Annotated in this window: 41 protein-coding genes and 10 pseudogenes (2 of these 51 cut by a window edge); 30 read left to right on the plus strand and 21 right to left on the minus strand. The window is 58.6% G+C overall.

What is annotated here, in order from left to right:
* From IWY39_RS00685 to IWY39_RS00695, 3 genes and pseudogenes are all read right to left on the minus strand, one after another.
* Positions 1-558 carry the 5' portion of an efflux RND transporter periplasmic adaptor subunit gene (locus IWY39_RS00685; RefSeq protein WP_107123556.1) on the minus strand. The gene continues 414 nt to the left of window position 1, outside the view, so only the first 558 of its 972 coding nucleotides appear in the window; its start codon is at positions 556-558; the stop codon falls past the left edge of the window.
* A gap of 463 nt (positions 559-1,021) precedes the next feature.
* Positions 1,022-1,552: a plasmid pRiA4b ORF-3 family protein gene (locus tag IWY39_RS00690; protein WP_229380568.1), complete on the minus strand. Its 531-nt coding sequence runs from the start codon at positions 1,550-1,552 to the stop codon at positions 1,022-1,024.
* Positions 1,549-2,106, minus strand: a pseudogene (locus tag IWY39_RS00695) (IS66 family transposase); the annotation flags it as partial. The gene IWY39_RS00690 and the pseudogene IWY39_RS00695, both read right to left, overlap by 4 nt.
* A gap of 800 nt (positions 2,107-2,906) precedes the next feature.
* Between IWY39_RS00695 and IWY39_RS00700 the strand changes: the two are divergent.
* From IWY39_RS00700 to IWY39_RS00710, 3 genes are read left to right on the plus strand one after another with little or no spacing between them, the layout of a single operon-like run.
* Entirely contained in the window at positions 2,907-4,145 is a 1,239-nt protein-coding gene (locus IWY39_RS00700) for a site-specific integrase (RefSeq protein WP_196871299.1), read from the plus strand.
* Positions 4,142-5,113 (plus strand): tyrosine-type recombinase/integrase, encoded by a 972-nt coding sequence (locus IWY39_RS00705; protein ID WP_145169986.1) that lies wholly within the window; start codon positions 4,142-4,144, stop codon positions 5,111-5,113. The genes IWY39_RS00700 and IWY39_RS00705 overlap by 4 nt, the downstream gene beginning before the upstream one ends.
* Positions 5,110-6,126, plus strand: a complete 1,017-nt coding sequence (locus IWY39_RS00710) for a tyrosine-type recombinase/integrase (protein WP_145169984.1) — start codon at positions 5,110-5,112, stop codon at positions 6,124-6,126. The genes IWY39_RS00705 and IWY39_RS00710 overlap by 4 nt, the downstream gene beginning before the upstream one ends.
* A 145-nt stretch (positions 6,127-6,271) precedes the next feature.
* Here IWY39_RS00710 and tnpC read toward each other — a convergent pair.
* The 4 genes and pseudogenes from tnpC to tnpA (IWY39_RS00735) all read right to left on the minus strand — a co-directional run.
* Positions 6,272-7,243, minus strand: a pseudogene (tnpC, locus tag IWY39_RS24510) (IS66 family transposase); the annotation flags it as partial.
* 67 nt (positions 7,244-7,310) lie between these two features.
* Complete coding sequence (tnpB, locus tag IWY39_RS00725) at positions 7,311-7,667, minus strand: IS66 family insertion sequence element accessory protein TnpB (protein ID WP_420706032.1); 357 nt, start codon at positions 7,665-7,667, stop codon at positions 7,311-7,313.
* On the minus strand, positions 7,664-8,056 hold the full coding sequence (tnpA, locus tag IWY39_RS00730; protein ID WP_107126478.1) for an IS66-like element accessory protein TnpA: 393 nt from the start codon (positions 8,054-8,056) through the stop codon (positions 7,664-7,666). The genes tnpB and tnpA (IWY39_RS00730) overlap by 4 nt, the downstream gene beginning before the upstream one ends.
* A gap of 791 nt (positions 8,057-8,847) precedes the next feature.
* Positions 8,848-9,240 (minus strand): IS66-like element accessory protein TnpA, encoded by a 393-nt coding sequence (gene tnpA, locus IWY39_RS00735; RefSeq protein ID WP_107126478.1) that lies wholly within the window; start codon positions 9,238-9,240, stop codon positions 8,848-8,850.
* A 798-nt stretch (positions 9,241-10,038) separates the two neighbouring features.
* On the opposite strand from tnpA (IWY39_RS00735), the gene IWY39_RS00740 reads away from it, so the two are divergent.
* Positions 10,039-11,073 (plus strand): IS110 family transposase, encoded by a 1,035-nt coding sequence (locus IWY39_RS00740; RefSeq protein ID WP_107126479.1) that lies wholly within the window; start codon positions 10,039-10,041, stop codon positions 11,071-11,073.
* 261 nt (positions 11,074-11,334) lie between these two features.
* Here IWY39_RS00740 and IWY39_RS00745 read toward each other — a convergent pair.
* A pseudogene (locus IWY39_RS00745) lies at positions 11,335-12,438 on the minus strand (IS256 family transposase); the annotation flags it as partial.
* 96 nt (positions 12,439-12,534) lie between these two features.
* On the opposite strand from IWY39_RS00745, the gene IWY39_RS00750 reads away from it, so the two are divergent.
* Positions 12,535-12,822 carry a type IV toxin-antitoxin system AbiEi family antitoxin domain-containing protein gene (locus tag IWY39_RS00750; protein WP_107126480.1) on the plus strand — a complete coding sequence of 96 codons (288 nt, stop codon included), beginning with the start codon at positions 12,535-12,537 and terminating at the stop codon, positions 12,820-12,822.
* Between the two features lie 70 nt (positions 12,823-12,892).
* On the opposite strand, the gene IWY39_RS00755 is transcribed toward IWY39_RS00750, so the two are convergent.
* Positions 12,893-13,165, minus strand: a complete 273-nt coding sequence (locus IWY39_RS00755; protein ID WP_107126481.1) for a LexA family protein — start codon at positions 13,163-13,165, stop codon at positions 12,893-12,895.
* A 56-nt stretch (positions 13,166-13,221) separates the two neighbouring features.
* Between IWY39_RS00755 and IWY39_RS00760 the strand changes: the two are divergent.
* Positions 13,222-14,341, plus strand: a pseudogene (locus tag IWY39_RS00760) (IS630 family transposase).
* Positions 14,342-14,586: 245 nt separating this feature from the next.
* Positions 14,587-15,353 (plus strand): annotated as a pseudogene (locus IWY39_RS00765) (IS5 family transposase).
* A gap of 164 nt (positions 15,354-15,517) precedes the next feature.
* On the opposite strand, the gene IWY39_RS00770 reads toward IWY39_RS00765, so the two are convergent.
* The 3 genes from IWY39_RS00770 to IWY39_RS00780 form a co-directional block, all read right to left on the minus strand.
* Complete coding sequence (locus tag IWY39_RS00770; RefSeq protein WP_107126483.1) at positions 15,518-16,009, minus strand: Lrp/AsnC family transcriptional regulator; 492 nt, start codon at positions 16,007-16,009, stop codon at positions 15,518-15,520.
* A gap of 66 nt (positions 16,010-16,075) precedes the next feature.
* Positions 16,076-17,389, minus strand: coding sequence for an APC family permease (locus IWY39_RS00775; protein WP_181316887.1), 1,314 nt, complete (start codon positions 17,387-17,389; stop codon positions 16,076-16,078).
* Between the two features lie 380 nt (positions 17,390-17,769).
* Complete coding sequence (locus IWY39_RS00780) at positions 17,770-19,209, minus strand: amidase (protein WP_231377549.1); 1,440 nt, start codon at positions 19,207-19,209, stop codon at positions 17,770-17,772.
* Between the two features lie 248 nt (positions 19,210-19,457).
* Between IWY39_RS00780 and IWY39_RS00785 the strand changes: the two genes are divergently transcribed.
* From IWY39_RS00785 to IWY39_RS00830, 10 genes and pseudogenes are all read left to right on the plus strand, one after another.
* Positions 19,458-21,377 carry a M61 family metallopeptidase gene (locus IWY39_RS00785; RefSeq protein ID WP_107126486.1) on the plus strand — a complete coding sequence of 640 codons (1,920 nt, stop codon included), beginning with the start codon at positions 19,458-19,460 and terminating at the stop codon, positions 21,375-21,377.
* A 225-nt stretch (positions 21,378-21,602) separates the two neighbouring features.
* A pseudogene (locus IWY39_RS00790) lies at positions 21,603-22,745 on the plus strand (IS1380 family transposase); the annotation flags it as partial.
* A 150-nt stretch (positions 22,746-22,895) separates the two neighbouring features.
* Entirely contained in the window at positions 22,896-24,158 is a 1,263-nt protein-coding gene (istA, locus tag IWY39_RS00795; protein ID WP_145169980.1) for an IS21 family transposase, read from the plus strand.
* Positions 24,155-25,015: an IS21-like element helper ATPase IstB gene (gene istB, locus IWY39_RS00800; protein WP_145169982.1), complete on the plus strand. Its 861-nt coding sequence runs from the start codon at positions 24,155-24,157 to the stop codon at positions 25,013-25,015. The genes istA (IWY39_RS00795) and istB (IWY39_RS00800) overlap by 4 nt, the downstream gene beginning before the upstream one ends.
* Before the next feature lie 76 nt (positions 25,016-25,091).
* Positions 25,092-25,337 (plus strand): annotated as a pseudogene (locus tag IWY39_RS00805) (transposase); the annotation flags it as partial.
* A 640-nt stretch (positions 25,338-25,977) separates the two neighbouring features.
* On the plus strand, positions 25,978-28,902 hold the full coding sequence (locus IWY39_RS00810; RefSeq protein WP_181316870.1) for a TonB-dependent receptor domain-containing protein: 2,925 nt from the start codon (positions 25,978-25,980) through the stop codon (positions 28,900-28,902).
* A gap of 77 nt (positions 28,903-28,979) precedes the next feature.
* Positions 28,980-30,779, plus strand: coding sequence for a M61 family metallopeptidase (locus IWY39_RS24415; protein ID WP_196871301.1), 1,800 nt, complete (start codon positions 28,980-28,982; stop codon positions 30,777-30,779).
* A gap of 179 nt (positions 30,780-30,958) precedes the next feature.
* On the plus strand, positions 30,959-32,110 hold the full coding sequence (locus tag IWY39_RS00820; protein ID WP_107126362.1) for an aminotransferase class I/II-fold pyridoxal phosphate-dependent enzyme: 1,152 nt from the start codon (positions 30,959-30,961) through the stop codon (positions 32,108-32,110).
* Positions 32,111-32,197: 87 nt separating this feature from the next.
* Positions 32,198-33,718 carry an amidase gene (locus IWY39_RS00825; RefSeq protein ID WP_107126363.1) on the plus strand — a complete coding sequence of 507 codons (1,521 nt, stop codon included), beginning with the start codon at positions 32,198-32,200 and terminating at the stop codon, positions 33,716-33,718.
* Positions 33,719-33,831: 113 nt separating this feature from the next.
* Complete coding sequence (locus IWY39_RS00830) at positions 33,832-35,739, plus strand: CocE/NonD family hydrolase (RefSeq protein WP_409994388.1); 1,908 nt, start codon at positions 33,832-33,834, stop codon at positions 35,737-35,739.
* Positions 35,740-35,983: 244 nt separating this feature from the next.
* Here the strand turns inward: IWY39_RS00830 and IWY39_RS00835 are convergent.
* The 7 genes and pseudogenes from IWY39_RS00835 to IWY39_RS00865 form a co-directional block, all read right to left on the minus strand.
* Positions 35,984-37,123: pseudogene (locus IWY39_RS00835) on the minus strand (IS3 family transposase).
* 104 nt (positions 37,124-37,227) lie between these two features.
* Positions 37,228-37,722 (minus strand): annotated as a pseudogene (locus tag IWY39_RS00840) (ATP-binding protein); the annotation flags it as partial.
* A 76-nt stretch (positions 37,723-37,798) separates the two neighbouring features.
* Positions 37,799-38,659: an IS21-like element helper ATPase IstB gene (gene istB / locus IWY39_RS00845; RefSeq protein WP_145169982.1), complete on the minus strand. Its 861-nt coding sequence runs from the start codon at positions 38,657-38,659 to the stop codon at positions 37,799-37,801.
* Positions 38,656-39,918, minus strand: coding sequence for an IS21 family transposase (gene istA, locus IWY39_RS00850; protein WP_145169980.1), 1,263 nt, complete (start codon positions 39,916-39,918; stop codon positions 38,656-38,658). The genes istB (IWY39_RS00845) and istA (IWY39_RS00850) overlap by 4 nt, the downstream gene beginning before the upstream one ends.
* Before the next feature lie 99 nt (positions 39,919-40,017).
* Positions 40,018-40,329: an ATP-binding protein gene (locus IWY39_RS00855; protein WP_331274481.1), complete on the minus strand. Its 312-nt coding sequence runs from the start codon at positions 40,327-40,329 to the stop codon at positions 40,018-40,020.
* Between the two features lie 42 nt (positions 40,330-40,371).
* The gene (istA, locus tag IWY39_RS00860) at positions 40,372-41,925 is read right to left on the minus strand and encodes an IS21 family transposase (protein ID WP_107126060.1); all 1,554 of its coding nucleotides are present in this window, start codon (positions 41,923-41,925) and stop codon (positions 40,372-40,374) included.
* A 264-nt stretch (positions 41,926-42,189) separates the two neighbouring features.
* Positions 42,190-42,384 (minus strand): annotated as a pseudogene (locus IWY39_RS00865) (CoA-transferase); the annotation flags it as partial.
* A 225-nt stretch (positions 42,385-42,609) separates the two neighbouring features.
* On the opposite strand from IWY39_RS00865, the gene IWY39_RS00870 reads away from it, so the two are divergent.
* The 7 genes from IWY39_RS00870 to IWY39_RS00900 all read left to right on the plus strand — a co-directional run bounded on the left by IWY39_RS00870 (position 42,610) and on the right by IWY39_RS00900 (position 48,221).
* Positions 42,610-43,494, plus strand: coding sequence for a SphA family protein (locus tag IWY39_RS00870; protein ID WP_186443247.1), 885 nt, complete (start codon positions 42,610-42,612; stop codon positions 43,492-43,494).
* Between the two features lie 43 nt (positions 43,495-43,537).
* A complete protein-coding gene (locus IWY39_RS00875) occupies positions 43,538-44,647 on the plus strand; it encodes an alcohol dehydrogenase catalytic domain-containing protein (protein ID WP_181316859.1) in 1,110 nt (369 codons plus the stop codon).
* On the plus strand, positions 44,644-45,195 hold the full coding sequence (locus IWY39_RS00880) for a cupin domain-containing protein (RefSeq protein ID WP_107126264.1): 552 nt from the start codon (positions 44,644-44,646) through the stop codon (positions 45,193-45,195). Before IWY39_RS00875 ends, IWY39_RS00880 begins: the two co-directional genes overlap by 4 nt.
* A complete protein-coding gene (gene leuC, locus IWY39_RS00885; RefSeq protein WP_107126265.1) occupies positions 45,195-46,595 on the plus strand; it encodes a 3-isopropylmalate dehydratase large subunit in 1,401 nt (466 codons plus the stop codon). Before IWY39_RS00880 ends, leuC begins: the two co-directional genes overlap by 1 nt.
* Positions 46,588-47,181 carry a 3-isopropylmalate dehydratase small subunit gene (leuD, locus tag IWY39_RS00890; RefSeq protein WP_107126266.1) on the plus strand — a complete coding sequence of 198 codons (594 nt, stop codon included), beginning with the start codon at positions 46,588-46,590 and terminating at the stop codon, positions 47,179-47,181. The genes leuC and leuD overlap by 8 nt, the downstream gene beginning before the upstream one ends.
* 119 nt (positions 47,182-47,300) lie before the next feature.
* Positions 47,301-47,627, plus strand: a complete 327-nt coding sequence (locus tag IWY39_RS00895; protein WP_145223566.1) for a hypothetical protein — start codon at positions 47,301-47,303, stop codon at positions 47,625-47,627.
* A gap of 81 nt (positions 47,628-47,708) precedes the next feature.
* Positions 47,709-48,221, plus strand: a complete 513-nt coding sequence (locus IWY39_RS00900) for an IS4/Tn5 family transposase DNA-binding protein (protein WP_196871302.1) — start codon at positions 47,709-47,711, stop codon at positions 48,219-48,221.
* Between the two features lie 23 nt (positions 48,222-48,244).
* On the opposite strand, the gene IWY39_RS00905 is transcribed toward IWY39_RS00900, so the two are convergent.
* A complete protein-coding gene (locus IWY39_RS00905; RefSeq protein WP_107124878.1) occupies positions 48,245-49,801 on the minus strand; it encodes an ISL3 family transposase in 1,557 nt (518 codons plus the stop codon).
* A gap of 68 nt (positions 49,802-49,869) precedes the next feature.
* On the opposite strand from IWY39_RS00905, the gene IWY39_RS00910 reads away from it, so the two are divergent.
* The 3 genes from IWY39_RS00910 (at position 49,870) to IWY39_RS00920 (ending at position 53,993) form a co-directional block, all read left to right on the plus strand.
* Entirely contained in the window at positions 49,870-50,781 is a 912-nt protein-coding gene (locus IWY39_RS00910; protein WP_196871303.1) for an IS4 family transposase, read from the plus strand.
* A 98-nt stretch (positions 50,782-50,879) separates the two neighbouring features.
* Entirely contained in the window at positions 50,880-51,164 is a 285-nt protein-coding gene (locus tag IWY39_RS00915) for a transposase (RefSeq protein WP_107126520.1), read from the plus strand.
* A 285-nt stretch (positions 51,165-51,449) separates the two neighbouring features.
* A complete protein-coding gene (locus IWY39_RS00920; RefSeq protein ID WP_107126521.1) occupies positions 51,450-53,993 on the plus strand; it encodes a TonB-dependent receptor in 2,544 nt (847 codons plus the stop codon).
* Between the two features lie 112 nt (positions 53,994-54,105).
* Here IWY39_RS00920 and IWY39_RS00925 read toward each other — a convergent pair whose 3' ends face one another.
* The gene (locus tag IWY39_RS00925) at positions 54,106-54,639 is read right to left on the minus strand and encodes a MarR family winged helix-turn-helix transcriptional regulator (protein WP_107126522.1); all 534 of its coding nucleotides are present in this window, start codon (positions 54,637-54,639) and stop codon (positions 54,106-54,108) included.
* Between the two features lie 160 nt (positions 54,640-54,799).
* Here IWY39_RS00925 and IWY39_RS00930 point away from each other — a divergent pair, with 160 nt between their 5' ends.
* The 3 genes from IWY39_RS00930 to gtdA form a co-directional block, all read left to right on the plus strand.
* Positions 54,800-55,876: an aromatic ring-hydroxylating dioxygenase subunit alpha gene (locus IWY39_RS00930; protein ID WP_196871304.1), complete on the plus strand. Its 1,077-nt coding sequence runs from the start codon at positions 54,800-54,802 to the stop codon at positions 55,874-55,876.
* 87 nt (positions 55,877-55,963) lie between these two features.
* Positions 55,964-56,857 carry a PDR/VanB family oxidoreductase gene (locus tag IWY39_RS00935; protein ID WP_181316894.1) on the plus strand — a complete coding sequence of 298 codons (894 nt, stop codon included), beginning with the start codon at positions 55,964-55,966 and terminating at the stop codon, positions 56,855-56,857.
* 10 nt (positions 56,858-56,867) lie between these two features.
* Positions 56,868-57,671: the 5' portion of a gentisate 1,2-dioxygenase gene (gtdA, locus tag IWY39_RS00940; RefSeq protein WP_107126524.1), read on the plus strand. It continues 240 nt past the right edge of the window; 804 of the gene's 1,044 nt are visible here — the first part of the coding sequence; it begins with the start codon at positions 56,868-56,870; its stop codon lies off the right edge, out of view.

The raw sequence follows: 57,671 nt of genomic DNA on the forward strand, positions 1-57,671 counted from the left end.
AACCCGCTGCTCTTCCGCCGCCGCCTTGCGCTCTTCCGCGGCCGATTGCGCATTGGCGCGCGCTTCGTCGACGACGTCGCGGGCAAGATATTGGCTGACCTGGTCGGATCGCTGGCTGACCGTGGCGAGATAGGCCGCCCGGCTGGCAGCGGCACGTTCCGTGTGGGGGTTGGAAGCACGCGCCCGTGCGGCGGCGGCGGCGGCGCGCTCGACATCGGTGTATAATTGAGCAACGACCTGCCCGCGCTGAACATCATCGCCCCGGTCGACATAGATATTCTGGATCACCCCTTCGACGCCACTATTCACCCGCACGATCTGGCTGGGTTCGATCAGGCAATCTGTGGGGCGGGCCGCATCCATTCCGGGCGGAGTCGCAGCATTGCCGCTGCTGGGCCGAACTGGCGTGCCGGCGGCCTTGGCGGTTGTAACAGGGCCGGCTGGCGCTGGCGCCTTCTGTTGCGCAGCGGGTGTTTCATCACTGCGGACGACAAGCGTTATCCCGGCAATCAGCGCCAGTGCGCCGCCACCGAAAATAACAGCCTGTTTGCGATCCATCGACCAAGCCTCCCCCAAAGCACGGCATCAGACGGCTCCCGCCATCCATTGCAGCAATTTATGCGACTTGTATCTTTGGCGAAAGGTCGGAAGTCCCCACTTCATTCCGCATCGGCAACCTAGCCAAGCTTGCAAAATGTTGCAACTATTTGTGACGTTGGAAATGTCTTGGAATAGGTCAGGAAATGCCTGGCAATGTCGCCTCTGCTCTGGGTTGGGCGCGTCGTGCAGGCAGGCTGCATTTGACTGGTGATCCTCTTTGCTCACATATCGAACTTTTTTAGAGTTCCGTCAGCGGAATCACGTAAAATTGTCGAGCGATACCGTGCCGCATTTGCAGATGCAGCGTAGTCGTCATCAGCACAGTAAGCGCCGATGGAAGGTGGCGTTGACGCGGCCTGTCAGGCTTTGCGGCGTGTCCGCAGTGCCCATTTTTTCGCGAGCACTTCCAGCCTTGCCTCGATCAGGGGGATATCGGGCTGGGCGTTGGGATCATGGTCGTCGCCGAGGGTCTCCAGCGCCTCTTCGTGATATTCATGCTGGGGGTCGCCGAGCGCTTCGAGCTTTCGGCGTAGCCCCATGGCCCGCCACAGTCCTCTGGCGGCCGCATGCCTACTGCATCGAGGATGAGCGGATATGTCAGGTGCGGGCTTGCCGCGCTGACGCGCTCGATCTTGACGCTATGCTCCCAGGCGTCGCCAAAGTCGTAGAGATATCGGAAGGTCTTGCGCCTCGTATCCGCCAGGACCTGGGCGAGAGTGGCCTTACGGGCGTCGAGCGGCCCGTCGAAGCCATATTCAGGATCAGGGATGCCAAAGCCGGTCTGACCGAAGCTCATTTCCCACAGGTGAGAGTCCGTCCACGAGAAGGCGGTCTGGATGACGGTGTGCAAGCGGTCGAGCCGGATATTGAGCGGCACCTCCAGCGTTCGGCTGACGGCCGGTGTGACATCGTCCAGCGTAATCTTCATCCGCACCACAGTGCCGTTGCTCACGCAGCCTTCTCCAGATCGTTGCTCAGCTTTGATGCCTGCCATTTCCACGGCAGGAAGTCATCGATCCGATTGATCGGATGGTTGCCGATGCGCTCAATGACGTCTGTGAACCACGCTTCAGGCTCGACGCCGTTGAGCCGGCATGTGCCGGCCAGGGAGTAAAATAACGCGGCCGCCTCTCCCCCCTTCATGGAGCCGACGAACATCCAGTTCCGGCGCCCGAGCGCGACACCGCGCAGGGCATTTTCCACCAGATTGTTGCTGATCTCAAGCCGACCGTCATCGCAGTAACGGATCATGGCCTGCCAGCGGTTAAGCGGATAGCGACACGCACGCGCCAGATTGCTGTCAGACGACAAGCCTCGGTTCTGGGTTTCGAGCCAGACGCGCAGCGCCTCCAGCTTCGGCACCGCCTTGATCTGGCGGATGCGTCGTCGCTCATCGGGTGGCGCGCTCTTGATGTCGCGCTCGATGGCGAAGAGCTCGGCGATCCGCACAACCGCCTCCGCCGCGATCGGTGACGGGCTCTTGTCCAAGATGTCGGTAAATTTCCGGCGCGCGTGGCTCTTATGTCGATCTCGACATAAGAGCCATTATCCAGAGCATGGTTTTATCTGGGGTATTTTGGGATATAGTCCGTGCTTGCCGGAGATTTCGGCGCGCTGGGCTCCAGATAAAAGCCGCGACCTTGCTGTTGGCGGCCGCCGCGTGCGGGGGCGAAGTTGCAGATACCATTGCGTACCAGGTCGACGATCGAGGACTATGTCGCCACACAGGAGTGGCGGCGCGCGCGACTGTCGCGCTGCCCGCTCCACCCGAACGGTGGCTGTGCATTTCGGCGTCACGGCAGTTATGCGCGCCTGACCAGCCCGGGTGTACGGATCGCTCGCTGCTATTGCCCACAAGGGCGCATAACATTCAGCTTGCTCCCGGATTTTCTCGCCGCTCGCCTGCCCGGTTCGCTTGCCGCGATTGATCGCAGCGCTGGGATCGCCGCGTCGGCGCGGAGCATGGAAGCCGCCGCAGACGCAGCACGCGGGCCCGATATTTGCCTTCCAGGCGCGGTGCGCTGGCTTCGCCGCCGTGTGGTCGCGGTGCGCAGATCCGTTGCCGCCGTTGAAGTGATGGCGCCCCAGCTGGCAAGGCCGGGCTTGCCGGTGGGTGACGTTCCGGCCCTTGCAATGCTTCGCCGAGCTCTTTCCCCGCAGCTGTTGCACTGCATTCCGGCGCCCCTGGGATTCCGGCCTATCCAGAGGATTGGCAGTGGCGACGCCGCCGGTGGCTCTTGCCAACACGATGCGGGGCGTGATCACGCGTTCATCGCGAGCTACGCTTTGCCGATCGAGGTAAAGCCATGCCCATACATGTCGATCATATCGCCGCAGCCGACCCTGCCGCGCCCACCCCCGACGATATCCGCCGCATCTGGAGCGCGGAGCGGCGGCTTGGGGCAGGAACAACGATTGTCTATCTGAACCGCATCCAGCAGTTTCGTACCTATTGCGCCTTGCACGGCTTGGTCGAGCGAGAAGAGTTGACCCTCGAACGAGTTGGCCGGTTCATAGACTGGTATGCGAAGCGACGGGGTCTCGACCCGCTTTCTCTCCGCCTTTCCAGCACCGCCCTGCTGTCGCTCAGCCGTGTCTATCATCGCTTGGGGCTTGCCCCACCTGACTGGCGACCGCCTCGTCCGGTGAAGGCTCTGCTGACGCCGTTGCTCGCGCAATATGCCGCCTATCTGACCCAGCACCGCGGTAATCCAGAGGTGACGGTTCACAAGAAGCTGGGCCACATCGGCAGACTTCAGGATCATTTGATCCAGGCCGGCAAGGACTGGCACTCGATGCAGCTAACCGATGTCGACGCATTTCTGGTTGGCTGCGCCGCGCGATATTCCCGATCGCATGTGAGCGATCTCGCTTGCACGGTACGCTGCTTTTCCCGTTTCCTGCACTGGAGTGGCCAGAGCCCGGTCGATATCAGCGAGGCCGTGATCGCGCCCGTGCAACGACGGCACGAGCGACCGAGACGGTCCCTTTCCTGGGACGATGTGAAGCGGCTCCTGATGGCCGTGGACAGATCGAGTCCGTCGGGCCTTCGCGACTACGCGATCCTGCTGATGATGAGCACCTATGGCTTTGGCGCCGGCGAGATCATCCGCTTGCAGTTTCAGGATATTGACTGGGATAGCGGCACGCTGTCAGTCCTTCGCCCAAAGACGGGCGTCGCATTCACGCTGCCGCTGTTGCCACCCGTCGCCAAGGCGCTGGCAGAGTATCTACGCCACGGCCGGCCCGCTGATACACCCACCCGCCATCTTTTCGTGCAGATGAAGATGCCGCTGGAGCCATTCGTCGCTTCGAGCGCGATACGCCACATCTTGATGAAGCATGCGAAGATCGCGGGGATCGATGCGCCATTTCTGGGCAGCCATGTCTTGCGACACTCTCACGCGGCGCGCCAGATCGACCTTGGTGCGCGGCCCCAGGTGGTATCGGATCTCCTTGGTCACCGGGATCCAGAGTCGGTCTCGGCCTATGTGCGGATCGCCACCGCATCCCTGCGCGAGATCGCATTGCCGGTGCCAACATGACCACCGTCGTCGTCCTGGAAGAGTTGAGGAACGACGCCGCGAGCTTTCTGGCATTCAAGCGCGCCATGGGCCATCCCTATCGACGCGGCGAGTTTGAGATCGAACGCTTCCTTCGCTTCGTCGAAGACCAGTGGGGCGACGATGTCGATATTCCGCTGGCCGAAGCGATTAGCCGCTGGTGTGGCCGCTTGCCCGACCGCAAGGCCGTCACGCTCGGCAATGAGTTCGGGGTCATTCGTCAACTTTGCCTGCATCGCCGTCGTCGCGATCCCACCAGCTATGTGCCCGAGCACGCCTTTGCGCCGGTGAAGGAGTCGACGTTCTTTCCTTATATTTTCAGCCGCGACGAGATCCGCTGCATTCTCGCCGCCGCGTCAGCGCACCAAGGCCGCTTCATATGGGCATCGATGCTGCGAAGGCTGATTCTCGTGCTTTACTGCACCGGCCTCAGGCTCGGCGAGGCGGTGCGTCTGACCATGGATGATGTCGATCTCGACCGTGGGACCTTGCTCATCCGCAACAGCAAACGGCGTACGCGGATCGTCCCCATGCGCGACGATCTTGTCGCAGAGCTTCGCCTCTATGTCGATGATCGATGCCGGTTACTTCACGATCGTGGTCAAGTGGATTCCGAAGCGCTGTTCGTTCGCCTCAACGGCGCGCCACTCCATACCCACGCTGCGTCCGAAGCTATTCGCAAGCTCCTGCGCCGCCTCGATATCAAGCCTGCGCAAGGGCGCGTCGGAGCGCGTCCATATGAGTTTCGGCATGCATTCGCGGTTCACCGCCTGACGGCATGGGCGGAGGAAGGTGCTGACATTCACGCCAAGCTCCCTTGGCTTTCGGCCTATCTCGGGCACCAGAACGTCATTGGGACCGAGGTCTATCTGAAGGCGACGCCGCAACTCCTGGAACTCGCGAGCACGCGCTTCGAACAACATATGCGACACGCCCGGCAGCCACGATGAGTAAGGCCGGACCTCAGATGCTGTTCGCTCTGGTGGAGTCGTTCTTCTCCAACTATCTGCCGCGTCAGCGCGGCGCGAGCCCACATACGACGCGCGCCTATCGCGACACGCTCAAGCTGCTGTTTCAATTCATTGCCCAGCATCGCAGCCGCGAGGTCGCCGCGCTTGTGCTGGAGGATCTCGATGCCGACACCGTCGCTGGGTTCCTCGATCATCTCGAGGGCGGAAGATCGAACTCCACCGCGACGCGCAACTGCCGCCGTGCCGCGCTTCGCAGCTTCTTCAAGCACCTCTTGCGCAACGATCTCGACAATGCCCTCCGTTACACGCAGGTGCTGGCGCTGCCGTCGAAGCGGGCGAGGCAAAAGCCCGCAACTTACCTCGAAGCAACCGACGTGCGGGCCATCATCGCCCATCCCGATCGGCGGACCCGCAGTGGCTGGCGCGACTACACGCTGCTGCTTTTCCTCTATAATTGCGGCGCCAGAGTGAGCGAAGCAACCGGCCTGCTGTGGCAGGACCTTCAACTGACGCCGCCACACCAGGCCCGACTACATGGGAAGGGCCGCAAGGAGCGGTTCGTTCCGCTATGGCGCGAGACGGCCGACGCGTTGCGGCGCCTGCAAAACCTGTCGGGTGCCGCGGGTCAGCAGCATGTTTTTATGAACCGACACGGCCAGCCGCTGACCCGCGATGGAGCGGCGTACATCCTTACCAAGCATGCCTCGCCAGTCGTCCAGGATCGGCCAAGGTTGGCGCGTGACCGCATCACTCCTCACGTTTTCCGCCACAGCTGCGCCGTCGCGCTCCTGCAGTCAGGCACCGACGTGACCGTGATCCGCGATTATCTCGGTCATTCCAGCATCGCGACCACGAACCGGTATATCTTAACGAACCTGAAGATGAAGCGCGATGCGCTACAGAACTTTTGGAAGCACGCTGGCATCGAACCCGCAAAGGCCACGCCTTGGAAGCCAAAGCCGGATCTGCTTTTGTACCTCCGGTCCCTATGATTTTATCACGAGGTCCACGCAGAGCTTTTTCGCCGATCCCGGACATCAGCATCGCGTGGCCCCAGATAAAACCATGCTCTGGATAATGGCTCCAGCATCCCACTTCGACGATATCCCTGGGCGCCTTGGTCTTGGGGTCACGGTAAAGTGCGTTGTACCCGGCAAAGCCGTCTGCCTGTAGATACCCCCGATAGTCGGCGAGATGTTCTGCCGGATGCGCTCCGCCACGATCGGCGCTGAAGCGGAAGACCACGGCAGGCGGGCTCATATCGCCGCTGGAGCGGTCATCACGCAGATATACCCAGAAGTGCCCAGTCCGGCTGCCATCGCCATTGCCCAGCAGCGTGACCGGCGTGTCGTCACCGTGGATCTTGGCGGCTTCCCGGATATAGGCGAACAGCCGCTCACCCAGCGGCGCCAGCAGCCATGCCAGTTTTCGGGCCCAGCGGCTCATCACGTCCCGATCGATGTGGAGTCCCACGCGGCGGAAGATCACCGACTGCCGATGCCAGGGCTGATGATCGACAAAGCGATTGACGACGAGATGGGCCAGCAAGCTGCTGCTCGCCATCACCTTGGGGAGTGGCAGATCGACAGCGGGGGCCTGGCGGATCTGTTCGCAGGACCGGCACACCAGTCTTGGTCGCACGTGGCGAATGACCCGGAAGCGCGCCGGGACATAGTCGAGAACCTCAGTGACAGCCTCGTTAATCTGTACTGACGGCCCGTTACAACCGGTACTGCACGGGCTGGGCTGATGATCGACTGTATGACGCGGGAAGTGCGCAGGAAGCGGAACACGGCCGCCGGATTTGCGGGCCGATTTCGCCACAGACGGCGCCGACACCTCATCGTTTGCCGGCTCCGGGGCTTCGACCTCCTCGAACATCAGCCGCAACTGGGCGATATCCATTTTCTCGGAGCTGCGGCCGAACTGGACGCGCAGCAGCCGCGCGACACGATGCTCGAGCTTTTCGATCCGCAAGGTCTGGGCTTTGACGGTGGCTTCCGCGGCTCTCCGTTCGGCCCGTTCCTGCTCCATAGCATCGGCCATCTCCAGCAGCATTTTCTGCAGGAGAACCGGGTCTGTGGGAAGGCGATCAAGGGCGAACCGCATACCGCCGATAATAGCCCAAGCCGACGGCAAAGCCTACATAAAATGGCGGTTTTCCTGATCTTTTTGGCTATGCGAGCCTCGGCGTGATCACCTCGTCGTGGACGATCGCCTGCTTCCAGTTCATGCCTTCGAGCAACATCGCAAGCTGGGCTGCCGACAGGCGAAGCGCGCCCTCATGAGCACGTGGCCAAACAAACTTTCCGCGCTCAAGACGCTTCGCATACAGGCATAGCCCTGAGCCGTCCCAGACCAAGGCCTTCAGCCTGTCGCCCCTCTTCCCGCGGAACAGGAACACTGCCCCCGAGAAGGGATCGAGCTGAAGAATATTGCGCACCTGCGCTGACAGCCCGTCAAACCCCTTGCGCATGTCGCACGGTGGCAGGGACAGATAGATTTTTGTCGAAGGCGGGAATGCCAAGCTCAATGATCCAGCTCCCGCAGGACATCAAGCACCTGTTTCAGGGCGGCCCGATCGACCTCGCCATCAACCAACACCGTCAGGCCGCACCGCCCTCGAACCTCAATCCGCCCTGGCTCCCGAGCTTTGGCCGACGGCGATGATGCTGCCAGTTCGACAGGTACGAAGCCCGCCATCGCTCCGCGAAGCAGCTGCTTGCGCCAGGTATAAAGCTGGCCTGTTCCAACGCTGTGCCGCCGAGCCACGGCCGAGACGATCGCCCCCGGCGCCGTCGTCTCCTTCAGAATCGCCAGCTTCTCCTCGTCACTCCAGTTCCGACGCCGCTCCACCCGTACAAGCGCTCCGCCATCACCGCGACCGCTCATACGAGGCTCGTTTGACTGCTCGATGTCCATGCTCACACCTCCTCAAAGGCCGCGAGCTTTCCTATTCCGGCGCCGGCAACAAGGCCGCCTTCCGTCGGCGCTTACTCAGCACATGCTCACAACCGCATTTAGGTACTTTCGTAGTGCCGAACGCGAGGGGTTCATCGCTCGGGGGCGAGCGTGTGGCGCCTTCGCGTCCAAGTTCAATCGCACCTGCTCGCTTCGTTCTATGTACGTTCAATCGACACGGGCTTAGCTATTCACCCAGCGACAGATTGCGAGCTAATATCCGAGTCCATCGTGCGACTGATGACAAACGTTTCTGGTGCCGGCAACAGGGTAGGAACTGTGGTTCCGGTTTTAGGAAATCCGTATCACTGACGGAGGAAGTATTCGTTCCGCGACTGCTCTCTTTGAAGGACACGAACAAAACAATTTTCAGGCTCGCGACGGATGAGGCGCGTCAGACGATTTCCCGCTATAGGGCGATCATGCGATCCTCGGTGACCGACCGCCGCTTTTCAATCGATGGATTCGCGATGGAAGCGCCTCTACCGCAACCCCGCCAACCGACTAATGGTGTGCGAAAGCGCGAGGATCGTGCCCCAAGGCGTGGTGTAGGTTCGCCTGCGGTAGTCACAGCGACCTCCGGCTAAGCCGGGCTGATCAAGCTGCCATGGCAGGCAACGTGATGATGGGATTATCGCTTAAACCTGAGACGCTCTCAAGCGTCATGTAACGGCATCGCTGCACGGCCCATTTGCGCATGTCGCACGGTGGCAGGGACAGATAGATTTTTGTCGAAGGCGGGAATGCCAAGCTCAATGATCCAGCTCCCGCAGGACATCAAGCACCTGTTTCAGGGCGGCCCGATCGACCTCGCCATCAACCAACACCGTCAGGCCGCACCGCCCTCGAACCTCAATCCGCCCTGGCTCCCGAGCTTTGGCCGACGGCGATGATGCTGCCAGTTCGACAGGTACGAAGCCCGCCATCGCTCCGCGAAGCAGCTGCTTGCGCCAGGTATAAAGCTGGCCTGTTCCAACGCTGTGCCGCCGAGCCACGGCCGAGACGATCGCCCCCGGCGCCGTCGTCTCCTTCAGAATCGCCAGCTTCTCCTCGTCACTCCAGTTCCGACGCCGCTCCACCCGTACAAGCGCTCCGCCATCACCGCGACCGCTCATACGAGGCTCGTTTGACTGCTCGATGTCCATGCTCACACCTCCTCAAAGGCCGCGAGCTTTCCTATTCCGGCGCCGGCAACAAGGCCGCCTTCCGTCGGCGCTTACTCAGCACATGCTCACAACCGCATTTAGGTACTTTCGTAGTGCCGAACGCGAGGGGTTCATCGCTCGGGGGCGAGCGTGTGGCGCCTTCGCGTCCAAGTTCAATCGCACCTGCTCGCTTCGTTCTATGTACGTTCAATCGACACGGGCTTAGCTATTCACCCAGCGACAGATTGCGAGCTAATATCCGAGTCCATCGTGCGACTGATGACAAACGTTTCTGGTGCCGGCAACAGGGTAGGAACTGTGGTTCCGGTTTTAGGAAATCCGTATCACTGACGGAGGAAGTATTCGTTCCGCGACTGCTCTCTTTGAAGGACACGAACAAAACAATTTTCAGGCTCGCGACGGATGAGGCGCGTCAGACGATTTCCCGCTATAGGGCGATCATGCGATCCTCGGTGACCGACCGCCGCTTTTCAATCGATGGATTCGCGATGGAAGCGCCTCTACCGCAACCCCGCCAACCGACTAATGGTGTGCGAAAGCGCGAGGATCGTGCCCCAAGGCGTGGTGTAGGTTCGCCTGCGGTAGTCACAGCGACCTCCGGCTAAGCCGGGCTGATCAAGCTGCCATGGCAGGCAACGTGATGATGGGATTATCGCTTAAACCTGAGACGCTCTCAAGCGTCATGTAACGGCATCGCTGCACGGCCCATTTGATGGCATGGACCACCCCCATGCAAACGATCATATTATGTGGTGCCATTAAAGTGGAGGAAGCGCGATGTCAGTTGTTACGATTGGCCTTGATCTGGCCAAAACGGTTTTCCAAGTTCACGGTGTAGATGAGGCCGGCTTAACCGTGCTTCGCCGAAAGCTCTCTCGGGCCGATATGGCGGCCTTCTTCAAAAAGCAGCCGCCGTGCCTAGTCGGAATGGAAGCGTGTTCTAGCGCGCATCACTGGGCGCGCTTGCTTGTGGAGATCGGCCACACGGTCAAGCTCATTCCACCTCAGTACGTTAAGCCGTACGTGAAGCGGAACAAGACGGACGCCGCCGACGCGGAGGCCATATGCGAGGCCGTCGCCAAGCCGAACATGCGGTTTGTTCCTATCAAGACGAAGCAGCAACAGGCGGTTCTGGCTTTGCATCGTGTCCGCAGCCTGTTGGTCCGACAGCGAACGGCGACGATCAATGCACTGCGCGGACTGCTGGGCGAATACGGGCTTATCGCGGGCAAGGGCGTGCGACAGCTCGCGATATTGAGCGAGCGTCTTGCAACCTCGGACAAGACCGTCGTCCCGGACGAAGCGCGAGAAGCGTTGCGATGTCTTTTCCGGCACATCGACACATTAACCGATAAGCTTGGCGAGATGGAGAAGCGGATCGTCGCCTGGCACAAATCAAACCCGGACAGCCAGCGTCTGGCTACTGCTCCGGGCGTGGGCCCAATTACGGCGACAGCGATTGTGGCAGCCGTCGGCGATGGCAGTCAGTTCAAGTCTTCCCGTCATTTTGCAGCTTGGCTTGGCCTGACGCCGCGGATTCGAGCGAGCGGGGGAAAAGAGAAGATTGGTCGGATCAGCAAAGGCGGCGATCGATATCTCCGAACGCTCTTGATCCATGGAGCTCGGGCCGTTGTAGGAACAACGTTCCGCAAGGACGTGACACCTCGGCCCTGGCTTAAAGCTTTGGTCGACAGGAGGCCCGTGAATGTGGCCTCAACAGCCGTCGCTCACAAGACGGCTCGCTCGATCTGGGCCATGTTGACCAGGAATGAGGTATACCGCCGTCCATCGCCTTTGCCGATGGCGGCCTAACCAGTTCGGCGCCGATGTGATGGTGCCGACTTGCGAGGGCAACGACAGAGTATGGCGAACCGGTATCACCGGGGATCGACAAAGGTCACTGAAATGATGCGAACCAATTTGAGTTCGTCCATTTGTCCGGCCGTCGATCCGCGGAAACCATAGGGGCCTGCGGTGTGTAATGCCGCACAACAAGGCCGGATACACGACCGCAAGATCCGAAATCGTCGAAATCTGTTGAAAAGCCTTGCAAGGTGGGGGTGGTCCATACACATCATTCTGTTCCAAGAGGATAGCACCAACAAGGCGGGTGATCGCCTCTTCGTTGGGGAAGATACCGACAACATCGGTGCGCCGCTTGATCTCGCCATTGAGCCGCTCGATCGGATTGTTGCTGTGCAACTTCGTGCGATGTTGGGCTGGGAAGGTCATGTAGGCCAGCACATCCTCCTCGGCGCTGTCCATCAGGGCAGCGAGTTTTGGCACGGTAGGGCGCAATTGATCGGCGACGCTACGCCATTGGGCCTTTGCGGCCTCTGGAGTTTCCTGGGCGAAAGCGGTGGCGATGAATGCCGACACGACCCGGCGTCCGCTCTTGCCGGCATGGGCCAGCGCATTGCGCATGAAATGAACCCGGCACCGCTGCCAGGTGGCGCTGAACATTTTGGCGACGGAAGCTTTTATGCCTTCATGGGAATCGGAGATCACCAGCTTCACGCCGCGCAGACCGCGACGGGCAAGGCTGCGTAGAAAATCGGTCCAGAAGACCTCAGCTTCGGAATGACCGATCGCCATGCCGAGCACTTCGCGCCGGCCATCGCTGTTGACGCCGACGGCGATGATGACGGCGACCGAGACAATGCGACCGGCCCGCCGCACTTTGATATAGGTCGCGTCCATCCACAGGTAAGGCCAGTCGCCTTCAATCGGACGATCGAGAAAAGCCTTCACGCGTTCATCGATCTCCACGCACAGCCGGCTAACCTGGCTCTTTGAGATACCGCTCATCCCCATGGCCTTCACCAAATCGTCGACCGAGCGGGTTGAAATGCCTTGGATATAGGCTTCCTGAATGACGGCCGTCAGCGCTTTCTCCGCCAAGCGACGGGGCTCCAGGAACCCGGGAAAATATGTTCCCTTGCGCAGCTTGGGGATCCGCAGCTCGACCGTGCCTGCTCGCGTCTCCCAGTCCCGATCCCGATAACCGTTGCGCTGTGCCAAGCGCTCAGGATCTTTCTCACCATAGGCAGCGCCGGTCACACTGCCCACCTCCAGTTCCATCAGCCGCTGCGCGGCAAAGCCGATCATGTCGCGTAGAAAATCGCCGTCGGCTGTCTTCCCAACCAGGGCGTGCAGGTCCATCTTGTCAGAGGTCATCGGTGGTCTCCGTAAGTTGAGCTTCGCAACTCCAACTTATCCGAAGTTCGCCGGTGACCACCCGCGAAACTGACCGGCCGCTACAGCGCTTTATCGATGAGCGCGCGTCCGGTCAGCTTCGCTAACCCTCAAAACCTACACCACCACCAGGGGCACGACCAGCGCGAGCGCGATCGAGCGCAGCGCATTCGCCTAGCGGGTGGACCGAGGCCCACAATTCGACAGATAGCGGTCGCACTGGCTTTGGATAAAGGTGAGGTTCGAACAAAGGACCTCACCAAAATCGGCGTCCACAGATGCTATCTCTCTCGCATGTGCGACGAAGGTCTTCTCGTAAAGGTGCGGCACGGGGTGTACCGCGCAGGTTCGACACGGGCAGCATAAGGCGAGTTGGCCCAGTCTATCTAGTATCGCGCCACAGAGATTACGACCGGTTGGTTCGACGCCAGCTGGTTCAACGCAGGATAGGCAATTCCTCTGGAGCGAGCATGAGCTGAATGGATCGTGCGGCGCCGGTCTCTCGTTTGATGAGGCCAGCCTTTTCGAGAGCGACCACCATCTGATGGACGGAGGGCGCGGTCACTTCGAAATGCCGCCGCATGTCTGCTTCGGCTGGCGGCCGTTTGAAAATCCTGCCGTAGGCGTAGATGAACGCCAGGTACTGGCCTTGAAGCGGCGTGAAGCGCGGAGGTTGCGCACGCTCTATCTCGGCAAGTCTCTGACTCATTTGTGATTCATGTCCCGCGATTCATCTGGGCCTGGCCGCTGGAAGAGGAGGCCCGGATGAACATAAAGTATCTCGTGGAACTCAGCCAGGAAGAGCGAGACCGGCTCGAAACCCTGTTGAGCAGTGGTCGACATTCAGCCCGCAGGCTCAAGCGCGCCCAGATCCTGTTGGCTGCTGACGACGGCGTAGCGGCCGATGTGATGGCTTCGACGCTGAAGGTCAGCGCATCGACCATCTACCGGACCAGACGTCGGCTGGTGACGGCAGACCTTGATGCCGCCTTGAGTGAAGAGCCGCGGCCCGGCGTTGCGCGGAAGCTATCGGGAACGGAGGAGGCGTTGCTGGTGGCGACGGCCTGCTCGAAGCCGCCGCCAGGTCGCACGCGCTGGACGCTTGAGCTGCTCGCCGGCGAAAAAAATGGCGAGGCTAACTGACCATCACGAGCTTTCGTCGGAAACCGTGCGCCGACGACTGGCCGAGAACCATCTGAAACCGTGGCGGAAGGACTTGTGGTGCATTCCCAGGATCGACGGCGAATATGTTGCCCGCATGGAGGACGTGCTGGACCTTTATGCCGAAGCGCCTGATCCGCTACGGCCCGTTGTCTGTTTCGACGAAAGCCCGACCCAGTTGATCGGCGAGGTGCGCAAACCGTTTCCGGCAAAACCCGGCCAGCTTGAACGCTATGATTACGAGTATCGCCGTAATGGCACCGTCAATCTTTTCGTCTTTCTTTACGCTCACCGGCCCTGGCGCCGGGTCAAAGTCACAGATCGGCGTACCAACCAGGATTTTGCCCACTGCATGCGCGAACTGGTCGATATCGACTTTCCCGACGCGCCGGTCATCCGCGTGGTCATGGACAATCTTTCCAACCATACGCCCGGCGCGATCTACGATACCTTCCCCGCACCCGAAGCGCGCCGGGTGCTCAGGCGCCTTGAGATCCATTACACCCCGAAACACGCCAGTTGGCTCAATATGGTGGAAATCGAAATCGGTGTCCTGCGCAGCCAGTGCCTCGACCGCCGCATCGATAACAAAGAGCAGATCATCGCGGAGATCGCTGCCTGGGAAAAGCGCCGCAACGCCGAAAATGCCAGGATCAACTGGATGTTCACCACCGAGAAGGCCCGCGACAAGCTCCGCAAAGCCTACCCTGTCAAAGAGTCATAATCTTTGTGCCGCGATACTAGGCCGTGAACCCATAAAACAGGTTAGCGGGGTTGTGCGGCGGGGCTAAGGTCTGCGCCTGACTATTACGCAGACGGTGCCCAAGACCCTGGGCGCGGTCAGCATTACCCTCTGGTGCCTCTTACGAGGTGTCCGTCCCCCCGCCGCGCTGCCAGTATAGCACCGATGCTCTCAACTTTGAACGGCATGGGCTTCCCTTCAGGCTGTTATGCTGATTCAGGATCGGCATGAGCCGATATGACCTGACCGACTTCGAGTGGCGCGTGATCGAGCCGCTGCTACCCAACAAGCCGCGAGGCGTGCCGCGCGTTGACGATCGCCGCGTTCTGAACGGCATCTTCTGGGTGCTGCGATCCGGTGCACCATGGCGCGACCTTCCGGAACGCTACGGCCCGCGAACCACCTGCTACAACCGCTTCGTGAGATGGCGGAAGGCGGGGGCGTGGGACCGGCTGATGGACGCCATCTGCGCCGCGCACGACGGCGAAATTCAGATGATCGACAGCACTTCTATTCGGGCGCACCAGCAAGCTGCGACCGCAAAAAAGGGGGTCCAGATCATTGCCTCGGTCGCAGCCGAGGCGGGCTCACGACCAAGATCCACGTCGTCGTCGACGCGCAAGGGCTCCCGATCCGGCTCGGTCTGACCGCCGGGCAGACGCACGATGGGCAGATCGCCGATAAGCTGCTCGACCATCTCGGCCCACGCACCATAGTGCTGGCGGACAAGGCCTATGACGCCGACCGCATCCGTGATCTGATCCAGGAACAGGGCGCCACGCCCAACATCCCGCCCAAGAGCAACCGCAAGTGGAAGCCGTGCTTCAGCAAACGGCTCTACCGCGAGCGCAACCTCATCGAGCGGTTCTTCTCTAAGTTGAAGCACTTCCGCCGCGTCGCCACCCGCTACGATAAGCTCGCGGCCAACTTCCTCGCCATGGTCCAGCTCGCCTCAATGCGACTGTGGCTGCGAGCTTATGAGTCTACGGCCTAGCTCTGCAATTACAGATCCTGACCCTAGCCTCTCGCCTCCGTGCCAAGAGCCTGACGGAGGCAAGATTAGAAAGCCAGGGTCGGCCATTCTGAAATTATGCTGCCGAGGCAATTCTCAACAGCAATCAACGGTCGGATAAAAACGTCACAAGACAGCGCCTTACCTCAAATTTGATCTAAAACGGACCGTCTTTTTAAAATCCGCTTTAGCGAGAAGTTTGATCCAACTTTTCCAATTCCCGGTATCGTCATCAATTGCTCTGTCAGAAAAAGATGATATTCATCCATGTCATGCGCCATAACTCTCAGTAAATAATCTGATTCACCAACAAGAAGGTCGCAAGATAAAACTTGACGAAGCTTAATTACTTCCTCCTCGAACGCCCTGATGCTCTCTACACTCTTGTGAGAGAGCGCAATTGTAATGAAAATTATGAGTTTTCCGCCGAGCTTTTCTTCGCTCAGCTGCGCACTGTAACCGGTGATGTATCCGCTATCCTCAAGATGCTTGATCCGCCGCACCGTAGGAGTCACTGATAGACCGATGATCGCTGCGACATCGCGGGCACTCGCTCTGCCGTCGGTGCCTAGAATTTTCAGAATTTCAGTGTCCATTTCATCCAGTGCTTTGACGGGTAGATCCGGTGCGGATGTCATATTTCTCTATCTCCTTTGTTTGATCTTCCGTCGCGCCAGCCGAAGGATCAAGCGCAACGCCAGAATCTAAAGCGAATAAATTTGCCTACGCCGATGGCGCGCATGGATCATCCAGTAAGCGTTGCCCAGCGCTGTCCATCCGCAAAGCAGCGCATAGGGCCGCCAATCTGCTGTGAGGCCCAGCAGGATCATTAGCGCGGAGCAGGCGACGCCCACCCAGCTCAAAATTACTAAATGGCTTTGACGAATTAGAAAACCCGATGCTCGATATAGGTGAGGATGATCCCGAAGCAGCCTCGTAGTGGACAGGCAGTTCACACCATATTTGACCATGATCGGGGTATTGGCGGCCAATAGCAAAAACAGCAGCTCATTAGGGAGCGCCATGCAGGCGAGCGAAGAAGCATATGCCACAAAAAGCGCGAAATGCGGGGTGCCGAACTTTGAATTTAGTTTTCCGAATGATTCCGGGAGAACACCATCGCGCCCCATTGCAAAGAGGAGACGGGCAAACGTCATCATAAGCGTGTTCATCGCGGCTGCAATTGCGATTAAGGCAGTATAGACCACGGCCAGAGCCGAGCCAGGGCTAAGCGCAGCACCTGCCAGGCCCAGAGGTGCCAAGCTCGCGGAGACAGCCGGTGCGCCGATCACCCCGATCGTAACCATGAGCGTACCGAAGTAGATGACGAGCGCTACAAGGGATGAGATCACCAATCCTTTTGCGATGATTTTGTCGTCGTCTCGAACCTCCTCACCACATTCGGCCGCACTTTCTATTCCAGTATAGAGACCGAACAGCAAAGGGATCGCTGCAGCGATACCAATGAATCCGGAAGGAGCGAAGGGGGTGAAGTACGCCAGATTGATATGTGGCAGCCCGTGACCAATAAATGATCCCAGCATGATCAGTTTGATCAAAACAAGCCATTGCGCGAGGCGGCCGATGAGGCCCGCTCCTAGTATATTCAGCACCAGCGAGCAGGTGAGAATTACAATTAGCAGCGGCATCCGCGGCATTGTAACAAGCTGGGCGAGATAGTCGGAAAAGACCGTCGCCATGAGGTATAGGCTACCGGCTGCTCCAGCGATCCTGAGCCATGAAACGTGAAAGCCGACAGCGGGATCGACAAATAGCGTGGGCCAGACGTAAGAAGCTCCCGTTCGCGGTAGCGCCGTGGACATGAATGCATAGACGACCGAGAAGATAAGCATGGGGATGGCCGCCAGGCTGAGTGCCGCCAGGATGGCCGGACCTGCGAGCGCAACCGCCGGAGCAGCAACAGCGAAGATGGACACGCCGATGGACGCACTCAGGCTAATCGCGCACACGTCCGCCAGACCCAGCTTTTTCTTCAGTTTCGCGTCGGCCTTGGTCAAACTGTTCCCCCGTGTGGCCAATCGAACTCTAGCTGTATTTGGCGTGGCGCAGCATCCCGGCAATGTATGGAACAAGTGCGCAATCTTTGACAATCAAAGCTTAGAGTTTAGGGTAGGTGGGCTGGCGAAATTCGGCGGCAGCATAGCCGTGATCATATTCGATATCTACCAGCCTCACGAATGCCCAATGACAGATGCCCCGATAACCGGGCGCCCTCGGCACCGGTCGTGGCGCGCTCCGCTTGGAGGCATTTCCTTCTACCCAGCGCACAGCCGCTTCGGGGCGATGCCTGCCTTTCTGTTTTCCGTCTCGGCTACAGCTGATCGTCACCGTCGGGGCTGGAGGTTGCCCATCTGCCGCCCGTGTTCCAATGCTGCCGCTATCCAGGAGCGAATGCCAAGCTACGTTCGAGGGCAGCGGCAAAGGCGAGTAACTGGCGCTCGTGAAATTGCGGGGCGGCAATTGTAACACCAAGGGGAAGGCCATTATTTGCAAAGCCACAGGGTATCGTTATCGCAGGGAGGCCGAGATAGTTGAAAGCCGCTCCGTTTGAATAGCTGCGAGAGTTGTGGACCGCGACCTCGGCATCGCGCTTAATCGCCTCAACGATCGTCCAAGGCAGGATACGCATGGTTGGCACCATCACGACATCGCAATGGACGAACAATTTGTGGCTACGCTGCCGTAATGCTTCCAAGTGCTTCCGTACTCGCATATAGATCTTTGCCTCATTAATACCGTCCCTAGCTCTCTGCTCGTACTTATCCACAATAATACGGGTCGAAATCCGTCCAAACTCAGTATATTTTTGCTCAAAATCGGCAAATAGCGGCGCGTGATAAGCATATTGTTCGATTTCAAGGTCGATTGCATCGATCTCCTCGCCAAATCTGTACTCGATCGTTTTAACAGGCCCAACCAAAAGACCCGCCTGTCTGAGTAACAAATCAAAATTTGTGACAATCTGCGGATCAATGTCGAACAGAAAGGGATTTTCGGGGATGCCCAAGGTCAAGTTCCTGGTTTCCCGTGGGGTGGGTTCGCCAAAGTTTTCCGCCTTGTCGGCTCCAAACCCGGCGATTGCGGCCAGGACCAGGCGGGCATCCTCGACACATTTAGTGATGGTGCCGCAATGGTCTAGGCTTCTCACAACCGGAACGATCCCTTTCATCGGCACAAGGCCATGAGTGGGCTTGAAACCGACTACACCGCAGAATGCGGAGGGATTGCGCAGTGAGCCGCCCGTGTCGGTGCCGATGGATGCCATGGACATATTGGCAGCTATCGCAGCGGCCGAACCGCCCGATGAGCCGCCCGCAGAATAGTCAGGGTTACGCGGGTTGCGAACAGCTCCAAACATGCTGGATGTCGATGTGGGGCCGAGTGCAAATTCCTGCATGTTGCATTTGCCCATGATGATGGCGCCAGCACACTTCAGGCGGCGCACGACTTCAGCATCACTGGAAGGAACCCTGTCGGCAAATACCGCGCTTCCTGCTGTCGTTCTTATGTCCGCAGTGTCGATATTATCCTTCAGCGAGATTGGGATGCCATGTAACGATGGCAAAGGCCGGCCGCTCGTTCTCCTGTCATCGGCTTCGGCTGCCTCTTTCAATGTAGCGTCACAGTCGAGCGTAACGAGCGCCTTCAAGGCCCCGTTGCGAGCCGTTACTTCCGCGAGGCAATCCCGAACCAGATCGACACAGCGCAATCGTCCGCTGTGAAGAAGTTTAATCGCGTTCGCGATCGTCAACGAGCTTGGCCGATCCCCCAATGAACGGCTTGCTGTTAGCGAAGCCGGAGCGGAGAAGGTGGGCATCGCCAACTGCAAGTTCGCATGGGTTTTCCTTATGTCCATCGATCGGTTGGTAGCAGGCTTTTTAACCTAGATATCTCGATTATAATGTGCCATAAAAACTAATGGAAAGGGATTTCCGGCCAAGAGCATGCTCTATCCTTTTCCAAAAATGGCACTCTCACAGGTGGCAGAATGAGGTGCACTGCCGTAATCGTCCTTGAACTGGGGCGTCTCGGTGAAGGGCAGGGCAGCATCGCAATGGCGCTGCGGTGGCGAGCGAGCAGAAGACGGGGACGAAAATGATGCGCTCTGGTACTGGATTGTTTATTGGTGCCGTCTGTTTGCTGTCAGCAGCGCAGGCGAATGCACAACCTGCAATCGTCGATGTCGATTTGCGAGACGCCAGGCGCGGTATTATGCATTCGGATCTAAAAATTCCTGCAAAACCGGGGCCGATGACTCTCGTCTATCCTCGTTGGATACCGGGGGACCATCTTCCGGCGGGGCCGATCGGAAACTTGACAGGTCTTACTGTCAAGTTTGACGGCAAACCAATAGCATGGCGTCGCGATCGTTATGACATGGATGCCTTCCACATTGTGGTCCCGGACGGCGCGGATCATGTGCAAGTGCATTTCGATTTCCTTGCATCTCCCACGCTGGATGTGGCGATCAATCCGGCAAGCAGTGCCACTACAGACAATCTGCTGATATTGAGATGGCACGTGGTCACGCTCTATCCGCAGGATGCCGATCCCAAGACTTATATGGTCAAACCAACCATTCGTTTGCCCGATGATTGGCGTCCCCGAACGGCGATGACGGGCGTATCGGGAGCGGATGGTGCGTTCATGTTCGAAGACACCACGCTTGAGCGGCTAATCGATTCACCGCTTGCAGCGGGGACGCATCAAAAAACGATTGCGCTTTCGCCAAATACAACCAAAGTCCCTCACCGGATCACGATCACGGTCGACGATCCGAATGATCTCGCCATGACAGCGGGTCAAATCGATCATCTAACAGCGATGCTTGATCAGGCCCGGGCAATGTTGGGCCCCGAGCCATTTCCACATTATGATTTTCTTGTCACGATCTCCAGCAAGTTGAGAGCCAGTGTGGGGATCGGCGGTCAAGAGCACCACGAATCAAGTGATAATGTCGGCCGACCGGGGCTGTTTGCGGTACCCGAGGCGAAATCGAGGCTCGGCGAACTTCTTTCTCATGAATATGCCCATAGCTGGAGTGGAAAGTTCAGGCGCCCGATTGGAGAAGTGAGGCTCAATTATCAGCAGCCAGTCGATAACAGCCTGTTATGGGTTTATGAGGGTCTTACCGCCTACATCGATAAGTTGTTGGCTGTCAGAAGCGGGTTTTCGACCGAGCCGCAGTTTCGCGATCAGCTTGCCGACGCCATCGGTAGGATGGCCAACCGCCAGGGCCGCGAATGGCGATCACTGTCCGACACAGGTGTCGGATTGGGATCAATGATGCATGCAACACTTGCAAATTGGAATAATTGGCGACGCGGCACCGATTATTATCTTGAGGGCTCCCTGCTTTGGATGGACGTCGACGCGGAGATCCGTTCCCTCAGCAAAGGCAAGCGCTCGCTGGACGACTTCTGTCGATTGTTCTTCGTCAAGGCGCCCGGCGACCCTCTCGTGAAACCCTATGACTTGGACGAAGTTGTCCAGGCCTTGAACAGCGTCGTGCCGGCGGATTGGCGCGCGTTTCTCGATCGAAGGCTCTTTTCGCTAAATAGCATGATGCCTGAACAACTTCCCTCGCGCTTGGGTTATAAACTCGTGTACACTGGGTATCCGAGCGACTTTTCTGCGATCAGCGAAGAGGATGGTTCAGTTGATGCGACCTATTCGATTGGTGTTCTCGTTTCCCCCGATGGAACTATTCGAGACCTGCGTTTCAATACACCAGCGGATATGGCCGGTCTAGCTCCGGGTATGAAGATCATTTCAGTGGGCGGGTTGCAATTTAGAGGGGATTCCCTGCGCAGCGCAATTGATAAAGGTGGAACATTGGCATTGATCGTGGCCAATGACGGTAACCTTCGTCCTATCCAGATCCTGTATTCGGGGGGGCAAAGATATCCGACACTCGAACGAGGCAGCGGTCCTGATCTGATCAAGGAGATGATCAGGCCAATCGCTCCGGCAGGTAAGAAATGATGAAAATCTTGCGAGCCTTCCGCCTGCGCTCGCTGCTATTCGCAGTTGCCTCCCCACAAACGTAAAAGCCTTGTGACGGCTTGGCGGAGTTCTGGGAAAACCCCAACGACGCCAGTCGGGGTTGCGGCTAGCCCGGAAATCTCACGGGATTAGGTGCATCGGGGCTCTGAATCGGATAAATTTCTTCTGCAACAAAGTCTTACCGGACAGCAGAGGAGTTCCCCGATGCCGACAGAGTGTAGCGCAAAGTCATTTGAGTTTGCACGGGTAGAATCGCGGTCGGTGGTGGCGGCATTCGATGGCGGGTCGGTGACGAGCGACGCCGGGAGCCTGCTGCTGGGGGCAACCGATCGGGCGATCAGGCTGGTGGATCGGTTTGCCGGCTGCTTTGCGGATCATCGCCGGTCGGAATTGATCGAGCATGAAGTCCGAACCTTGGTGAGCCAGCGGATATTCGGGATTGCGCTGGGCTACGAGGATCTGAACGATCATGACGAGTTGCGCCATGATCCGGTGATGGCGACGTTGGTCGGCAAGCTCGAGGCGGGACACGCGGCCTGCGCGCCGCTGGCGGGCAAGAGCACGCTCAACCGGCTGGAGCTGTCGCGGCCGGAACCGACGCGGTACCACAAGATCAGCCATGATCCGGAGGCGATCGAGGATCTGTTCGTGACGCTGTTTCTGGAAGCGCACAAGAAGGCGCCAAAGCAGATCATCCTCGACCTGGACGCCACGGATGATCCGATCCACGGCCATCAGGAAGGCCGGTTCTTCCACGGCTATTATGACGGCTATTGCTACCTGCCGCTCTACATCTTCTGCGGCCGGCACCTGCTGGCGGCCAAGTTGCGCCGTTCGAACATCGACGGGGCGGCGGGCGCCTGCGAGGAGGTCGAGCGCATCATCGCGCAAATCCGTCGCTCCTGGCCGCGGACCCGCATCCTGCTGCGCGCCGACAGCGGCTTTTGCCGCGAGAAACTGATGGCGTGGTGCGAGGCGAACAAGGTCGATTATCTGTTCGGCCTCGCCAAAAACAAGCGGCTGACAGCCGAGATCGAGCCCGAACTCGCCAAAGCCACCGACGAGAGCTGCCAGACCGGCAAGCCGGCGCGGCGCTTCAAGGACTTCATGTGGAGCACGCTCGATAGCTGGAGCCGCAGGCGGCGCGTCGTCGGCAAGGCCGAAGTGACGCAGGGCGACACCAACCCGCGCTTCGTGGTCACCTCGCTCAAGGCCGGCGAGGCCAAAGCGCGCGATCTCTACGAGAAAATTTACTGCGCGCGCGGCGAGATGGAAAACCGCATCAAGGAATGCCAGGCCGATCTGTTCGCCGACCGCACCTCAACCGCCACTATGCGCGCCAACCAGTGTCATCGGTCGTGCAATTCTCCGCAAAAGTGGGCTTTGAAAATTCCCTAGTTGGTGGCCCCTTCATCTCATTCTGCCGGGGCTAGCCCCGGCAGAATGAGATGAGCCGACATTGTCCTCATCTCCTTTGCAGACGCGGAGACGGGGCCGATGATCCGACTTGGAGAATTGATGATGATCCTCGAACTACATCGGCAGGGCGTATCGATATCCGCCATTGCCCGACGCACTGGTCGCGACCCCAAGACCATCCGAAAATATATCGAACGGGGCATCGAGGCCCCGGTTTACGGCCCGCGCATGCTTGGCCGACCGAACAAACTGGCACCCTATCTAGAATTTTTGCGCGAACGAGTGGCGGCCTTTCCCGATCTGACGGCGGCGCGTCTGACGCGGGAAATCCGTGAGCTGGGGTATATGGGCGCCTATACCGCAGTAAAGCGGTTCCTGGCAGCGATCCGACCGGAAAACGGCCCCAAGCCCTTCGAGGTTCGCTTCGAGACGCCGCCTGGCGTGCAGGCACAGGTCGACTTTGCCCGGTTCGTCGTCGAATTTACCGATGAGCCCGGCGTCAGCCGGATCGTCTGGCTATTCAGCCTGGTGCTGGGACATTCGCGCTTCCTGTTTGCGCGCTATGTCATGCACCAGGATCTCCAAACTCTGTTGCGCTGTCATATGCAGGCCTTTGAAGCGCTCGGCGGCGTCCCGATCGAGATTCTCTACGATCGCATGAAAACCGCCGTAACCGGGGAAGATGATCAGGGTCACATCATCTACAATCGATCATTGCTGACCCTGGCGGGGCATTATCGCTTCGTGCCACGCGCCTGTCGCCCCTATCGGGCCAAGACCAAGGGAAAGGTCGAGCGGCCGTTCAGCTACATCCGCAAGGACTTCTTCCTGGGGCGGAGCTTCCGCAATCTGGAAGATCTCAATGTCCAGCTGATCGACTGGCTCGATACCGTCGCCAACGTCCGTGTCCACGGCACGACGCAGCGGATCATCGCCGATGCCTTTGCCGCCGAGCAGCCTGAGTTGCAGTTGCTCCCGGCGGGGCGCTTCGACGCGGTTCTGAAGCTGGAGCGCCGGGTCAGCCACGATGGAATGGTCTCTGTCGGCGGCAACTATTACAGCGTCCCCGACCGCTCCCGGCGCGTCGTCGAAATCCAGCAGTTGCCTGACAAGATCCGGATCATCGACCTGGGCAATGTCATTGCCGAGCATCCTGTCCTGGAGGGGCGCCGGCAGTACAGGATCGATCCTGCGCATCGGACAGGTGGCAGCGGCGCTAAGCGTCGTCACCACGCAAAGGATGCAATCACCATTGGCCGTATCGGCGAGCATGTCGCTGTGCGCTCCCTGGCGATCTATCAGGCGATCGGCAGCCAACTGGCCCGAGGAGAACGGCCATGAGCCATGGGGGTGCTGCGTCTCGCGTTGATAATATCCGCCGCAGTCTGGTCCATCTCAAAATGCCGCGCGCCCTGGAAATGCTCGACGCCACCCTGCGCGGGATCGAGCAGGGCAAGATCGATGGCGTTGAGGCGATCGACATATTGCTGAACGAAGAACTGTCGCTGCGGGAGAACCGCAGGATCAAGGCGGCCCTGCGCATGGCCAGGCTGCCGATCATCAAGACGCTGGACGGATATGACTTCTCCTTCCAGCCATCGCTCGACCGCAACCGCATCCTGGCGCTCGCTGGCCTGGACTTCATCAACCGGGCCGAGGTGGTGCATCTGCTGGGGCCACCCGGCACCGGGAAAAGCCATATCGCCACGGCCCTTGCCGTCGAGGCCGTGAAGGCGGGCAAGAGCGTCTACTTCATTCCGCTCGCCGATCTGATCGCTTCACTGACCAAGGCTGAACGCGAGGGCACGTTGCGCGAGAAGATCCGCTTCCTATGCCGATCCTCCCTGCTCGTCGTCGACGAGATCGGGTATCTTCCCGTCACGCCCGGCGGCGGCAACCTGTTCTTCCAGCTCGTCAACGCCCGATACGAAAAGGGTGCCATGATCCTGACATCCAACCGCGGCTTTGCCGAATGGGGTGATGTCTTTGGCGATCCGGTGGTGGCCACCGCGCTGCTCGACCGCCTTCTTCACCACGCTGTGGTCGTCCAGATCGAGGGCTCCAGCTATCGCATGCGACAGCACGCCGATCTGCTGCCCGAGCATGCGCGCATGGCATCGTCCATCAACCCACCGCCCTTGCCGAAACGGCGCGGCCGCCCGCCAGCAAAGGAAAAGCCCGATCTCCATCACGGCTGATCACCGACACAAACCCTCCCGCCAAACTAGGGAATTTTAGATGCCCACTTTTGCGGAATCTTCGGTGCCCGTTGACAACCAGTTGCGTCTGTGGTTCGCGTCAATGGCCTATGTGTTGCTGTGCGCGCTGCGCCGCGTCGGCTTGCGCTTTACCCAGTTCGCGCGGGCCAGTTGCGGGACCATCCGTCTCAAGCTGCTCAAGATCGGCGCGCGCGTCACTGTCAGCGTCCGGCGCGTCAAGATCGCCATGGCCTCTGCCTACCCGTGGCGCGACGAATGGGAACTCGCTCACCTGGCCTTGCGAACCGCCGCGACGCGCTGACGAACCAGACAGCGCACAGTCCGAAATCCGCCATCTCGCTTAACCCGCCATCGGGAATGGCCCCGCTCGCCCCGCAACCGCCGAAAATGCTCCTTCGAGCTGCCATCTCGCATCTCGGTCGCCTTCATCGCCGCCGAAAGGCCACAAAAGCGCACCGCCAGGTCAGATCAAACGGCGGTGTGAGATTTCCGGGCTAGCGCTGCTGGCTCTAATTCAGGCCAATGCCGTGACAGGTGGATTGATGCCTCGCAGGCCGTGATCTTCGTCACGATGAGCGGAAATTTTTCAAACCTGGACGTCCAGCCCAGGCCATTCGCCCGCCTGAAAACCATTAATATGGCTATTTATAGATAGTTTGGCATAAAATAAGAATAATATGTAGATTTTATGGCATATTGCTGCTTAGCATATCGCCTAACCGAACAGTGATTCGGAAAGAAAGTCTTTGCCCTCGACGTCTACCTTAGTGTTGGCGAATTTAGAAAATAATCGGCTAAGATTGCCCGTGGGAATAATGACATAAGGTCGATCCCAACAAATAAAAATCGATTGAATATAAATGCACATAGCATATCAATCGAATTCTAACATTGCAGCAGGAGTGAACAAAGGATTAATATTATTTGGGGGACGTGAATTTATGAAACTTCACTTTCAGTATGCTTCTGCAATAATTGCTCTAGCTGTTTCAATGCAATGTGGAATTGCCAGAGCTCAGGAGATCACTTCAACTACTGAGGCCGGTTCGCCCGCGCAGCCCAATGAGATCGTCGTCACTGGATCGCGCATTTCGGGTAATATGAACTCAAAAAGCCCAATGGTTTCGATCGACGGCGCGCAGTTGCAGCAAACGGGTTCCGTTACCCTCGACGATGTGCTCAACAGGCTGCCGCAAATCGTGCCATCACGAGGAGCGACAAGCAATGGCGCGCTCCTCGGCGGTATCACCACTCTTGATCTGCGCGGGCTTGGATCAAACCGTACGTTGGTCCTTCAGGACTTCCATCGCCTGCCAGCCGCAATTTCGTTGGGTGCGGTCGATATCAACATGATCCCCTCCGCGCTGATCGAAAGCGTTGAGGTTTTGACCGGAGGTGCATCGGCAGCATATGGTTCTGACGCTGTTGCCGGCGTGGTCAACTTCAAACTCAATCACAAATTTACTGGCCTTAAGTTGGACGCGCAGACTGGCATCACAGGGCGCGGCGACGGTTTTACAGCCAAACTGTCTGCGACAGGCGGGGTGGAATTCGCTGATGGGCGCGGCCATGCCATCCTTGCCGCAAGCTATGATTACCGCCGCGGCATCTCGAATCTATCACGTGAATTTTCGCGTATTTCGCGCCCCTCGTCAGCCCTGACGACCGGGACCTACGTCGCAAACGGAGCGAATTTACCGTCGCAGAATGCGGTGAACTCGGTGTTCTCGGGTTATGGCGCAGCTCCGGGTTCAGTCGGCGCTTCGCGCAATCTGGGCTTCAATGCTGACGGTTCACTTTTTAGCTTTCAAACAGACAGCTTCAATTTCCGTGACAGCGGATTCGGCCTGATCACGTCCGGTTCGGGCGTTCGTTACAACTCGGCTGGCGTCACTGGTCTCACCATCCCTCTGAAGCGCTACGGCCTTTATGGTTATACCGATTTTGAGATCTCTGACGCAGCAACGATTTATGCAGAAGGCAACTACCAGCATTATTCATCCACGGCGGACTACGCGCCGCTATCCACTACCCTGTTTGTGCCACTCTCAAATCCGTTCGTTCCCGAGGCACTGAAGACCATCCTGGCATCGCGACCAAACCCCGCTGCAAATTTTTCGGTCACGCGCCGGTTCGCGGAAATTGGTCCCCGCCTTCAGAACAGTGAGACTGATGTCTACCAGGTCCGGCTGGGTGCCAAGGGCAATGTCGGAATTGGCGACTGGACCTGGGAAATCAGCGGGCAATATGCCCGGAATGAGACCGACCGGTCGAACCTTAATGGGATCAGTGCGTCCGCCTTGGCAACATTGGTAAGTGCGGCTGACGGTGGCCGGGCCTTGTGTGCGGGCGGGCTTAACTTGTTTGGCTTGCAAGCCAATTCCGCCTGCGCTGACTATATCCGCCGCTCTACGCGTGAGAGCTCGGTGTCGAAACAGGGGATGGTCGAGGCAAATCTGCAGGGTTCGCTGCTCACGCTTCCAGCCGGACCCTTGAAATTCGCACTGGGCGCAGATTATCGGTCCGACACCTTTGGTTACGAACCTGACAACGCACTAAAGTCTGGTGACATTATTTCGTTCCAAAGTAGCGCGCTGGTGCCTGTCAATGGCAACATCAAGGCCAAAGAGGTTTATGCAGAGCTGAGCCTTCCGATCCTCCACGATCTCCCCTTGATAAGGGCGCTGGATATCAACCTTGGCTATCGCTATTCCGATTACCAGCGTCTGGGCGGCGTGTCCTCCTACCGGGCCGAAGCGAGCTGGGAATTGGTCCGAGGATTGCGTGCACGTGGCGGTTACGCCCGCGCGGTGCGCGTTCCCAGCATTCAGGAAGCCTATGCGCCGACCAGCCGGTCCTCGCCGACGATCGGCTTTGCCGGCACGGGAGGTCAAGGCGATCCGTGCGACGTGGGCGGAGCCTACCGCAAAGGTAGTTCCGCTGCTTCCGTTCGGTCGCTCTGCGTGGCGCAGGGCGTGCCTGCGGCGATCGTGGACAATTATGTGTTTTCGACGTCGCAGCTTATCGAGGGCGGCACAGTCGGCGGTAATATCAATCTGGAGCCGGAGGTTGCCGATACTTTCACGATCGGCGCGACATTCGATCCGCACATCGCCTCGCCGTGGTTCTCCCGTCTGACCCTGTCGGCGGATTATTATAACATTGCGATCAAGGGCGCGGTCGGAACCCTGAGCGCCACGTCTATCATTCAAAAATGTTATAATTTCGATGGCAGCAATGCGTCCTACTCGCCAAGCAACTATTACTGCCAGCTTTTCGATCGTAACCGGTCGACCGGCGAAATTGGCGGATTGCAGCTCAACAATCTCAATCTCGGCAATATCAAGACGTCGGGTATCGATATTGCGCTTGACTGGCTGGTCGATCTTGACGGGGCGAATTTTCCGGGTGGCGGCAAATTGCAGATCAATGGATCCGTGACCCGGTTAGAGAGCTTCAAGGTTCAGTCCCTGCCTGGTGACGCCGCCATCGAATATGGCGGTTCCATCGGATATGCCGATGCGACGTCGGTAAAAGCTCTACCGCGCTGGAAGGGACTTGTCAGCGTCAGCTATTCAAACGGCCCGGCGACTATCGGTGCGCAATATCGATATGTCGATCGTATGCTTGACGCTTCTTACGTCGGTGGAACAAGCGGCACGGGCGAATATACATCTGCAAAAAGCTACGTTGATCTCAGCCTATCAATGGAAGTTGCAAAGTCGTTCGAGTATCGGATGGGCGTGACGAACCTGACTGACACCAAACCGGCTACCTTCTCGTCATTCGATCAATCGAACACGCTTCCGGGCGTCTATGACGTCTTTGGCACGAGCTTCTACGCTGGCGTCTCCATCAAATGGTAATAGGCAAGAGCGGTCTCCGGACCGCTCTTACTCGCACAGATGGGGGGCAAGAGTTGCTCTTCCGATCTCGCATTTCGGTGTTTGAAATCGCTTTTCCGGCAAAGGTCGCCAGAATGATGAATCCAGAAGCAGGAAAATATTTGAGCCGGAGCCTGCGGGCGTTTCCGGCGTCCGGTGCAGTATTATCTGCACTTTGCGTAGCTGCACCGTCCGTAGGCGCAGAGAATGTTGCGCCGTCCAGAGTGATCGAAATCTTGATGGCTCCCGATCCCGTGGACGCGCACGGAGACGTTGCCGGGGTTGATATCGAGCTGCGGATCGGTGGTCTTTCCGGCGTCCCACGCGAGCGGTTGCTTAAGATGGCCCTTCAATCCGGAACCGATCCGATGAATGGCGACAAGATCACCGATCTTGTCATCGCTGATGCAAAGGGAGCGCTCAACGTCTCCACTCAGGACGTTACCGAAGTGGCGAGCCAGGACCGATACTGGATCCCCGATCGTGCGACGTCGGGGCAAATAACCGTCAAATATCGCGTGCCATTTACGACGGGCAAAGAACAGGCACTCAGCCCGCAGTATAAAACATATAGCGGTGACGGAGGCTTTTCCGGGGCCGGTGAGGCACTCTTGATGGTGCCGGCGGATAGCGAAAGAAGCAAAGTCAGGGTCCGGTGGCGCTTGCCGTCGGGCTCAACCGGCCTGTCGAGTTTTGGCGCCGGTGACAGTGAATCGAAATTGTCATTGAGCCCTGCAGAAATCGACCGTGTTTATTTTATGGCCGGTCGAATTGGAACATATGTTCAGAAATCCACTGGGTTCGTGTCGGGATGGCAGGGCAAGCCAGGCTTCGACCCCTTACTCATCATGACCTGGACTGAACGGCTGAGCCGAGAGTACGGAAAGTTCTTTGGTTATGTGCCAGATAACTTCAGCGCCTTCGCACGCAAGCTTACCGCCAATCCCAATTCCGGAAACGGTCTCTACTATGGGTTTGTATTCACCTACTCACCCGAAAATTCCGGCGATCCATTCAAAATAAAGACGCTGCTTGCTCATGAAATGGTGCACAGCTGGGTGGATTCGTTGGATGAAATACCTGGCGTTGATGAACTGACGAGTAGTTGGTTCGGTGAAGGTCTGGCGAGCTATTATGAGATGGTGCTGCCCTATCAAGCGGGTTTGTTCTCATCTGATGATTTCCTTAAAATCCTCAACTCGACAGCTGGTCGTTACTATTCAAATATCAAGATAAACATCCCGAACGATCAAATTGCACCCGGTTTCTGGCGGGACACTCTTATTCGAGTGCTGCCTTATGACCGAGGGGCTTTGTACTTTGCCACAGTCGATGATGAAATCCGCAAGGCTTCCAATGGCAAAAGGTCCCTTGCCTCCATTGTCCGACCAATGCTCGCCCAGCGACGCGCGGGTGGCAAGGTCGACATGGCACTGTGGCTGCGGCTTCTTCATGAGCAACTTGGAGAGCGGGGCGTCAATGCCTTTCACGCGATGTTGGCTGGACAGACGATCTTGCCAGCATCGGACGCCTTCGGACCTTGCTTCCGGAGAGGCAATACGAGTTTGCGCAGATTTGACCTTGGCTTTGATACGGTGAGCCTCAGCAGATCACCAATGGTGATAGACGGCTTGAAACCCGGATCAGAAGCCGAGCGCGCGGGCTTGAAAGATGGTGACATCATTCTGGAAAAATTCCCACAGGATAGCCTTCAGAGCGATCAGAATAGGCAACTCACACTCTCAATCCAAAGAAACGGTGCGGAAATGCTCGTTCGCTACCTGCCGCGTGGCGAGCGCGTCTCTACCTACTTGTGGGAAAAGGTGGCGACATGTCCATCGGGCAAGCTGAATGATTAAGGCAAGCCACGCTTGCGCACTGCGCCAGACCCTCCATCCAGAGCGTCTATTGGGGGAGATGTCCCGCATCTGGAACGCGACCGGCATGGCAACGACCTCATCCCTGTAGCCCGGCGTCGCCCGCGATGAGGCCTGCCCACCGAATGGTTCAAACACACACAGGCCAAGGACAATAGCTAATGAGGAATGATATGCCGTCCGGCGACACTACTTCTTTGGAAGAAAGGCTGTCTCTGGCACACTCCAGACGCACCTTCTCGAAGATCATTGCCGGTGGCATCACCGGCGCCATCATTGCCAGCCAAGCAGGCGCAAAGGCGTTCTCACCGCCAACGGGGATGGTAAGAATCGACGGGAACGAGAGTCCGACAGGGCCACTTCCAGAGGCTGTGAAGGCCGCCGCCGATATCCTTTCACGGATGAACCGCTACGAGCCAAGCAACGAGCGCAGCCTGCTGGTAGATACAATCGCGCAGACTGAGCGATTGCCCGCCGACCATGTCATCCCCTGGCCTGGCTCCAGCGATCCCCTCTATCGCATTATCATGGCTTACACGAGCCACTCGCGAAGCTTGGTGTGTGCCGATCCGGTGTTCGAGGCAGCTCCAAACCTCGCGATGACGATCAATACGAAGGTCATGAAAGTGCCGCTGACGCCGGCCTACGCCCACGACGTGAAAGCGATGTATGCGGCCGACCCCGGTGCGGGTGTTTATTATCTCTGCAACCCAAATAACCCGACAGGAACTTTGACATCGATCGCGGACATCGAATGGCTGCTCGATAAGATCCCGGCTGACTCAATCCTGCTGCTGGATGAGGCCTATATTCACTATGCTGCAGAAGCGACCGGCGTAAAATTTGTCCGCGAGGGTCGCAATCTCATCATCCTACGAACCTTTTCCAAGATATTCGGAATGGCTGGGATGCGCATGGGAATGACGTTGGGGCGCCCGGACCTTACAAAACCGATTCTGCCCTTTGGAACGTCGTCTACAAACTTTCTCCCAATGCCCGCAGTGGTTGCCGCAACCGCAAGCTTGATGCAGCCAGCTGCGATAGCAGCGCGCAGCAGGGCAAATGCCACAACCCGTCAAGACGTGTTCGCACAACTGGACCGTCGGGGCTTGAAGTACACGCCGGCCGCAGCGAACCATTTTTTGCTCGATTGGGGCCGCCCAGCGCAAGAGATGCGTGCAATGATGAAAACGCGGGGCTTCCTGATCGGTCGGTCCTGGCCCAGCCATCCTAATTGCAGTCGCGTATCGATCGGCTCGGACGAGGAAATGGAAGCCTTCATCAAGGCTATCGATGCGATGCGGTCTGCCTGACGCGCATGCATGGCAGTATAGCCTTTGACCTTATGAGCGGTTCGAAATGACCGCTTTCTTCGATGATCGCTTATATGGGGATGGTACATGATCAGTAGAAGGGAGCTGGTCGAAGGGGCGGTTGCGTCGGCTTCCTTGGCGCTCAATGGCGGCAGCGCATTCGGAACGACCTTTAAGGCCTTTCCCGTGGCTGCGCCGCCGCTGCCATCGATAACCGAGGCGGGGCAGTCGTTGCGCGGAGGCAAGGCCACGGCACGGGATCTGACCGAGCTATGCCTTGACCGGTCGTTCAAACTAAACGCCCGGTTGAACGCATTCATCACCATTGATGCCGAAGGCGCGCGGCAGGCTGCCGACAGTCTCGATGCGGAAGCGCGGCGTGGCCACTGGAGGGGGCCTCTTCATGGAATACCAATCTCACTAAAAGATAACATCGATACGGCAGGGCTGCTCACAACGGCGGGCAGTCAAATCTATGGCGACCGCCACCCCGACCGGGACGCTGAAGTCGTTCGACGTCTCAAAGTTGCTGGCGCGATCATTCTTGCAAAAGCCAATCTGCACGAATTTGCCGGAGGACCGACATCCACCGCCAGCGCCTATGGTCCGGTTCGCAACCCGTGGAATCTGGATTTTAGCGCGGGTGGTTCATCGGGCGGATCGGGGGCTTCGGTTGCGGCCCGCATGTGCTTTGCGTCGGTCGGCACCGACACGGGGGGCTCCGTTCGAAACCCGGCTTCATTTTGCGGGGTCGTCGGCATGAAGCCGAGCTACGGCCGCGTGCCAATCAGAGGCATAGTGCCAGTCATATCGTCGCAGGATTGCTGCGGCGTGATAGCGGCTTCCGTCCGCGACGCGACCATTATGCTCGACATCATGGCGGGCTATGATCCTTATGATGCGACAAGCGCACAATTTGAAACAGCTGCGATTGCGCTTGAGGATTCCGACGCGATCAAGACTTATCGAGTAGGAATAGCACCATCGCCGTATCTCGACGACGTCGATGCCAATAATCTGAAACTGTTCGAAGAAGCAGTGCGAGTAGTCAGCCGCCTTGTCAGTCATGTGGGTCCAGCAGCGTTTCCTGAACCGCAAAGCTTTTCCGACATCGATCTGAGCGCAGAGCGATATGCCACATATCATACGATGTTTTCAGACTCGCCAGAGAAGTTTACTGCCTTCAATCAAGTGAGCCTTGGGCGGCTCAAGGCGAAGTTCGAGGGCGCTAACGCAGGACAAGCAATCGCCGACTACGTCGAATCGAAAGATCGCCTGCAACTTGCACGCCGTGCAATTGCGACATGTTTCGCCAATATCGACCTCATTGTCTTACCCTCCATGCGCATAAAGCCATGGACGATCACAGAAGCGTGCCGACTTGATGCCTCTGCGGGGCCCTACGCCTCCCACGGATATTCAAACGGAGCGGTCTTTAGCCTTTACGGCCTCCCGGCGATTTCAATCCCTTGCGGCCTTGCCCCCGGCGGTTTTCCGGTAGGGCTTACCATTGCGGGACCCAGGGGCGCGGAATCTCGAGTTCTGACATTGGCCCACGCTTTTGAACAACAAACGCAGTGGGCGCGGATGATGCCCAATATCATGTGACCCGACGGGTCAGGACGGGGACATCCCAAACTGTCTCGAACGGGAAAATCCGGATGGTCACTGTACAGTGAGTGCGGCCGACGAAATAATGCAGGGAGTAAGATATGCGCGGAATGACCGGAATATTGGCATTGGCATTGCTCGCGTCCGTCGCGGGGACAGCAATGGCTCAGACGAGCCCGATGACGACGGACAAGATCGAAAAATATGACAATGTCATGCCGCAAGCGGACTTCATCCGACGCGAAGTGATGATACCGATGCGCGATCGAAAGAAGCTGTTCACAGTGGTCGTTATGCGCAAGGGCACAAAAGACGCGCCCATCCTGTTGAGCCGTACTCCCTATGATGCGAGCAGGATGACGCGGCGCAACGCGAGCCAGAAGATCGTGGAAATACTGCAGGTCATGGATGCAGAGTTCGTCAATGACAACTATGTCCGCGTTTATCAGGACGTGCGTGGGCTTGGTAAATCCGAAGGGGACTATTTGATGACGCGGCCTCTGCGCGGGCCGCTCAACACGTCGAATGTCGATCACAGCACAGATGCATATGACACGATCGATTGGTTGGTGAAGAATGTGCCGGAGTCGAACGGCAAGGTAGGGATCACTGGATCGTCCTATGTCGGCTTCACCGCACTAATGGCGCTGGTCGATCCGCATCCCGCGCTGAAAGCGGCAGTCCCGCAAAGCCCGATGGTCGATGGCTGGATTGGGGATGACTGGTTTCATAACGGCGCATTCCGCATGAACAGTCTCGACTATACCACCGGCCAGACAGTGCGGGGCGGCAGCGTAATTCCTGACGGTGTGCCAGGCGATGACTACAGCCAGTATCTCGCGGCTGGATCGGCGGGTGATTTTGCGCGGGCCTATGGTCTCGAACAGTTCCCCTTCGCGCGCAAGCTGATGGAGCATCCCGCCTACGACAACTACTGGCAGGACCAGGCGCTCGACAAGCAACTTGGGAAACGCAAGCTCACCGTGCCAACGATGCTCGTGGTCGGTCAATGGGATCAGGAAGACAGTTACGGCGCGCCAGCAGTATACAAGGCACTCGAAGGGCATGACGTGAATAACGAGATGCTCTCATTAGTGATCGGGCCGTGGCGGCACAGCGGTGTCAATTATGACGGGTCTTCGTTGGGCGCATTGAATTTTGATGGTGATACTGGCCTGCAGTTTCGCCGCGATTATATGAAGCCCTTCCTCGATCGGTATCTGAAAAACAATGCCCCGGCGATACCCACACCGGGCGCGCTGACCTATGCCACTGGCATTAATAAGTGGCAGACCAGCGCGAAGTGGCCAATGGCGCCTCAATCTACGCCCATCTATCTTCAGCCTAATGGCGCGCTGGGTTGGGTCGCTCCTGTCGCGGCGGGCCGGGACAGTTATGTGTCTGATCCAGCAAAGCCCGTGCCGTTTGCACCGCGCCCCGTTCATATGAAGGATCGAGACATGTGGACGACCTGGCTGGTGCACGATCAACGTTTCGTCGACGGGCGCCCTGATGTGCTCACTTATACCACGGCGCCGCTGGAGAAGGCAGTGCATATCGCCGGCGAGCCGATGGTAGACCTGTTCGCCGCGACGAGCGGCACTGACAGCGACTGGGTGGTCAAGCTGATCGACGTCTATCCTGACGAATTTTCAGCGCAGCCAAAGATGGCGGGCTATGAACTGCCGATTGGTGTCGAAATATTCCGCGGTCGCTACGTGCATGGAATGTCGACGCCTTCGGCACTGACGCCGGGGAAAGTCGAAAACTACAAGTTTGGCCTTCCCAATGTGAACCATGTATTCAAGCCAGGCCACAAGATCATGATTCAGGTGCAGTCTAGCCTCTTTCCGCTTTATGATCGGAACCCGCAGAGCTTTGTGCCCAACATTTTCAATGCGCAGCCCGGAGACTACAAAGCCACGCAGCAGAGCGTGGTGCATGGGCCTGGTCAGGCGAGCGCCGTGTGGTTGCCCGTGGTCGTCGCAGAGGATGAGCCTGAACAGGACGGAAGATGAGATAATTGCAATACGCAACGTTTTAGGAATCTGGCGGACACACGCTTCTAGAACAATGGACTTGTAATGGTTTTGTGCCGGTCACCTATCTCACTAAGCTACCTTAGCTTCAAAGGCGAGCGGGCTGATGCCGCCCAGATGAATGTCGGCGGCGGGTGTTGTACCGTTGATGTACTGAAAGATGGCGGCTTCTGCCTGACGCCGTGTCGGTGATCGGCCCCCACCGAGTGGTCCGGTTTGATTGTTAGTGCATTGTTGCCTCCGTTGCTATTGCCGCCTGGAGGTGGAGCGAAGCGGACCGGAGGGCGGCAATGGCGGAGAAGCCGTTTCCGGGGCCGGCGGGCGGTAGCCGAGGCTGCTGTGGGGGCGGATCGTGTTGTATGCCGCCGCCAGGCTTCGATCAGCACCTTTGCCTCTGCGAGGCTGTAGAAGATCTCGCCATTGAGCAGCTCGTCGCGAAGCGAACCGTTGAAGCTCTCGTTGTAGCCGTTCTCCCATGGCGACGCCGGGGTGATGTAGAGCGTCGTCACACCAACTTGCGCCAGCCATTTCTGGACCGCCGTCGCGATAAATTCGCTGCCATTATCGGACCTGATATTGGCCGGCGGCCCGCGCGCGATGAACAGGTCAGCCAGGGCCGCCAGCACGTCCTCGTGCTTGAGCTGCCGAGCCACGATCAAGGCGAGGCATTCGCGGCTGGCCTCATCGATAATCGTCAGGATACGGAACTTGCGGCCATCATGGGTGCGCCCCTCGACGAAGTCGTATGCCCAGACGTGCCCCGGATACTCGGGGCGCAGCCGGATGCACGAGCCATCATTCAGCCATAGCCGGCCCCGCTTGGGTTGCTTCTGCGGCACCTTAAGTCCCTCGCGCCGCCAGATGCGCTCGACCCGTTTGCGGTTCACCGTCCATCCCGCATCGCGCAGCAAAGCCGTCACCCGGCGATAGCCATAGCGACCATATTGGCGCGCCAGGGCCACAATGTCATCGGTGAGGGCTTCCTCATCATCGGCCCCGCGCGGGACCTTGCGCTGCGTCGATCGATGCTGGCCAATCACTCGGCAGACCCGTCGTTCGGACACTGCCAGCTCGGTTCGTACATGATCGATGCAGCGCCGTCGCCGCGCGGGGCTCAGAAGTTTCCCCGCGCCGCCTCCTGCAGAATCAGCTTGTCGAGCGTCAGATCAGAGATCGCCCGCCTGAGCCGCAGATTCTCCTTCTCCAGATCCTTCTTGCGCCGCGCCTGGTCGGTCTTCAGGCCGCCATATTCCTTGCGCCAGCGATAATAGGTCTGCTCGGTAACCGCGATCCGCCGACACGCATCCGCTGTCGTCCCGCCCTGCGCCAACACAATCTCGGCCTCACGCAGCTTGCCGATGATCTCTGCGTATTTCGCAAAAGTCGGACAGCTGCTTCGCTAAATCCCGGACAAGCGCTTCAGTAAATCCGGGACAGCTGGTGTAGGCAGTGGATGCCTGGTTGCTGTCAGGGTTGAGTGATTTCGATATTTGCTTCCTGGGTCAAGCCATGCGGAGCTTTTTGTCGCCGCATGCTGTCTCCTTTCAGCGTGATGCGATGGGCATTGTGGACGATGCGGTCGAGGATAGCATCGGCGATCGTGGGCTCGCCGATCATTTCGTGCCAGGCCGCCACGGGGAGCTGGGCGGTGATGAGCGTGGATCTGCGGCGATACCGTTCCTCGAAGATTTCGAGCAGATCAAGGCGTTGCTGATCGTTGAGACTATGGGTACCCCAGTCGTCCAGAATGAGCAGCTGAACGCGGGCAAGCTTGTCGACGACGCGTGGGAAGCGACCGTCGAGGCGCGCGAGTGCAAGATCCTCGAACAGGCGCGGCATGCGCAGATATAAGACGGAGTGATCCTGGCGCGCCGCCTGTCGCCCGAACGCACATCCCAGCCACGTTTTTCCCGTGCCGGTTTGGCCGGTGATAATGAGATTCTCATTTGCCTTGAGCCAGGTGTCAACGGGCACCGAAGATTCCGCAAAAGTGGGCATCTAAAATTCCCTAGTTTGGCGGGAGGGTTTGTGTCGGTGATCAGCCGTGATGGAGATCGGGCTTTTCCTTTGCTGGCGGGCGGCCGCGCCGTTTCGGCAAGGGCGGTGGGTTGATGGACGATGCCATGCGCGCATGCTCGGGCAGCAGATCGGCGTGCTGTCGCATGCGATAGCTGGAGCCCTCGATCTGGACGACCACAGCGTGGTGAAGAAGGCGGTCGAGCAGCGCGGTGGCCACCACCGGATCGCCAAAGACATCACCCCATTCGGCAAAGCCGCGGTTGGATGTCAGGATCATGGCACCCTTTTCGTATCGGGCGTTGACGAGCTGGAAGAACAGGTTGCCGCCGCCGGGCGTGACGGGAAGATACCCGATCTCGTCGACGACGAGCAGGGAGGATCGGCATAGGAAGCGGATCTTCTCGCGCAACGTGCCCTCGCGTTCAGCCTTGGTCAGTGAAGCGATCAGATCGGCGAGCGGAATGAAGTAGACGCTCTTGCCCGCCTTCACGGCCTCGACGGCAAGGGCCGTGGCGATATGGCTTTTCCCGGTGCCGGGTGGCCCCAGCAGATGCACCACCTCGGCCCGGTTGATGAAGTCCAGGCCAGCGAGCGCCAGGATGCGGTTGCGGTCGAGCGATGGCTGGAAGGAGAAGTCATATCCGTCCAGCGTCTTGATGATCGGCAGCCTGGCCATGCGCAGGGCCGCCTTGATCCTGCGGTTCTCCCGCAGCGACAGTTCTTCGTTCAGCAATATGTCGATCGCCTCAACGCCATCGATCTTGCCCTGCTCGATCCCGCGCAGGGTGGCGTCGAGCATTTCCAGGGCGCGCGGCATTTTGAGATGGACCAGACTGCGGCGGATATTATCAACGCGAGACGCAGCACCCCCATGGCTCATGGCCGTTCTCCTCGGGCCAGTTGGCTGCCGATCGCCTGATAGATCGCCAGGGAGCGCACAGCGACATGCTCGCCGATACGGCCAATGGTGATTGCATCCTTTGCGTGGTGACGACGCTTAGCGCCGCTGCCACCTGTCCGATGCGCAGGATCGATCCTGTACTGCCGGCGCCCCTCCAGGACAGGATGCTCGGCAATGACATTGCCCAGGTCGATGATCCGGATCTTGTCAGGCAACTGCTGGATTTCGACGACGCGCCGGGAGCGGTCGGGGACGCTGTAATAGTTGCCGCCGACAGAGACCATTCCATCGTGGCTGACCCGGCGCTCCAGCTTCAGAACCGCGTCGAAGCGCCCCGCCGGGAGCAACTGCAACTCAGGCTGCTCGGCGGCAAAGGCATCGGCGATGATCCGCTGCGTCGTGCCGTGGACACGGACGTTGGCGACGGTATCGAGCCAGTCGATCAGCTGGACATTGAGATCTTCCAGATTGCGGAAGCTCCGCCCCAGGAAGAAGTCCTTGCGGATGTAGCTGAACGGCCGCTCGACCTTTCCCTTGGTCTTGGCCCGATAGGGGCGACAGGCGCGTGGCACGAAGCGATAATGCCCCGCCAGGGTCAGCAATGATCGATTGTAGATGATGTGACCCTGATCATCTTCCCCGGTTACGGCGGTTTTCATGCGATCGTAGAGAATCTCGATCGGGACGCCGCCGAGCGCTTCAAAGGCCTGCATATGACAGCGCAACAGAGTTTGGAGATCCTGGTGCATGACATAGCGCGCAAACAGGAAGCGCGAATGTCCCAGCACCAGGCTGAATAGCCAGACGATCCGGCTGACGCCGGGCTCATCGGTAAATTCGACGACGAACCGGGCAAAGTCGACCTGTGCCTGCACGCCAGGCGGCGTCTCGAAGCGAACCTCGAAGGGCTTGGGGCCGTTTTCCGGTCGGATCGCTGCCAGGAACCGCTTTACTGCGGTATAGGCGCCCATATACCCCAGCTCACGGATTTCCCGCGTCAGACGCGCCGCCGTCAGATCGGGAAAGGCCGCCACTCGTTCGCGCAAAAATTCTAGATAGGGTGCCAGTTTGTTCGGTCGGCCAAGCATGCGCGGGCCGTAAACCGGGGCCTCGATGCCCCGTTCGATATATTTTCGGATGGTCTTGGGGTCGCGACCAGTGCGTCGGGCAATGGCGGATATCGATACGCCCTGCCGATGTAGTTCGAGGATCATCATCAATTCTCCAAGTCGGATCATCGGCCCCGTCTCCGCGTCTGCAAAGGAGATGAGGACAATGTCGGCTCATCTCATTCTGCCGGGGCTAGCCCCGGCAGAATGAGATGAAGGGGCCACCAACTAGGGAATTTTCAAAGCCCACTTTTGCGGAGAATTGCACGACCGATGACACCAGGCACCCTGTGCGAGCGAGAGGATATTGCGGCGATCCAGTCCGCGATGCGCCCCGAAGTCGATATTTTCGACACAGGCGTCGACAAAGCGCAGTTTCGCGCTGGCAAGACGATTAGTCAGCCGTCGATCGGCGCGAGTGGCGATCTCGCGGTCCAGCATGAGCCCGAGCCATTCGTCTCGGGTCAGATCGCCAGCGGTGTCTTGCTCGGCAATGTCGCGCCACGCGGCCGCCATGCCCGCTAGCCCCAGGCTATGCATTTGATCAAGGGTAGGATGCGTCAGCACAAGATCGTCCTTTCATTATTGATAATAGGACCCGCCACGGATGTTGTCGTGCGCCGGTGTTGGTTTGAGCGGCCCCGCTGTCGGCTGGATCTTGTCGAGCCCGGCCTTGAGGATGGCGTTGAGGGATGAGTAGGTAACGGCGCCGATCACCAGCGCTCGATCGCAGGCGGCTTCAAGCCGATCGCGCTCGTAGCGCCGGGCCAGCGAGAGGACGCCCATGGCGGAGCGATAGCCCTGCTCGGGATGTGGCTTGTCGATCATCAGCCTTTCCACGAACGTCGCTGTGTTAGGACCGGTTTTCCTGGCGCGCTCGATCAGGCTCGCTGGCGATATATTCGCATAGCGCTGATGCGCCTTGGGCATGTGCTCATTCACGGTAACGTGCCCACGGCGCTGCGATGTCCGCATATGGCTGGCGACCCGCGCATGATCGTAGAAGATCTCGACCACTCGATGCGTCAGGCGGATATCGACCTGCCGGCCGATCAGTCCGTGCGGCACGGAGTAAAAGGTCTTGTCGACCTCGACATGATAATCAGGATGGACCTTGGCGCGTTTCCACTCGGCATATTCGAACACCGACGTAGGTAACGCCGCCAATGCCGTCCGTTCGATCTCGTCAAAGATTGCGCGACGGGATTTGCCGACATGGCGCATGGGCCGATCATTGAGATCAACCAGCAAGTCCGCGATCGCGGCATTGAGATCCGCCAGACTGAAGAAGCGCCGATTGCGCAGCCGCGCCAGGATCCAGCGCTCCACGATCAACACTGCGCCCTCGACCTTTCCTTTGTCGCGCGGCCGCCGGCTCCGGGTAGGCAGGATCGTCGTATCGTAATGCTCGGCCATCGCCGCAAAGGTCGCGCTGAGCGTGGGCTCGAACCATAGCGCTTTGGCAACGCCCGCTTTCAGATTGTCGCACACGATCGCGCGCGGAACGCCGCCAACAAAGGCCAATGCCCGGCACTGCGCGTCGATCCAGTCCGGCAACTGCTGGCTCAAGCTGGCCATTGCGAAGGTGAAGGATGAAGCACCCAGCACCGCTACGAAGATCTGTGCCTGGGTGATGACGCCCGTCACAGGATCGATCAGCGGCACAGTCTGCCCGGCATAATCGGTTTGCAGGACGGCGCCCGCCTCATACCGATTGCGAAAGCTGACATGGGTCCGCCGCTGGAAGGACAGGAACCGATCGCAAAACCAGGTATAGCCATAGCCATTGGGATGGGCAGCCCGATATTCTTGCCACAGCAAAACCAGCGTCACGCCCTTGCGCTTGATCTCCCGCGCAACCACTGGCCAGTCCGGCTCGCCCAGATCCTGAGGAGGGCGGCCGACACGGCGGAACACCAGCCGTTCGATCGCTGCGTCGTCGTCGTAGCCGGCCGGCAACGGCCAGCCTGTCAGCCCAGCCTCGCGCGCCCGCAGTAAATAGGTCGACACCGTCGTCTTGCTAAGCTTCAGCCGCTCTGACACGGCCCGTACCGACAAACCCTGATCGTAGGTCAGCCGGAGGATCGATCGCATGTCCTTCACGTCGGTTCGTCTCGTCTGCTTCCGCCTTGGCATCACCCCTCCCATCGCAACGATGAGGAGCAACAATGCCAGAGCGGCGCATCACAAAACCTAACCTTGATCCTGTCCCAAACCCTGTCCGGGATTTAGCGGAATCACTGTCCCGTATTTACTGAAATGCCTGTCCGCGATTTAGTGAAATAACTGTCCGGAATTTTCCGAAACACGCAATGATCTCTCCTGGCTTGTGCTTCTTGCCCATTTCCAAACTCCTTCATGATCCAAAATAACAGAGATTTTGGACCACTCAGAAGGGGGCAGATCACCCAGGCCAATACCGTCGATGCCGGCATTATTGGAGGCGATGGTCAGACCGGTAATGCCGGAGGCTTCGATCGCGTCGATCAGCTTCTCGGGTATGCCGCATAGGCCAAACCCGCCTGCGCATATCGTCATCCCATCGAAAAGGAGGCCATCGAGTGCGCTGAGCGCAGTCGGAAATATCTTACTCAAGCGTATCCCCTCGCATCGCAAATTTTAGCTCATGCCGCTGACATGGAAGCTGTTGACATTTCAATGCACTTATATTTTATAAGTATCAAGAGCAAGAATCGCAGCGTTCCGGCAGGTAGACAATGTGTCTTCGACAGGCCGGACAATCGGTCGACGTACAGGCTTGAGAGGATAGTTTTTCACATGCGGTTTGACGGTTACCGGAGCCTCTCGACATGCGCAGTCATGTCGTTTGGAATTTTATGCGCGCCTGGCGTTCATGCATCCGAGAGCGGCCAGGTTCACTACCCACTCGGTGTCAACACCATCATGAACGCGGCTTTGCCCGGACCCGGTGAAACCGGGTTTTACAGCTATTCCCAATATTATTGGAGCGATCGGCTTAACGACGGCGACGGACGCTCCTTAGATCCGAATTTCAAGGTCGAGGTGCTGGCCGAAGCGCCGCGGATCGTCCATAATTGGGGGACCAAGATCGGGCCGTTCTTCGTTGCGAGCGCTGCGATCACGCCGATTACCCATGTAAAGCTGCAAGCCTTCGGTCGCAGAGACGAAAGCACCGGCTTTGGCGATCCGGTGATCTCGCCGGTGTACCTGTATCACGTCAACAAAAAGGGCAATTTCTTCGCGTATTTCGGCCCGGACATCTATGTGCCGATCGGGAAGTACGACAAGAGCCGCCTTGCGAACAACGCATCGCATTATTGGGCGGTTGCTCCCAATGCGAGCGTGACGTGGCTACCTACCCCGAAGTGGGAGGTTTCGACCACGGTTTACAGTGAGTTCAACTGGGCCAACCGGGCGACCGGCTACCGCTCGGGGGACGCGCTGTCGGTGGACCTGGCAGTTGCGCATCGACCGATCGAAGCGCTTCCCCGTCTCAAGGTGGCGCTGCAGGGTTACGCGCACAAGCAGATTTCCGACGATAAGATCGATGGAGTAGCGGTGCCGGGGGGCAATAGGGGGCAAGCCTTCGCGCTTGGACCCCAAATATCTTACGACATTGCAGGTGGCCGCGGCGGCATTCTGCTCAAATATCAGCGCGAGTTCGCGGTTGAGAACCGCAGTCTTGGAAATCGGCTATGGTTCGAGCTCGCGTTCCCGCTTTGACAATCGAAAACAAGTCCAAATTTGAATTTTGAGGAGAGTGTGCATGGAAATGATGTCTGCCGCCCGTCTGCACGATGTGGCCAGCCCGTTCAGTGTCGATGATGTTCCTGTCCCCGAGGTAACAGGGAGCGACGTTCTCATCCAGGTCCGCGCCTGCGGCGTCGTCCCGAACCTCAAGAATGTGGCCTATAACTATCCTGAATGGTTCCCGTTTCTTCCCTTGCCGCCTCTCCCCTCGACATATGGCCTCGATCCGGCCGGAGAAATCGCGGCCGTCGGTCCCGACGTTCTCTCGCTTTCCCCGGGGCAGCGCGTCTATGTGAACCCGGCTCGCTCATGCGGCAGCTGTTTCAAATGCAGGAGCGGCGATCAGGTGGCGTGCGCGTCGTTCACCTTCGCTGGCTATTTTGGCTTTGGCCCAGGATCGCGGCAGGTGTTCGAGCGCTACCCGTCGGGCGGGTTTGCTGAATATATGGTTGCGCCTGCGACCAGCCTCGTCGTTCTGCCCGAAGAGGTGAGCTTCGAAGAAGCCTCTCGGTTTGGTTACCTTGGGACCTCCTACGCTGCGCTTCGTCGTGGACAAGCGGGGCCTGACACGACGGTGCTGATCAACGGGGCCACTGGCACGCTGGGTGTCGGGGCAACACTACTGGCGCTGGCCATGGGAGTGCCCAAGATATTGGCGGTGGCGCGCAACGAGGCCCTTCTCGAAGAGCTGCGCGCGCTCGACCCGCGCCGGATCGTCACCCATTCGAACAATGCCGGGCCATGCACGGAATGGGCGCGCGAGCAGACGGAGGGACATGGGCCTGACGTGATGATTGAAGCGTTGGGTCCCGGTGCCCCGCCCGAGGCGACGCTCGACGCGATGCTCTCGGTTTCCCGTGGTGGAAAGATCGTCACGATCGGAGGGATGGATTGCAAGATCCCGATCGACCCGATCTGGATCATGTGCAGCCAGATCAGCTATCTGGGTTCCGCCTGGTTTTCGACGGCACAGGGCGAGGACATGGCTCGAATGGCAAAGGCCGGGACGCTTGATCTGGGCCGTCTTACGCACCTTCGTTTCTCCCTTTCCCAAGTCAATGAGGCGCTCGAGTCTGCACAGCACCGTGACCATGGCGGTTTCACGAATATCGTGGTGATGCCATGATCTCCACGTCTGCCGGTAGTCGACGGATCATTGCTTATGTCGGTGATAATGGGCGATCCCGCTTGGCGCCGGACGAGCGGGCGCCTGCGGTCGTTGAGTACCAGGCCATGCCAGGGATGCGGACGTCGATGCTGTGGCAGAACAAAGCCGCAGCATCCATCCCAAATCATGCTGACGACCCGGTTCCTGGTCTGGCTAACACGCATCCCTCGATAGGCGAGAGCATCTTCATGACTCTCACGCTTCCACCCGACAGCATCTACGTTGATCCGGCCTTCGACCCGATGGCGGCGGCCGCGGAGCATGCGCGTAATGCTCCGGGGCTGGCAGAGCTGATGGAGCCGTCAGCGCCCGGATTCCATACGACGGAGACGATCGACTATGTGATCGTGCTGGATGGCGAGGTGGTTCTGGAAGTCGATGATGACTCTACTCGTCTTCACCCAGGGGATTGCGTCGTGCAGCTGGGTTCCCGACATGCTTGGCGCAATCCAACCGACCGGCCTGCCACGCTGGCTGTAGTGATGCTTGGCGCTCCGCGCGGCTGATGATGACGCCCAAAACGCTTTTCGAGAAAGTCTGGGATCGGCACCTTGTTGTTGCGCAGGCTGAGAATCATCCGGCGATCCTCTATATCGACCTGCACCTGCTGAATGAGGTTACCTCTCCCCAGGCTTTCTCGATGATCGAGGCAAGGGGACTTGTTACAAATCGTCCCGATCGTACCGTCGCGACCCTCGATCACGCGACGCCGACCTTGCCGGCGGACGAGAGCGGGCGCCGCCCGTTCGTCAGCGAGGCTGCAGAAAACCAGGTTGAAGCATTGCGCGGCAATGCGCGCCATCACGGTATCCGCCTCTTCGACTGGGATGATGCCAGGCGCGGCATCGTGCATGTCATCGGTCCGGAGCTTGGTTTGACCATGCCCGGGATGACGATTGTCTGTGGCGACAGTCACACGTCAACGCACGGAGCCTTTGGCTGCCTTGCATTTGGGATCGGGACATCCGAGGTGGCCCATGTCCTCGCGACGCAATGTCTGTTGCAATCGAAACCGCGAACGATGCGGGTGTGCTGTGACGGTGAGTTGGCTGAAGGGGTGAGCGCCAAAGATCTTGGGCTTGCCGTCCTCGCGGCCCTTGGCGCAGGCGGTGCCATTGGCCATGTGATCGAGTATGCGGGATCGGCAGTGCGGCAGCTTTCGATGGAGGGCCGCATGACGTTGTGCAATCTCTCGATCGAGTGCGGCGCGCGCGCGGGGATGATTTCCCCGGATTTGACGACCATAGACTGGTTGCGCGATCGGCCGGAAGCGCCGGTCGATTTCGACGAGCGGGTCGAGGGGTGGTTGGCCTTGGCTTCCGATGAGGGAGTGACTTTCGATAAGGAAGTGTTCATAGACGCCAACTTTGTTTTGCCAATGGCGACCTGGGGAACGACCCCCGACACTGCGGTCGCGATAGACGGGAGGATACCCGCCGACGTCTCCGAAGGCCAGCAGTCTGCGCTGGCATATATGGGCCTGAGCGCTGGTGCCCGATTGAATGAAATCGACATCGACTATGTTTTCATCGGAAGCTGTACCAACGGTCGATTGCCCGACCTGAGAGAAGCTGCGCGAATTCTCGAAGGCCGTCATGTTGCAAACGGGGTAACGCTTCTGGTCGTGCCAGGTTCGGAGACGGTGCGGAAGGCAGCTGAAGCAGAAGGGCTTGATAAGGTCGTAGTCGCTGCAGGTGGCCAATGGCGCATATCCGGCTGTTCTATGTGCCTTGGCATGAACGGCGACATTGTACCGCCCGGAAAGCGTGTGGTGGCGACATCAAACCGGAATTTCGTCGGTCGACAAGGACCTAATGCGCGGACGATCCTGGCCAGCCCGGCAACAGCAGCGGCCAGCGCGGTACGCGGTGTGTTGACAGATCCGCGAGCCATGACCAATGCTTGATGCATTCACCAGCCTTCATTCCGGTTTTGTGTGTCTTCCGCAGGCTGACATCGACACGGACCAGATTTGTCCGGCAAGGTTCATGACAACGGTCTCTACCGATGGCCTCGCCGAGGCGCTCTTTCATGATGCAAGATACGACATCGAAGGCATGCCGGTGTCCTCGCACCCTCTCACAAATTGCGACGTCGCAGCACAAAAAGTGCTTGTGGGCGGTGCCAACTTCGGCAGCGGCTCGTCGAGGGAGCATGCAATCTGGGCGATCCGTGAGTTTGGGTTCAAGGCCATCCTTGCACCACGTCTTGCCGACATTTTTCGCGCCAACGCGCTCAACAATGGGTTGTTGGCTGTCGAAATCCCCGAGATCTATTTCGAATGGCTGATTCCGAACAAAGCCGCCGAAATCCATATTGACCTAGTGTCGCAGACGATCGCGACTGAGGGATACGGTTCTACGTCTTTTGACATAGATCCGTTCGCCAAGCTTTGCCTGCTCAATGGCGTTGATCGGCTCGGCTATCTGCTCTCTGCGCTGCCGGAAATCGGCCAATATGAAACCCGCATGGCTGGAGGGAGCAGGGCGTAGGCTTGGTTGGAGACGAAATTAGAATATCCAGGCCATGAGCTTGGCGAACGGATGCCGCCGGTAGACTGGATGTTCAAATCCAGCGCTCGGACTTCGATCGTGCGGCCTTAGAAGAGAGCGTGGTGCTGGACATGGAGGTTTGTTGGCCCGCCCTCGGAGGCACTGCGCCCACCTTGCTCACGGGGATTGATGCTGGTTCAGGCATTGTCCGGATCGTCGCTGGCGGGTTCTGGGAGCCCGGTTCTTCTGCCGCTTTCTTCGAGGCGCAATCCCTGATCAACGCCGAGGCCCGCCAGCGCTACGGCAGGCTCCGCGTAGTGTTCGATCTTTCCACGGCCATCGCGCAGACGCCTCAAACCATTGAGCGCCTTCAGACTGCAAACCGCGATCTCTACAGTATCGCTCCGGTGGGGCTTGCTCTTACCCACAAGTGGTCGCGTGCGTGATTCGGCCTGCCGCGCGCCCATTGCGTGGCTGGAATCACCCATGATTCATTCTCCGGCACCTTTGGATAGTGAGGTGCCGGGATGGAACATAGCTGGGTGGACAAGGAAACGGCCGAGACCAATTTGGGTGATGCGCGGCTGAACCGACGACTTGGAGCGATGCTTGAAGCACTTGAACAGCGCCCTGGGCAATCTCTGCCGACGGCTTTTCAGGACTGGTCGAATACTAAGGCCGCCTACCGGTTCCTCTCGAACGAGAACGTGAGCGAAGACAAAATCCTGGAAGGGCATTTTGCAGCATCCGCCTTGCGCATTCAGGCAACCGAAGGTCCGATCCTCATCTTGCAGGACACCACCGAATTCAATTTCAAGCGCGCGGATCCGGATAAGATCGGATTTACGAAAAGCTCGACTGGTCGCAAGTTGAAGGATGGCCGGTTCCAGAAGTTCACGATCTGCGGCCTTCTGATGCATGTCAGCCTTGCGATTACGCCAGATGGACTGCCGTTGGGTCTCACGGCGGCGAAATTCTGGTCACGCTCCAAGTTCAAGGGAACTGCAGAGCTCAAGCGCAGGGTCAATTTGAGGCTCTGACTCACATTTGCTGATGGGCCGGCTCATGGCGCGCCCACCAGTCGGGCCTGAAGAAGATCGAGTTTTGCGCGGCCATACATCTGTCGCTTGATGAGTTTGAGGCGTGTAATCTGCCCTTCGGTCTGACCGTTCGACCATGGCGAGACGATTGCGTTTCGTACGGCCGGAAGGTCCTTTTCGACGCCATTGACGAATGACCCGATAAGGCTGCCCTTTGCCGTCTCGATCCACTCATCGAGCTTTGCCGCCGACTTTGATCGGATCATGGATTGAAAGTCGCCGATCGCCTTGCGCGCTACTACCAATTCAGGGACGTTTTCCTCGATTACCGCCACCAGGATCGCTTCGGATTTGGCAAGCCCATCCCACGCCGAAGTCATTAGGCGCGCAAGAACGCGCGCCGAGGGTGTGCGGGCGAGGCCACTTTGATTGGCCTTTTCGGCGAGACGCCGGCGTTGAGCCCATTGTGAGACGACACCGCTTTGACCCACAAAACCTTCCGCGCGCATCTCGCGCCAGAGCGCCAGGGCATTGCGGGTGCCGTTATCCCATCGGTCATTCAGCCATGGCAGCCAACTGTCCAGGAAGCTGGGGCGGGAGCGGAATACGTCCATTCGCTGCCCGCGCAGAACATCGCGAACGAGCTTTCGGCTATGGCCGGTCTGCCGAACAATCTGCCGGATGGACGTACCATTTTTTGCCAGTTCCCGGACCGCGTCGTTGGTCTCCTGCCGGCGTAGATAGCCTTCATATTGCAGCTTTTCGGCATAAGTGAGCAGCTTGGGATCGACGACAGTGCTTCCGACCGCCTGCCTTATCTGCCGCATGGACTTGTTGACGGCATCCAGAAACGCTCGGCTCGAGTTCTCCATGAGATGCCAACGATCGGCAACTTGCTCGGCATCAGGCAGCCCTCTGGCGATCGCTTCACCATAGCCACCGCCCCGGTCGCGGGCGACAATCGATATCGATGGGCGCTTGGCAAGCCAGGCACGGGACGTCTCCAGAGCGCGGTCCGGCAATAGTGTGACCGGCGTCCGGCGCTCCAGATCGCAGACGATCGTCCCGTAGGTTTGGCCCCGCCGGAAGGCAAAATCATCAATGCCGATGACATGCAGTTCATCATTCTGTTCACTGACGCGCCGACGGACCACTCGCAACAAGGTGTCCTTGCTTACCGGCATCATGAGGCGGTGGGCAAAAGCGGCCCCAGGCCTGCCACCGAGCGCCAGCCCAAGGTGGTGGACTATTGTTTCAAGCCGCTGAGTGCGCCGAGCATAGCGAGCCAAAACGCCGTCATCAAACTGTTCACAAAAAATGCGTCGCCCGCAAACGACAGTGTCGCACCAAAAGCGACGCGTCAGGATCTTCAGAACGACGCGGCGGCCACCAAGGGGAAGATCCGACGGTCGACGCACATATCGGCTTTGAACCCTTCGACCTGGTCGCCCACAGTCAGGGCAAACCCCAAAAATACATCGTGAGCGTAGCAGGATTTGGACATCTTCCCCGACACTCTGCACTGAGACAACTACAAAGCCTTCGGGTGCAAGGCTCGCGCGCTGAAATCGACCGTGCATGGCAGATACTCCCGATAGAAGCAGCGGGAGCATACTCTCAACAGCAGCAAAAGTGAGTCAGAGCCAATTTGACCCGAATTCCCATCGATCAAAAGGAAAGTATCCGTTGGCTTGATAATTTGCGCCGGTCTACCGAATTGGCTGGAGAGCCGGGGCGATGTGTACATATCGGAGACCGCGAAAGCGACATTTACGAGCTTTATTGCTTGGCTGAAGAGCTCGGTACCAAATTCCTCGTGCGCAGCTGCGTCGACCGCCTGGCTCAAGATGGCAAGACGACCATCGCCCAAGTTATGGAAAGGACGCCGTGCAGCGGGACCCACGAGATCCAATTCCGCGATGCGAAAGGCAAGGAGCAGCGGGCAGTGCTATCGATACGATATGCAACAATGACGGTCCGGCCTCCAATCGGAAAACAGAAGAAATACATAAACCAAGAGCTTCAGATCATCCATGCCGAAGAACTCAATCCGCCGGAAGATCGCGAACGGATTCACTGGAAGCTTATAACTAATTTGCCTGTCAAAAACCACGCCGATGCCGTGCATAAGCTTGACTGGTACTCCAAGCGCTGGAAGATCGAGACATTCTTCCGGACCCTGAAAACCGGGTGCCGGATCGAAGAACTTCGCCTGACTACGATCAACCGCTTGGCCAATTGTATCGCCTTGTGCTGCGTCGTTGCCTGGCGCGTGTCATGGCTGACGATCCTGGCTCGTGAGGCTCCAGAGGCCACGCCTGCTGCCGTCTTCACCGAAACGGAGCGCAACCTTCTCGATAGCTCGACGCCAAAGTTGAGACGCGCGCCATCCCGCAACCTCGCATTCTATGTCAGAGCCGTCGCAAGGCTCGGAGGCTACCTGGACCGCGCGTCTGACCCACCACCCGGCACGACCGTCATATGGAGAGGAATGACGCGACTCGCCGATCTCGTTGAGGGAGCTCGAATCTCGAGGCCCCCAGCAGGCACTTGTGGGTAAGAGCAAGCCGGTGGGGGCCACCTTGCAGTGATCGGGTGATATTTTGAGATGGCACCGGTGCAAGCGCCGGTGTTTGCACCGGTACAAGGGACGGTGCGATGAGCCAGATCACGATAATTTCGGGGCCGGAGCGACGGCGGGTGTGGAGCGCGGAGCAGAAGCGGCAGTTGGTTGCGGCGATAGCAGTGCCTGGAGCGAACGTGGCGGAGATCGCGCGCCGTGCAGATCTGCGACCCAACCAGATTTACCGGTGGCGACGGCAGATGAAGCAGGCGGCGCAGGGCTTTGCCGAGGTGCAGGTGCAACCTGACGCCGTGGTGCCGATGGGTTCGGCGATCATTGTGGAGTTCGAGCGGGCGGTCGTGCGCATAGGTGGATCATGATGTGCTGAGGCCGCTTCTTGCTTTCAAGGGCGCCCCCTTGGACTGCCCACTATCGATAGAGAACTCAGGCAAGGGCCGCGATCCCGCCTGACTGGCAGCAGTCCCAAAATCAGCCTGAATTCAGACGTTTGCGATCTCAAGCGTCGCATACTTGATCGATCAGAAAATCGAGAAAGTCGGCAACTAAAAAGGTGTTGCCGACTCACCTGATGTAATATACTGATAACTTATAAGTATAAATGAGAGGGAGAGGTTATGACGTTGGGATCAGTGCGTCTATCGTACATGTTCACGGCCAGCATCTTGGGGCTAGTTGCGATACCGGGCCTTGCGAGTGCGCAGCAAAGCGAGGTCGCATCAACACCCCAGTCATCTGCTGACACGATTGCGGACATCGTGGTCACCGCCCAGAAGCGGGCCGAAAATGTCCAGCAGGTTCCGATATCGGTGACAGCGCTCGGTGGCGCGGCCCTCCAGGAGCGCTCGATCGCAAACATCGCTGCAGTCACTGCGATAACACCTAACGTAACCTTGGACGCGGGAACCCCTTTTTCGGGTTCGACGGCGGCACTCGGCGCATTTATCCGTGGCATTGGCCAGAATGATTTCGCGATCAATCTTGATCCAGGCGTCGGCATCTATCTTGACGGCGTGTACCTCGCCCGCACGGTCGGTGCGAATGTGGATCTGCCCGACGTTGAGCGCGTGGAAGTACTCAAGGGACCGCAGGGGACGCTTTTCGGCCGAAACTCGGTCGGCGGTGCGATCAGCGTGGTCACTCGGGCGCCATCGGACAAATTCTCTTTCCGCGGCAGCGTTACCACGGGAAGTTTCAACCGGCTTGACGCCGATGGATCGGTCGACTTGCCGATCTCAGATACAGTGACCTCGCTTGTGACTTTCTCGACGAAGTCACGTGATGGCTACGTCAAACGGGTTCCCTATCCAAGCACGGGAACCTTCGTGACGGAGCCTTTCGCATTCCGGCAAACAGCATTTGACAGCGCTGACCGGGAAGGTGGAGATGGTTCGCAAAGCTTGCGAGCGAAGATCCAGTGGAAGCCGAGCACGAGCTTCAAACTTACCCTCGCCGGGGATCATAGCCACATCGACCAGAGCGCGATCCCGAACGCGGTGTTGGGCGTGACACCAGGAGCGGGTGCATTCGCTGGGCTTGCGGCCAACAACATTCCCGGTACGGCGCTCGATCCGACGGGCGTTTCAGGCTTCAATTTCGCAGGGCTCTACAATTTCTGCATCGGTGCCACACCTGCTGCCATTGCCGAGCGGAATGCGCAGAATTTGTGCGGCGCGCGCGGTACGCCACTTGACCCCGTCTTCCTCGCCCCGCCTCTCGCAAGCGCCAACGTTGACGCTGACCCCAACAATAACCGTCTCCCCTGGGACAGCAGGTGGATCACGACAAATCCCGATCGCAGCTATGCGACAGGGAACAGTTTTTCGAAAATGAAAAGCTACGGATTGTCAGCGACGATCGACTTCTCGATCGCCGACAATCTCGATCTGCGGTCGATCAGCGGATATCGTCACCTGCGCTTCAACGCTGGCCTCGATGTCGACAATTCGCCAATCCAGATGCTGGAGGTCTCCCAGTCGATCAAGCAGCGGCAATTCAGCCAGGAGTTCCAGCTTATCGGCGATGGCTTCCAGGATAAGCTCCACTATGTCCTTGGTGCATATTATTTCGACGAGAAGGCGTCGGAAGACGATTTTGCAAACATCGCTCAGGGGCTCCTCCAGATCAATGGGCCATTGAGCATCAGGACGAAAAACTATGCGTTCTTTGGGCAGGCCGACTACAGACTGAGCGACCTGATCGGGTTCACATTAGGCGCGCGCTATACCCATGAGGACAAGGAGTTCGAAGCCGGCCAGCTCGATTTCAATGGGTTCAACTACAAGCTTTTCAACTGTATGACATATGGCGAGCCTTGCCAGTCAATCCTCGGCTTCCCAGTCGCAGGGCAGCCGTTGCGCTACTACATCGCCGATGTCCAAAAACAGACATTCAGTAACTTCTCCCCGAAGATCGGTGTGCAACTTCATCCCACGTCGGACATGATGATCTACGGCTCATTTTCCCAAGGCTATAAGACCGGTGGTTGGACGTCGCGGCTTTCGAACCCTCTGAATACCGCGCCTTCATTCGATCCGGAGAAGGCCACGACGTGGGAAGCCGGCATCAAGTCGTCCTGGCTCAATCGGCGTTTGCAGATCAATCTCTCCGCCTTCACGACCCGGTACAGTGGCATTCAGCTCAATTTCCAGCAGGGAGTCAGCCCGACGTTGCAGAACGCTGGGACGGCGCGGATCAAAGGCTTTGAGCTTGAGATGACTGCGCGGCCACTCCGGGGCCTCTCAATCAACACCGCGGTGGGGTATACGGACGCCAAGTATATTTCGGTCGAGCCCCAGTCGGTTGTCGTTCCCAGCGTTTACCAAGCCGGCATATTCACCGGGTCACCGCTTGCGAAGACACCCAAATGGAAAGTCAGTGTGAGCCCGCGGTACGAGTTTGAGCTCGGCGACCATGGTTCGGTCGTCATGCTAGTCGATTACAGCCGGACGTCGTCGATCTGGAACGATACCGAACGCACCTATCTGCTGCGGCGCCCTGCCACCGATACGCTCGGTGCCAGCGTCATGTATCGAGAGCCGGGGGACCATTGGACCGTGACGGTTGGTGGTACGAACATCACGAACGACCGGTTCGTCAGTAACGGCCTCGCGCAGGTTGCTGGTGGCCTTATTTATGGTGCTTATAACCGGCCGGCTGAGTGGTATGCGAGGCTGGGCGTCAAGTTCTGACGGGATAGCTGGACAAATGCGAAGTGGGGCGCGACTGCTGTCGCGCCCCTTTTTATTGTTCGTCAACATGATGATGTTCGAGCGACGAAAGGCTCAGTCAAGAATCTCATGATTAGTCGTGAAATTCGACGATCTCTGCCACTTCCAGAGCCTTATTCTTCAAGACCGTTTTCAGCAGACGAAGTAGCGTCTCACGCTCGCCCTTCTTCAAGCCTTGCGTGTAGAGCTGATCCAGCTCAAGAGCCCTGCTATTCATCTCAGCTACAAAAATGCGCCCTTTTTCGGTAAGCTCGAGACCCGTTGCTCGCTTGTCATCTTCTCTGCGAACCCTGTCCAATAAACCAGCCAGGGTGAGTTCCTTCACCAGCTTCGTCATGTTAGGTTCGCGAAAGCCGAGCAGGCTTGCGACAAAGCCTTGGCGCACGCCAGGGTTGGATCCGATGATTGCAAGGGCGGCGTAGCTTGGCGGGGTCAGTCCCACGTCCTTGAATTCGCGATAGAAAGCCCGGAAGGTCTGTAGTTGCGCAGCGCGCGCCAGGAAGCCAAACGTATCGCTCACGACCGATAGATCGCATTCTTCCTGCGGAGCGCCTCCCTCTGCCACCGAAATCCGGTTGCGTCGTTGCGCAATCCTTGCAGTTCTCATTCAAGATCCAACATTTTTTGCAGAGCCGTGGGCTCTTTGGGAAAAATTCTCGGAGAGATTTTGTCTCCCCTCCCGAAGGAGAATGCGTGACGAACGACATTGACACAAGCTCAATCCGAATATACTTATAAAACATAAGGACATTGGAAGGAGAGATGTCGTGGAAAAGCATGAGTCGCAGCCAATGCCGACGTTCCCGATGAACGCGTGGTATGTTGCTGGATGGGACTACGAGATCGAGCCCAAGCTCCTCGCGCGGCGTATCTGCGACAAGCCGGTCGTGCTGTATCGCTGTGCAGATGGCACGCCCGTTGCTCTCGAGGACGCGTGTTGGCACCGGTTCCTGCCCCTGTCGGCGGGCAGCCTCAACGGCGATCAGGTAAAGTGCGGCTACCATGGCCTCGTTTTCAATCGTCAGGGTCGATGCACGCATATGCCCTCGCAAGAGACGTTGAACCCTTCGGCGTCCGTGAAGACCTATCCACTGGTCGAGCGTCATCGCTTCGTCTGGATCTGGATGGGTGATCCTGCGCTTGCAGACCCGGACCTGATCCCGAACCTGTTCCAGAACCAGGATGACAAGTGGGCCGGCGACGGCGGGGTAACCGATCTCGCCTGTGATTATCGTCTGCTCGTCGACAATCTGATGGACCTTACCCACGAGACGTTCGTGCATGGATCGAGTATCGGCAACGATGCTGTCGCGGAAAGCCCGTTCACGGTGAGACATGACGACGCCGCGGTCTATCTGACCCGGTGGATGGTGGGGATCGAGCCCCCGCCGTTCTTCAAGAAGCAGCTGGGCAAGCCGGGTGATGTCGACCGGTGGCAGATGATCACCTTCCGGACGCCAAGCACGGTCACGATCGATGTTGGCGTCGCGCCCACCGGCACGGGCGCACCCGAAGGCGACAGGAGCCAGGGGCTGTCCGGGTTCGTCATTCATACGGCAACGCCGGTCAATGCAACGACATGTAGGTATTTCTGGGCGTTTCTGCGCGACTACAAGCTCAATGACCAGAAGCTAACCACGGTATGGCGTGAATCGGCGCGTTCGATCTTCGGCGAGGACAAGACTGTGCTCGAGCTGCAGCAAAAGGCCGTCGATGAATTTCCGGAGCGGGAGTTCTACTTCTTGAACATCGACGGCGCCGCAATGTGGGCGCGCCGCAAGATCGATCGCGCCATCGCCGCTGAACATGGCCCTCAAACGCCATTTGCAGTCGCCGCCGAATAAGCGCGAACGGCCCCTTCAAAAAGAGCACCCGTGATGGATTGGAATGAAGTCATCATCCGTGATGCGCGGCCGCTTTGCGCCGAAGTCATGTCGATCGAACTGGAATATGACGAGCGTTTGCCTGCTTTCGACCCGGGCAGCCACATCGACGTGCGCGTGGAGATTGCCGACCGTCAGGAAGTGCGATCCTATTCGGTAGTTGAGAGGCTGTCCGACACCAGCCTCCGGGTCGCCGTGCGTCGTCTTGAAAATGGTCGGGGTGGGTCGCGCTATATGCACACCCTTGCTAGCGGGCATCGTCTCATGGCGACTCTGCCATCCAATCATTTCTCGCTCGGCTTCGAGGCACCGTTCGTGCTGCTCCTGGCCGGCGGCATCGGCATCACGCCGCTGATCGGCATGGCGCGGGCATTGCGCCGGCATCACGTGCCGTTCCGCTTCGTCTACCTTGGACGCAGCCGATCGGGGATGCCGTTTCTGGACGACCTCGCCTCGGAGTTCCGCGACGATTTTCTCGCATCGATCGACGAGGAAACTGGCGTCGCCGACCTGTCCAACCTGGTCGCGGATCTCCCGCTAAACGCGGAAGTCTACATGTGCGGCCCAGGCCCGATGATGGAAGGGGTCCGATCCATTTGGGCATCGGCTGGGCGGCCGGCCGAGCGGCTGCGGTTCGAGACCTTCGGCAATATGGGTGGCGCTCCGGCTCAGCCGTTTCGCGTCGTCCTGCCGCAGCACGGTCTTGATCTGATCGTTCCGGCTGATCGCACGCTTCTGGACATTCTCGACGAGGCTGGCGCCGACCCGATTTTCAACTGCCGGCGTGGCGAATGCGGCTTGTGTGCGGTCGATGTCGTCTCGCTGGACGGTACCATCGACCATCGTGACGTCTTTTTCAGCGAGCGCGAACGGCAGGAGGCCAAGCACTTCTGTTCCTGCGTGTCGCGCGTGACCGGCACGGTCACTATCGAAATTCCATGAGGATCGAGCGATGACGACTTCGACCGGCCTTGCTGTCCCCAATGAGGATCGCAAAACTTACTATGACGCTCTCGACGGCGAGCATCTGGGTCCGCTCTGGGAATCGCTGAAGGGCCTTGTACCCAGTGAGCCGCGCCCCAAAGCGGTCCCCCATGCTTGGCGCTACGCGCAGGTTCGGCCGCGCCTCCTCGAAGCCGGATCGTTGATCACGGCGGAAGAAGCGGAAAGACGGGTGCTCGTGCTGCAGAACCCCGGCCTGCCCGGCGCGTCGCAGATCACGGACACCATCTACGCTGGACTGCAGCTGATCCTTCCGGGTGAAATTGCGCCAGCCCATCGCCACACCCAGTCAGCCCTGCGCTTTGTGATCGAAGGGCAGGGGGCGTTCACTGCCGTCGATGGCGAGCGCACGACGATGCATCCGGGCGATTTTATCATCACGCCAGCCTGGACCTGGCACGATCATGGTCATGATGGTGACGAGCCTGTCGTGTGGATGGATGGTCTCGACGTTCCCCTCGTCCGGTTCCTGGGCACTGGCTTTCGCGAAGAATATAATGATCGCGCCCATAGCCTAATGCGTCCGGAAGGCGACGCGGATGCACGCTACGGTGCCGGTCTGCTGCCGATCGACCTCAAGCCGCAGGCGACGTCGCCGATCTTCAATTACCCTTATGCCAGAACGCGGGAATCGCTCGAGACGATCTCTCGCACCGGCGAGCCCGACCCTTATTTTGGTTTCGCGCTCCGCTATGTAAACCCTACGACTGGGGATTGGGCGATACCGACCATTGCTGCGAGCATGCGGCTTCTA

Origin of the sequence: Sphingobium sp. JAI105, from assembly GCF_015752145.1 — a bacterium.
GTDB lineage: Bacteria > Pseudomonadota > Alphaproteobacteria > Sphingomonadales > Sphingomonadaceae > Sphingobium > Sphingobium xenophagum.

What these genes read in the sequence shown, in the direction of transcription:
- IWY39_RS00700 (WP_196871299.1), top strand. Translation starts at nt 2,907, where the DNA reads ATGCCCATACATGTCGATCATATCGCCGCAGCCGACCCTGCCGCGCCC.
- IWY39_RS00705 (WP_145169986.1), top strand. Translation starts at nt 4,142, where the DNA reads ATGACCACCGTCGTCGTCCTGGAAGAGTTGAGGAACGACGCCGCGAGC.
- IWY39_RS00710 (WP_145169984.1), top strand. Translation starts at nt 5,110, where the DNA reads ATGAGTAAGGCCGGACCTCAGATGCTGTTCGCTCTGGTGGAGTCGTTC.
- tnpA (WP_107126478.1), bottom strand. Translation starts at nt 8,056, where the DNA reads ATGGACATCGAGCAGTCAAACGAGCCTCGTATGAGCGGTCGCGGTGAT.
- tnpA (WP_107126478.1), bottom strand. Translation starts at nt 9,240, where the DNA reads ATGGACATCGAGCAGTCAAACGAGCCTCGTATGAGCGGTCGCGGTGAT.
- IWY39_RS00740 (WP_107126479.1), top strand. Translation starts at nt 10,039, where the DNA reads ATGTCAGTTGTTACGATTGGCCTTGATCTGGCCAAAACGGTTTTCCAA.
- IWY39_RS00750 (WP_107126480.1), top strand. Translation starts at nt 12,535, where the DNA reads ATGAGCGCGCGTCCGGTCAGCTTCGCTAACCCTCAAAACCTACACCAC.
- IWY39_RS00755 (WP_107126481.1), bottom strand. Translation starts at nt 13,165, where the DNA reads ATGAGTCAGAGACTTGCCGAGATAGAGCGTGCGCAACCTCCGCGCTTC.
- IWY39_RS00770 (WP_107126483.1), bottom strand. Translation starts at nt 16,009, where the DNA reads ATGACATCCGCACCGGATCTACCCGTCAAAGCACTGGATGAAATGGAC.
- IWY39_RS00780 (WP_231377549.1), bottom strand. Translation starts at nt 19,209, where the DNA reads ATGCCCACCTTCTCCGCTCCGGCTTCGCTAACAGCAAGCCGTTCATTG.
- istA (WP_145169980.1), top strand. Translation starts at nt 22,896, where the DNA reads ATGATCCGACTTGGAGAATTGATGATGATCCTCGAACTACATCGGCAG.
- istB (WP_145169982.1), top strand. Translation starts at nt 24,155, where the DNA reads ATGAGCCATGGGGGTGCTGCGTCTCGCGTTGATAATATCCGCCGCAGT.
- IWY39_RS00810 (WP_181316870.1), top strand. Translation starts at nt 25,978, where the DNA reads ATGAAACTTCACTTTCAGTATGCTTCTGCAATAATTGCTCTAGCTGTT.
- IWY39_RS00820 (WP_107126362.1), top strand. Translation starts at nt 30,959, where the DNA reads ATGAGGAATGATATGCCGTCCGGCGACACTACTTCTTTGGAAGAAAGG.
- IWY39_RS00825 (WP_107126363.1), top strand. Translation starts at nt 32,198, where the DNA reads ATGATCAGTAGAAGGGAGCTGGTCGAAGGGGCGGTTGCGTCGGCTTCC.
- IWY39_RS00830 (WP_409994388.1), top strand. Translation starts at nt 33,832, where the DNA reads ATGACCGGAATATTGGCATTGGCATTGCTCGCGTCCGTCGCGGGGACA.
- istB (WP_145169982.1), bottom strand. Translation starts at nt 38,659, where the DNA reads ATGAGCCATGGGGGTGCTGCGTCTCGCGTTGATAATATCCGCCGCAGT.
- istA (WP_145169980.1), bottom strand. Translation starts at nt 39,918, where the DNA reads ATGATCCGACTTGGAGAATTGATGATGATCCTCGAACTACATCGGCAG.
- IWY39_RS00855 (WP_331274481.1), bottom strand. Translation starts at nt 40,329, where the DNA reads ATGCATAGCCTGGGGCTAGCGGGCATGGCGGCCGCGTGGCGCGACATT.
- istA (WP_107126060.1), bottom strand. Translation starts at nt 41,925, where the DNA reads ATGCCAAGGCGGAAGCAGACGAGACGAACCGACGTGAAGGACATGCGA.
- IWY39_RS00870 (WP_186443247.1), top strand. Translation starts at nt 42,610, where the DNA reads ATGTCGTTTGGAATTTTATGCGCGCCTGGCGTTCATGCATCCGAGAGC.
- IWY39_RS00875 (WP_181316859.1), top strand. Translation starts at nt 43,538, where the DNA reads ATGGAAATGATGTCTGCCGCCCGTCTGCACGATGTGGCCAGCCCGTTC.
- IWY39_RS00880 (WP_107126264.1), top strand. Translation starts at nt 44,644, where the DNA reads ATGATCTCCACGTCTGCCGGTAGTCGACGGATCATTGCTTATGTCGGT.
- leuC (WP_107126265.1), top strand. Translation starts at nt 45,195, where the DNA reads ATGATGACGCCCAAAACGCTTTTCGAGAAAGTCTGGGATCGGCACCTT.
- leuD (WP_107126266.1), top strand. Translation starts at nt 46,588, where the DNA reads ATGCTTGATGCATTCACCAGCCTTCATTCCGGTTTTGTGTGTCTTCCG.
- IWY39_RS00900 (WP_196871302.1), top strand. Translation starts at nt 47,709, where the DNA reads ATGGAACATAGCTGGGTGGACAAGGAAACGGCCGAGACCAATTTGGGT.
- IWY39_RS00905 (WP_107124878.1), bottom strand. Translation starts at nt 49,801, where the DNA reads ATGCACGGTCGATTTCAGCGCGCGAGCCTTGCACCCGAAGGCTTTGTA.
- IWY39_RS00915 (WP_107126520.1), top strand. Translation starts at nt 50,880, where the DNA reads ATGAGCCAGATCACGATAATTTCGGGGCCGGAGCGACGGCGGGTGTGG.
- IWY39_RS00920 (WP_107126521.1), top strand. Translation starts at nt 51,450, where the DNA reads ATGTTCACGGCCAGCATCTTGGGGCTAGTTGCGATACCGGGCCTTGCG.
- IWY39_RS00925 (WP_107126522.1), bottom strand. Translation starts at nt 54,639, where the DNA reads ATGAGAACTGCAAGGATTGCGCAACGACGCAACCGGATTTCGGTGGCA.
- IWY39_RS00935 (WP_181316894.1), top strand. Translation starts at nt 55,964, where the DNA reads ATGTCGATCGAACTGGAATATGACGAGCGTTTGCCTGCTTTCGACCCG.